This window comes from Bacillus sp. AFS088145 (assembly GCF_002564465.1).
Lineage (GTDB): Bacteria > Bacillota > Bacilli > Bacillales > Bacillaceae_G > Gottfriedia.
In genome coordinates this window covers 57672-115342 of record NZ_NUUX01000021.1, presented here as the reverse complement: position 1 = coordinate 115342, position 57671 = coordinate 57672, and the positions used below count along the sequence as shown (strand labels likewise).

Here is a 57671-nt window from a genome sequence, read left to right as displayed (position 1 = left end):
TCATAGTGATCAATTATTAAAATCATGATTTTCCTCCAAAAAGGCTTTTAGTTTATTAATGGTTTCTTCATATTCGTGTTCGGGTTTGCTGTCATAAACAATACCTGCTCCTGCTTGAATATAGGCCATTTGATTTTTTAAAATCATCGTTCGAATAGCTAATGCAAAGTCAAGGTTTCCATTAACGGATACATAACCGACTGCACCGGAATATACCCCTCTCTTTGAACTCTCTAATTCATTAATGATTTCCATTGCTCTAATCTTAGGTGCACCAGATACGGTTCCAGCTGGTAAGCAAGCAATAAGAGCATCAAGTGAGGTATGTGGTTTTTTTAATTGCCCGCTAACTTCGGAAACGATATGCATGACATATTTGTATTTTTCAACGGTCATATATTTTTCTAATTTGATTGTTCCAAACTCGCAAACTTTGCCTAGATCATTTCTCCCTAAATCAACAAGCATTTTATGTTCGGCAAGTTCCTTTTCATCCTGTAATAAATCCCTTTCGATCATTAAGTCTTGTACATCCGTTTTCCCTCTTCGCTTCGTACCGGCAATTGGATTCGTTATAACCTGATTATCCTTAACTTTTATTAAACTCTCAGGGGAAGTACCAGCAACAACGCTATCACCAAAATCGATATAATACATATATGGTGACGGATTTTGGATTCGTAATTTTCGATAGTAATCAAATGGATTGCCTTCAAATTTTGCTCCCATTCGATGTGATAGAACGACTTGAAAAATATCTCCTTTTTGAATAAATGACTTTGCCTCTTCTACTTTGGAAATGTAGTCAGATTTACTAACTTCAGACTCAAAAGTAGAAAATACAACTGGTTTTACTTCCTCCTCTTGGTTTGAATTAGATAGAATTACTTGCTTATACTTCTGAATTTCGCTCTTCAAATCTTCTAATGTTGTTTCATCGGAAAGCTTTGTTCCAACCAAATGAATTTTCTGTTCCAAATGATCAAATACAATAATGACTTCAAAAAACATTAAATGAAGATCTGGCATTCCGATAACATCTTCTAGCTCATCACCGATCTCTTCAAACTGGCGAATCATATCATATCCTACATACCCAATTCCCCCACCAATGAAAGGGATATCCAATACCTCTAAATAATCCTGCTTTGGTATTAACTCTTTCAGTTTTAAAAGAGGATTTCCAACAAACTCTTCTTTTTTGCCATTTTTATAGATGATTTGACCACTTTGATTTGTCCCAATCAATTCAAAAGCAGGTTTTGAACCAACAAATGAATAACGGCCAGAATCTTTATGCTTAAATGAGCTTTCAAATAAAAACTTTTTGCTAGCGTTCAATTTCTTAAATAATGAAATCGGTGTAAACAAATCCCCCATTATCGTTTCAATGACTATTTCTGCTTTGTTTTGTACTGACAATTTGTTCGACCTCCAAAAATTTAATGATGAATATAAAAAAAGTCCCCTATACGCACAAAGATTGTGCATATAGAGGACGATTAGTTGCTACCGCGGTACCACCTCAGATTGGATCAGATTGATCTGAATCCCACTTTTCGGATACGGGAATAAGTTACTAAAATAATTCCGATACCCTATCCTTTTAACGGTGGAAATCCGTGCATCCCTACTTTAATGTTCAAGATGCCTCTCGTAAGTCCATTCGATAAAGGTTCCTGTATTAGACTCCCACCATTGTCTAACTCTCTGTGACATTCACCAATATTTACTCTTCTTACTCAGCGATTTATTATTATTAAATTTTAAAGAAATACAAAAAGGGCCCCCCGTCTTAAAAAAGGACGAGAGACCCGTGGTGCCACCTTCATTAGCTGATTTAACAGCTCACTTTGTCGGTATCCAATCAACTTTCCAATGAATACCCGTCTTTTGTAACGAGAAGACTACTCGCCAAAGCCTACTACTTATTTAAGGTTCGGTTTGGATGCTCGGAAGTCCATTCGCGATTACTTTCACACTGATTCGCACCAACCATCAGCTCTCTTTAGTTTCCGTAATCGTTACTACTCTTCGTCAACGCAAAGTAATTATGGATTTTTATTTAAATTAATTGTCCTTATATTATTATGCAAAAAATAAAAAGTCAACAAGTTTATTTCTACAAGATTCGATTTTTCTACCTTTTAGAAAACGAATATTATACGTTTTTGTAAATCTAAAAAACGGAATCTTAAATGATTTTCATTTAAGTCTTCATTGCATACACAACCTAATTTTGGAAAGAATAAACCCAATTAGACCTTCCATCAAAGAGGTATCAATATGAGAACCAATACAACAACAATTACGTCAAATAAAGAAGAAATTTTATCAAATAATCTTAAAAATAATATTGAAATAATTCAAGAATATTTAAGTCATACAGAAGATTTAGTCGTTAAGATTATTCATAAAAATACTCAGATTTTTGCCGTTTTGTTTCTTGAATCGATGATAAAAATTGAGGCACTCCAATCATTTATTATTGAACCCATTTTAAGAGAAACAAAGGATAAGACAGACAATATCGTCAAATCATATGAGATTAAAAATTCAACAAATATCTCTGAATTAGGAGATAGTTTATTAGACGGATTTTGTCTAATTTTAGAAGAAAATTGTTCAAATGGAATTCTAGCGGCAGCTTCAGATGATAAGGAACGTACAATTTCTGAACCGGCTAATGAACAAAACATTAATGGTCCTCGTGATGGTTTTGTTGAAAGTATAAATACAAATATACAATTACTAAGAAAACGAATTCGTAACCCTGAGCTAAAGGTTAAATATTTTACGATTGGTAGGATTACGAATACAAAGGTTGCTATGATTTATATCGATTCAATTGCAAATCGAAAACTTGTTGAAGTTATAGAAAATAGAATATCAGTTGTCGAGGTAGACAGCCTGAAATCTACAGGACATCTAGAAGAATTAATTGAGGATAATACTTTTTCGCCTTTTCCACAAGTACTAAATACAGAAAGACCAGATAGGGCTGTATCTTATCTTTTGGACGGAAAAATAAATTTGCTTGTAGATGGGAATCCTACTGTGTCAGTCTTACCAATTACCTTTTTTGCTTTTTATCAAGCTCCTGACGATTATAACCACAGATGGTTAATAGGCTCTTTTTTTCGGATTATTAGAGTTTTTAGCTTTATTATTGCAATCTGTCTACCTGCAATCTATATCGCAATTGTATCTTTCCATTCTGAAGTACTACCAATCGGAATTCTTTATTCAATTAGAGTCTCTTTAGAGTTTGTACCTTTTCTTCCTCTTGCAGAGGCATTTATGATGCAAATCATATTAGAGCTGTTAAAAGAAGCAGCTATTAGACTCCCATCTCCTATCGCTCAAACAATTGGTATAGTAGGTGGATTAGTTATTGGTACGGCTATTGTTGAAGCGCATTTAGTATCAAACACGATGATTGTTGTGATTGGTTTTACAGCGATTGCATCATTTGTAGCCCCGGTCAGTGAAATGGGAACTAGTATGAGATTATTAGGATTTCCAACTATGATTATGGCGTCGATATTAGGATTTTTTGGGATTACTTTATCATTAATGTTAATCTTTATGCACATGTGTAAATTAAAATCCTTTGGTATGCCGTACTTTTCACCAATGGCACCTTTTAGAAAGGAAGATATTAAGGATACATTTATGAGGCTTCCTATATGGAAACAAAATACAAGACCAACCGATGCACTTCCCCAAAAACTTGACCGGCAAAGAATATCTAGGGTGTGGAAGAAAAAATGATAACGAATAGTAATTCGATTTCTAAATTACAGCTTTATTTTTTTATTGTCCAAAGTCAAATAGGTATTGGATTACTCTCCTTGCCAAATGCGGTTGAAAGCACTGCTAAAGGTGATGGTTGGATTTCCACATTAGTTGCTGGAATAGCCGTTCAAATTACAATAATTATCTATTGGCTATTACTAAGAAAATATCCAAATGCAATCTATACAGAAATCACCAAAAAAATTTTAGGTAGATACGTGGGTAAGTTATGTAATTTTTTTATCTATATTTATTTTATTATGATTGGAAGCTTTGCTTGTATACTTTTTATAAGAACCATAAATCTTTGGTTACTGCCACTTACTCCTATGTGGGTATTATCACTAATTATCATTTTATCTAGCATTTATTTAACAATTAGTGACTTAAGAATCATTTCAAGATTTTTTGTTATATCATCCGTCTTAATCATCTTACTTTTTTTTCTGTCCTTCTTTACCTTTTATTTACCAAAGGAATTTCGCTTTATTCTACCAATTGGACATACCGGTGTGAAAAATATATTACTGGGAAGTCATAAATCTTTACTTTCAATGTTAGGATTTGAAAGTCTTTTACTAATCTTTCCTTTTATTCTTGATTCAGAAAAAGGAATATTAAAAACTGCGAGTTTTGCCAATATTACGGTGACACTATTCTATACATATTTCACCATACTTTGTCTAGTAAGCTTTAGTCCAACACAAATTTTGCAAATTCGGGAACCAGTTTTATATCTTTTTAAGGTACTTTCTTTTGAAATGATCGACCGTTTAGATTTGATTTTTTTATCAGTTTGGATTGTACCAATGACAACATCCGTAATTATCTACATGTTTTTAGCATCGAAAAGTATTAGTAAAGAAACTACATTCATAAAAAATGTTGTTATAAGTGGAATCCTTATTTTTATAATTACACTTTTGCCAATCGATGAAGAACAATTAGTTACCTTTAACAAATATGTAACTTATTTAAGTTATGGGGTTGTATTTGGGCTTCCGTTCATTCTCTTTTGCCTATCCTTCATCATCTCTAAGACTGAAAGGAGTGAGCAATTATAAGAAAATCCTTCTTGATTACTTTATGCTTGTGTACCTTTTTCTTAGCTAGTTGTTGGGATCAAAATCTATTAGTAGATAAAAAAATGGTGAATGGGATCAGTTTAGACTTAGATAAAGACAATAATATATTAGCCACAGTTAGAGCATTAAATATCGAAAATAAAGGTGGCGGCCAATTTGAAGTAAAAGACGAACTTGTCAAAATAAAGAATTCTAATGTATCTGGAATGGGAATTGATATTAATAATAAACTACCTGGTCAAATTGATGTAAGTAAAGCTCATATTATCTTAATTGGAAGAGAACTTGCTAAAAAAGGAATTTACCCTTTTTTAGAGATTTTTTATCGACCTAGACAAGCCTCCGCTTCTACTAGAATTGTCATTGCAGAAGATAAAGCATCAGACATTATTTCACTCGATCCTGGAACTAGTCCAATTGCATTCGAAATCTTAAAAGGATTAGAAGCTGCTGAAGAAACGACAAAAATTCCGAAAGAGACTGTTTTTATAGCTTGGAAACAGATTACTGATGAGGGCAGTGATATGGTTTTACCTTATGTAAAAAAAGATGAGAATGATAAAATTACAATTGGTGGAATAGACTTATTTGATGGCGATCGGTTCTCAGGAATTAGCTTACCTGATGAAAAAGGAAGCCTGTTATTATTAATGATGGACCGATTAACTAAGTATAGTGAAATGGCTATAAAATTAGGACAAAATCGTTCAGTCTCATTTAGGGTAAAAGATATAAAGAGGGATTTAGATTTAAAAATAGATAAAAAAACGTCAAAAATAACTTGTAAACTAAATCTAAATCTTGATTTAACAATTACTAGCTATTCAGGTAAGGTAGGAGAAAAACTTAACAAGGACAAGTTAAATAAAGAAATTTCACGATTGCTTACTAATCAAGCTAATGAAATCGATAATTCATTACTGGAAGCTAATTGTGATGCATTTGGAATTGGAAGAAGAATTTCAAGTTCTCATCCAACTTTATGGAAAAAATTAAATTGGAAAAAAGATTATAAGGATGTTAAGTTCAAAACTTCCGTTAAGGTAAAAATTAATCAAACTGGACCTGTTTTTTAAAAGTTAGTATTTATAATAGATCATTCTCTTGAGCAACATAATGTAATGATATGAATTAATTTTGTTTTTAGGAGGAATCATACTTGAGACTAGGTAAAAAAAATGATACATTCTTTGAAATGCTCTTAAATATTGCAAATAATGTAAATGAGTGTTCGATTTATTTTGATGATTTTAAAATAAAAAATGCTACTGATTTAAAAACATTCTCTGCAGAAATGAAGGCTTATGAAACAAAAGGTGATACATTTATTCATCAAATTATCGTTGAATTAAATAAAACATTTATTACACCAATTGAACGTGAAGATATACTAGAACTTGCTAATAAAATGGATGATGTACTAGACGGAATGGAACAATGTTCAGCAACATTTGAAATGTACTCCATCATTCAAATCGATGAATTCATGGTGAAGTTTGTTAAAAATATTCGCAGTGCTGCCAATGAAATATTAAAAGCAATTCAGTTACTTTCAAGGAAGAAATTATTAGAAATGCGCGTACATGCGATCCAAGTAAAAGATTATGAGTCACAGTGTGATGCGTTATTACGCACTTCCATTAAAGAGTTATTTAAAAATGAAAAAGATCCAATCAAAATCATTCAGTTCAAAGAGATTTATGAAATGCTAGAAGCAGTTTCTGATAGTGCACAAGATGTAGCTAATACACTTGAACAGATTATTATGGGTAATGCGTAATTAAATAGTAACTAAAAAATACAGCCTAATTAGACTGTATTTTTTTATTTCTCTTCTAATAGTTTCTTTGCAAGTTTTCTAACGATTGATCGTGGAATGAAGCGAACAGATTGCGCCAAAATTTTATTATTAATACCTGTAATAACAACAGTTTTCTTCTTACTAACTGCCTCATAAGTCAACTTCGCAACTTTTTTTGGTTTCATAATTTTACCTTTAAATAGCTTTGAATTATTTCCACCGGATGAATTTATAATTCCCGTTCTAGTTGGTCCTGGACAAACAGCTGTTACGGCAACTCCTGAATGTCTTAATTCCTCAGAAAGAGCTTCACTTAATGATAATACATAAGCCTTTGAAGCTGCATAGACAGACATTTTTGGCCCTGGTTGAAAAGCTGAAGTAGATGCAATATTAATAATATGGCCCGATTTTTTTGAAGCATATTTGGTAAGAAGTATTTTACTAACTCTGTTAAAGTAACAATATTTAACTGAATCATCTTTAACTCTTTATTTAAATCAGTCCGACCAAAATCTCCGTATAGGGCAACTCCAGCATTATTTACTAGAATATCAATCTCCATTTGGGATTTTGTAATTTGATCAAAAATGGACTTAGCAGAATTTACTTTAGAAAGGTCTTCTGTAATAACTAGTACTTTTATATTGAATTGCTTCTTCAATGAATTAGCCATTTCTTCTAATTTAATTTTATTCCTAGCAACTAAAACTAAGTTGAAATGATCTTTTGGAAATAATTTAGTTAACTCATAACCGATTCCTTCCGTAGGCCCGGTAATTAATACTGTTTTACCCTTTTGTTTTTTGACAGTCATTTGGATTATCCTTTATCTTTTTATCGTTTGAACACTTTTCGTTTTACTATATGTTCAACTTAATAAAAAAAGGATTCCTACTTTATTTCTCGTAATATTTCTTAACTAACTCAATAAATATTTCCATCGATTTCGTTTGAAGTTCGATTTTATCTGTGATAATTGAAAAATTCCGTTGAATAGGTGTCCCTTCTACTTTTAGGTAATCAATGGTATGTAACTGCTTTTCTTTTTTTATTGCTAACTCAGATAGATAGGTAATTCCCATGCCAGCTTCTACAGCTTCTTTAATTAATTGTGTACTACCAAATTCAATTATATTTTTAGGACGTATCTTTAATAATTCAAATAATCGTTCAGTCGCTTCCCTTGTTCCAGATCCTTCTTCCCTAACAATCCAAGTTTCATTTTCAATTTGATTCAATGTCACAGCTTCAATAGTGAATATTTCACTCTTAGTTCCAGCTATTATATACATTTCATCATTTGCAAAAGGCTGTATATTTAAATTTGTATGAATTGCTTCCCCTTCAACTATTCCAACATCAATTTGATAACTTAATGCAGCCTGGACGATTTCTCGAGTATTCCCTATTTGCACTGATGGAATGACATTCGGGTAAAGTCTCTTCATTTTAGCTAAAATTTGCGGTAATACATATTCACCGAAAGTATAACTTGCACCTAACTTAAGATGACCACTAGCCTCATTCATTAGATCATTCACAAGTGTCGACATACGCTTGTATAAACTAGTTATTTCCTTAGCATGCAAATAAACAATTTCTCCAGCCTTTGTAAGCTGAACATATTTATTTGTTCTAATTAAAAGCTTTGCACCGATATGCTTCTCAAGTAATTGAATTTGCTGACTAACGGATGGTTGAGTCATATGTAACTCCTCAGCCGCTCTTGAAAAGTTTCTTTTTTCAGCAACCGCCATAAAAACTAAAAGAATTTGATCCATACTCTATCTCCCAGTATCAGATTTACTTATTATCAATATTATAATCATTTATTTTCCTTATAATAGGAAATATGATAAAACAGGTAAAAAAGAAAAGACTGATTCTTGGTGAATCAATCTCTGAGCGTATACATATTTCAGACTGATTGAAAACGCTTGTCTTTCGAGGCGCGAAGTCTGGTGAGGAGCGGAGTTACCCTAGACAGTAATGAGCACCGCAGACAGGCGAAGCAACGAAGAAAGCGAGCGTTTGTCAATAGTCTGAGACTGATTCAAAATGAATCAGTCTTCTTTGATGACTTAACTTTTCGAATTAAGTTAATTGCCAAGTATGCTAAAACCATAAAAACAAGATAAATTGTTGCATAAAACCAGTACTCTTTATTGGTAAGTTTATTACTTAGAAGACTTAAAATGAAGAATGTTGTAAATGAACCTATTAATAGCCCAATTAATGTTTTTAACCTCATTACAATGCACTCCCATTGAAGTAATTTTAAGTATTTTAAAGAAACCCATTTAAAGTCTATATAGTTCATTATTGGTAAGAATATTCCATTCTAACCTTTCTAAAGCAAAATTAAGCTCTTTCTTTACACTACTTCCCTATAAAAAAGACTGATTAAATCGGTCAACAGTCTGATACTCTTTTACTATTTTGAACTCCGACATCAATTAGTTCACTTATAAACTCTTTAATATTTCCTACTAGGACACCTCCATGTCCAGTACACATTACACTACTATCAAACTGATTTATTTTTTTTAGTCCACCTAGAAAATGATCTAATTGTTCTGTTGAGACTCCGCCATCTCTCAAATATTTTACCCACTCATTTCTAAGGTCATCTCCTTTAGAGACCAGTCCATCCTTTGATAAAGGATCACCGAAGAAACATAAGAAATCACCTGTAAAAACTACTTTTGATGGGCGATGGTAAAATACGACCGAACCTGGAGTATGGTATCCAACTAAATCATATTCAAACTCCTTTATTACTTCAAAATCTTCCAGGTCATTACTAAATTGACTTAATTCATGTGAATCAATCAAATTATTATCATTTGAATGGATAAATTTCTTAGCGTTTTTAAAAATATTAGAACCTTCAATATGATCTTCATGTCCATGTGTAGCTAAAAAGAGATGGACGTCTTCTGGTGTTTTCCCTAATTCAACCAGAGCTTTCCTAATATATTTAGAGTGGATCCCCTTTCCTGAATCAATGAGAGTAACTCCATTATTTTGAATTATAATATAAAGTAGCAATTATTATATGACTTCCATTCGGTATCCCATATCGCTAAAACGTATATGTTATCTACCACACGTTCGAAAGAAACTTCCACGTCTTCACCTCCAGAATAGATAGCATTCCATAATTAACTAAAAATCGGTCTGAAATACCTACAATATAGTGTTCTATCTTTACGACTAATAACCTTTTATCAATATGTTATCTAGTCATAACGAATATATATTATGAAAGATTTATGAGGGTTAATAGGTCTTATCCACTATATCAAAAATACATAAGACATAAATTTAATTATTCAGAAAAAAATAGATTAGAAAATTAATATGCTATAATCTTTCTAATTTTATAAATATAGTCCTGGAAGGAGTGTATAATGTGGAAAAAGAAGTAAATTTAAAGAAAAATATTGGCTTTTTCGTATCAACGTCTTTAGTAATCGGTACAGTAATTGGTTCTGGAATTTTTATGAAACCTGGGATCGTGTTGTCTTCAACCGCTAATTCCACTATGGCTCTTTTAGCGTGGATTATCGGTGGTGTTATTACACTAGCAAGTGGATTAACGATCGCTGAAGTAAGTGTAAAAATCCCGAGAACTGGTGGATTATATGCTTATATAGAAGAGGTTTATGGTGAGAAGTGGGGATTTTTATGCGGTTGGGTACAAACCCTCGTCTATGGACCAGCTGTTATGGGTGCTCTTAGTCTTTATTTTGGCTCTTTGTTGGCAGATTTTTTCGGTTTTCAGGGAAGTAGCAAAGTTATTGCTATTATCACGATTATATTACTTGGTGGTCTAAATATACTAGGCACTCAACTTGGTGGATTTATTCAAACAATCTCTACTGCTGGTAAACTAGTTCCTATTATTTTAATTGCTGTTTTTGGTATCCTTCAAGGGGACGTATCAGTTTTTAATGCAGAGAGTGGTAGTTCTACTCAAGCACTTAATATGGGCGCAGCAGTATTAGCGACTTTATGGGCATATGACGGTTGGATGAATGTAGGTTTTATGGCAGGAGAAATGAAGAATCCTTCAAAGACTCTTCCTAGAGCAATTATTTCTGGTATTGTTATTGTTATTTTAGCTTATCTTTCTGTTAATATCGCGATGCTACATGTTTTATCTGCTAGTAAAATTGTTGAATTAGGTCCTAATGCAGCTACTGCGGCAGCTTCTTCACTATTTGGTAGTATTGGTGGAAAAATTCTTGCCATCGGAATTTTAGTTTCTATTTTTGGCTGTTTAAATGGCAAAATTCTTACATTCCCAAGGGTTACATTTGCGATGGCAGAACGAAACTTCCTACCTGGTTCAAAAGTATTATCTAGTATTCATCCTAAATTTAATACACCAGTAGGCTCAACAGTTTTTCAAATTGTTTTAGCATTAGCAATGATGATATTCTGGAACCCAGATCGACTTTCTGATATGGCTATATTTGCAGTTTTCTTATTTTATGGACTAGCATTTAATGCAATCTTCATATTACGTAAAAAAGATAAAGGTGGAAATAAATTGTATAAAGTACCTTTATACCCTATCACTCCGATTGTGGCAATATTAGGTACACTTTACATCATCGGTAGTACGATTATAAATGCCCCAATAGATGCACTTGTATCAATTGGTATTGCAATTGTTGGTTTACCTGTTTATTGGAGACTAAAATCGACTATTAGAAGCGAAGAAAAATATAAAGCAAGTTAATATATAGATTAATAAAAAACAGGTAAAAGACTTCAATATCTTTTACCTGCTTTTTTATGTCTCTATTATTTATGTGCAAAAAATACTAATTGAACTAAGAATAGTACTGCAAATATATATACAAATGGGTGTACGTCTTTAAATTTACGTTTAACGATTTTCATGATTGGATAAGAAATAAAGCCTAAAGCAATACCGTTTGCAATACTTGATGTTAATGGCATACTAACAATGACTAAAAATGCCGGGAATGCTTCTTCAAAATCATCCCATTTAATCTCCGAAATACTCTTAATCATAAAACAGCCAACAATAATTAAGCTAGGCGCTGTAATTGCGGCAACTTCTGATACTGAACCAATCATTGGGCTAAAAAATGCTGCGATTACAAATAGGACTACAACAGTTAATGATGTTAAACCAGTTTTTCCACCAGCACCAACGCCAGCAGAGGATTCTACAGTTGCTGCAGTCGGACTTGTTCCTAACATTGCACCAACAATTGTTCCAATTGAATCAGCAGAGAATGCACTTCCTCCCTTTTCTAACTTACCATTTTTGATAAGACCTGCTTGTTTAACGATTGCTAGTAAAGCTCCTGTTGTATCGAATAACATGACAAGTAAGAATGAGAAAATGACACTATAAAGTCCATATTCAATAATGTCTTTCACTGAATCAATTGGGTTGTATACTAAAATTCCTTTTGGTAAATGTGGCATAGCAACAAAACCATTTGCAAAATTTAACTGACCTGTAAAATATGCAATTAGACCTGTCGTAATCATCCCTAGAAATAACGCACCATTTAAGTTAAGTGCCATAAATACAATTGTTATTAGTAGACCAATCAATGTAAGTGCAACTTTAGGGGAACTAAAATCACCAATTTGAACTAGATTAGTAGGATGATCTGCTACAATACCTGATAAACGTAAGCCAATAAAGGTAATAAACAAACCAATTCCAGCAGCAATTGCATGCTTTAAGTTAGCAGGAATTGCTTGAATCAATTTTGTTCGGAAAGTTGTTAAAGAAAGTAGTAAAAATAAAATTCCAGTAATAAAAACAGCAGAAAAACCTACTGAATATGGGAGATTATGTCCCCCAATTACAGAATAAGTAAAATAGGCATTTAACCCCATTGCAGGCGCTATAACGATGGGATAATTAGCTATTAAAGACATCGTTAAAGTACCAATAATGGTTGCTAGAATAGTAGCTAAAAATGCCTGGTTAAACGGTACACCTGCGTCCTTTAAAATCATAGGATTGACAATAATGATGTACGCCAAAGTTAAAAATGTAGTTAAACCAGCTAATACTTCAATTTTAACTGAAGTATTTCGTTCTTTAAGTTGAAACATATGAAGACTCCTTTATTATATTAAAATAAAAAAACTGCCCGCTTTTCATGAGAAAAAGCAGGCAGTTTTACATTGTAAAGAAAACAAAAATCCAGAGCTCTTCCTCATAGTCTAGCAGTTTACGGGCGCTAGGTAGAAACTCTTGAACCTTATTTTCAAGTTTATATGAGAAAATATTAATATATTTTTTCTATCATACGACCTGCCTTACAGTCTGTCAATAAAAAACATTTTTGTTATATAATTTAGAAAATAATATAATGAATGTGGATAAAATAGTAGTATACAACAATTATTTAAAAGTACTTTTTAGTAATAGCCGAATGGTGTTCTCATTAAAAAGCTATCTATGTTATTCTGAAAGTATAATTTAGAATTTAAGGGGTTGTTTAACATTCGTTTAAATAAATTTATTAGTGAGTCTGGAAAGGCTTCGAGACGTGGAGCGGACAAGTTAATTAGTGAAGGAAGAGTAAAATTAAATGGTAGAGTAGCGAAAGTCGGTGATCAAGTTGAACCTGGTGATGAGGTAATTGTAAATGGTGAACATATTAGATTAGCTCGAAACCATGTTTATATAGCCTTGAACAAGCCAGTTGGTATAACAAGTACAACTGAAAAAGGTGTTAAAGGGAATATTGTTGATCTCGTAAACCATCCACTACGTATCTTTAATATTGGAAGACTTGATAAGGATTCTGAAGGTTTGATTCTCCTTACAAATGATGGGGATATTGTAAATGAAATTTTACGAGCTGAAAATAGGCATGAAAAAGAATATATTGTATCAGTAGATAAACCAATAACTCCTGACTTTTTAACTAAAATGTCTGAAGGGGTAAAAATATTAGGTACAAAAACATTACCATGTGAAGTTAAACAGCTTTCAAAATTTGATTTCCAAATCATTTTAACACAAGGTTTAAACCGTCAAATTCGTCGTATGTGTGAAGCGCTTGGATATGAAGTATACCGATTGCAAAGAACTCGAATTATGAATATTAATCTAGGCAATCTACCAATGGGTCAATGGAGAGACTTATCTAAGAAAGAAAAAACTCAGCTATTTAGAGAATTAAATTATGAGCCAAATGAATGGTAAACTTAAAAAAAGACTGATTCAATTGAATTGAATTAGTCTTTTTTTTGCTCAATAAAAAGTTTGAGTTTATTCTCCACCAAAAAAGAAACCACTATTAAGGAATATTTAATAGCAGCTTCTTTGGGATTTGAAATTATAAGCCTAATTGACTCTTAATTGTTTCTAATGTTTGGTTTTTATAGATTGTTTTCGGAGTTGGTGCATTTTGAACTGTTGGATTTTGTTGTAAATAATTTTTCTCTACAAATGCGAAATCTTTTGCGTCTACAGTTCCATCAAAATTGATATCAGCACTTCGTTTATTTGTTCCCCAGTAAGTTTGGACATAAAGTGCATCTTGTACATCGATTACGTTGTCTTGGTTAACATCTCCACCAACTAAGTTAATGTTTGTTGATTCCGATTTTCCGTATAATACGCCTTTGTATTCAAAACCGAATTTCTGTGTTTTCTTTGAAATAAAATGTCCTGGTACATTTACTTCAAATGTATATGCATCTTTGCTTAACGCAAGTGGTTCAAGATTAAATTTACCTCTACTAATCAAATTAGTAGCTTCTAAACTATAAGCACCATTTGTTACTTTTAATGTTGCCCCCACTTTTGTCCAATCGCGAGAGCCTAAATAAGGTATTTGACCTTCTTCTTGTACTAAATACCCTTCAGGAATTATATTTCCTTGAACTCGGTTAAATTTTGGTTTTACTTGGAATCGTTTACCTGCGTTTAACAACTTAACGGTTTGACCATTAGCATCTACGATCGTAGCTGATGGGTTAATATATCCGATTGGGTAAAAAAGTTGATCTTGTACTTTTACTTTTACATTTACTATTTCTGCACGGTCAAATACCATCGCTTCTTTAAAAGTCACTTTAATTTTATTACCAGTTACTTGAATTTCTGCTTTATCCTTAAATTTATTTGTTAAAGACGCCTCTACAAGATTTACGTAAGGAATACCTACAGCACCAGCATCATCAAAATTCCAAGTTGCTTCTTTTATACCTTGTACGTTGTCTAGTACTAAAGATGCAGATAGGATATCTCCTGATCTAGCTAGCTGTACGTTATGCTTAGCATATGCAACTGATGTACCTTCTTTAACAAAGTAGTATTCTTTCCAATTTGCTTGATTTCCTGCAGCATCATACCCAATTAAGTTGAATGACAGTGCTGGAGTACTTTCATTCATTTGTACTTCATCAACCCACTTACCGTTCTTGTCCATATGGATTGGACCGTTAGGAATTGGGAATCCATAAGTATATACTGCAAAGTTTGATGTTTCATCTAGACCAATACCAGCTTGTTGCATATCTGTTAAAGCAGTGTCTTTTACTTCCATTTCAAAAGGATAAGTCTCTTGTCCTGACTTGTACTCAATAAAAGGTGAATCTCCATCTAGGGAACTTTTTACTGTTGGTGTGTCAATATCAATAAAGATATCATCAAATTTAACTTTTTGTTTCCCATTTGGTAATGTTGTTATGAATTTCAGTTTATAATGTCCAGGTTTAGCCTGACTTTCTTCTGTTGATACTGGTTGTTTTTTATCACCTGTAAACTTGTAATATGATCCATAAAATGCTTGTTGTATGAAGCGGTCTACATCTGGCGTTGCACTTTTCAAATTAAGTGTACCAACTAGTCCTAGATCTTCATTTGTATTACCGTCTTGTAATACAACATCTAACGTGTTAACGGGAGAGCCTAAATTGAATTTTAACGATGTTGCTAATGTTTTAAACGCGTCATATGTTCCATAAAATAATGGAGAGATAGCATGCGATGAAATGCTAAGTGTGTCAAAGCCCTCATCCGATTTCTTAAAACTAAACGGTATACGGTATTGTTCTGAATTATCCCCACTATTTGTGATTAAAACATACCCTTCATAAAAACCTTTTTTAGCAGTAGACGGCACAGTTAATGTTGCTTTTATCGTTTTAGTAGAATTTGGATTAAGTTTAATTGAGTCACCTAAATCTACTACTACGCCATTCTCTTCTAATCCGTTTGCTCCTTGTGTGTTATCTACAACCTTGACATCGAATGTTTGCTTTTTATTACTATTGTTTGTAAATTCAATCTCCTTCTTTAACTTCAATTGAGAATCATCTTTAACAAATTGTCTACCGAAACTTAGTCCCCCAGTTTCATTCTTTGCTTTTAATAATTTGTTACCAACTGGGATTAATGTTTCATCTTGTACTTTTATTTCTGTTTGAGTGTGAAGAGCTTGATAAGGATCTACTCGACCTGCTCCTACTTCAAAAACGCTATAGTCTCCATTAAGTTGATCAGCAGTGTTCATCATAATTGATTTAACGTCTGCTGGCTCAAGGTTTGGATTCTGTCCAATTAATAATGCCGCCACACCAGCTGCAAATGGTGATGCCATAGACGTTCCATCCATTCTTTGGTAAGCATATCTATAGTCTTCTGGTGTATCATGATTTGCAATATAAGAAGGAACCGTAGATAGAACACTTACACCAGGTGCTGTGATTTCAGGCTTCATTTGGTAGTTTCCATTAACTGGTCCTCTTGAGCTGAAGTCCGCTAGCTTATCACCCTCAGTAGACTTTTCCTTTAAATTTGTAAAAGTGAACGTTGTATTTCCATTTGCAATTTTCGCCTTTAATTCTTCTCCTGCTTTCTTTGTCATTGAGAATGCAGGAATATATTCCATTGATTCACCTAAGTTATATCCAACATGGCCGTCAACATTGTTGTACATAATGACAGCTTTTGCCCCATTTTGCTTTGCAAACTTCACTTTATCTACTAAAGCAAAGTTTCCACGCTGAACGAAAGCAATTTTTCCTGCAACATTTTTATTTTTGTAATCATCTAATGTTCCTAATCCAACATCTACTAGTTCAAGAGATTTTCCTTCTAAACTATTAAAACTATCAGCGAAGCTCCTAGCCATACTTACAAGATCAGTTGACCATCCGCCTTCCACTTTTCCTTCAAATGTTGAAATTGTCGTTGGTACATCACTTGCTCCTACTGTTAAAGCAAATGCTGCCGTACCTGGTGAGCCTAAAGTATAAGCATTAGGTCCACTGTTACCTGCTGAAACCACCGCTGTTACGCCATTTAATACTGCATAATTTATTGCCGTACTAGTTGGATAATATGGATCATTGATTCCTGCTCCTAATGAAAGGTTAATAACATCCATACCATCTTGAACTGCTTTATCAATCCCAGCAATTACATTTTCAGATGATCCGCTTCCGTAAGGACCAAGTACACGGTACATATATAGATCCGCGTCAGGAGCAACTCCTTCTACCGAAACTTCACTATCATTTTTATTTTGTCCAACAATTGTCCCTGATACATGCGTACCATGCTCTGTATAGTAAGTGCCATTACCATTACTTTCAGGTTGGTTTGATGCCTGCCAGTCTTTGTAAGTAGCTTCCATTGGATCATTATCATTATTTACAAAATCGTATCCGCCTTTAAAAGCGTCTTTTAAATCAGGGTGGTTATAGTCAATACCAGTATCTAGAACCCCTACTTTAACACCTTTACCTGTTATTCCCTCTTTATGTAGCTTGTCCACCTTTAAATAAGGAATACTATCTACTGATGTAGTTGTTTTTCTTGCAACATTGGTTGGAACATCTTCTTTAATTGGATCAATATTAAAAGTTACATCTTTATATATTGTTTTAACAGCATCTGATTTTAAAAGTTCTTTTACTTGATTTGCAGGAAGTGTAATCGCTGCACCGTTAAATGCTGTTTCATACGTTTTTGTAATGACAGGAGCGTTTTTCTTTTCCTTAACCTTAACGATCTTTCCTACATCTTCTTTAAAAACCTTGTGCTCTTTATCAACTTGTGCTTGTGCTGATGTTTTCGTTAATGACTTTCCATCAACTGCAGCTTCTAATACTGCAACATTACTAGGATCTGAATTAAACTGAACGATGACAGAGACTTTTTTATCAGAATTCAGTTCACCTTCTTGAAAGCCTTGTAGTCCCTCTTGATTATTTAATTCTAGTTGGTTTAATGCTTCTCTTTGTTCTGGTGTAATTGAAGCTAAAATTTCTTCTGCTTTAGAAGTTGCTGCTTTTGCCGTTATGTAAGACTTTGCACTGAAAGGTGAAATAAGCAGACTTGTTGAAAGGGCAAGTACTGCCGAGTGCTTTGCTAATGTTGTTACCTTCATAGACTTCATCCCCCGTTTTTCTCTTTATTGTTAAAAAATTCTTACTATTACAATCAATAGTAATAGCATTTAGGGAAAAAGCATATTGTGTTATTTTTTATCGGAATTTTGGTCATTTTGTAGGATATTTTTACTAAAAAGTATTGAAAATTGAAAGGAAATTTCATTAAATATTAAAAAAGTATGAAATTTTGCTGAAAAATTTGTGTTATTTTTAATTTGAAATGAAAGTATTTGACTTTAAAAATTTCTAGTTATAATAAATGAATAGGTATTTCAAAGTCTTTGTACTTTCTAGTTTCTTAGATTTGCGTTGCAATCGACATTCGCAAATTGTAGGAATGTAATCTTGCACTGACGCAAAAAACTTCATAGTTAATCATCTGGAATTAGAAAAGGAGAGAACATATGCTTGAAGGCGAGATCATTAAATTTTATCGTAAAAAAGCGGGATTGACCCAAGAGGAATTAGGAAAAGACATTTGTACCGCTACCCATGTAAGTAGAATTGAAAGAGGGGAAACTCGATATTCTGAAGAAATCATTCAACTGTTCTCACAACGTCTTCAAATTGACATTAAAAATGAGATAGCCACTGTTCAAAATATCGAAAAGAAACTACAAAAATGGCATAATGCAATTATATTAGAGCGAATGAAGGATGTCATAATAATCAAGGAAGAATTAGAAAGCATTCACTATATTAACGCATCCAACTATGCTACCTATTATCAGCTATTATTAGCCCGCTACTTTATTTTAAGTAAAAATACAGATAAAGCAGATCGCATAATTAAACGGATCGAAAAAGATTCTCCTCCTATGTCAACATATGAAAAGAACCTACTCCATCACGTTAGAGGAATCTATTATTTAAATCAGTATACACGACTAGAAAATGTAAATAGACAAATTGCACTACAAGAATTAAAGAAGGTCAATATAGAGGAATATGGAAATAAAGAGTATTACTATCATCTAGGATCAGCCTATCATTGGACACGTTCTAAAGTTATGGCATATTTTTATGGTGAAAAGGCATTTCGATATTTTAATAAAACAAATAATTACGCAAGGGCAATCTTGGCTGAATCCCTGATGTTGGTACAATTAAAAGACAGTACACAACTAGATTTTGAAGAAATTGTAAAAAGGTATGAGAGTTTAATTGAGCATAGCGAAGCTTTAGGACTTTTAGATAAAAGAGGAATGATCTTACATAATTTAGGTCTAATGTATTTTTGGAAGAAAGACTTTAATAATGCTCATATCTTTTATAAAAAATCTGTTGAAGAAGCTGATAAACAATCATTGCCATATTTAAATCGTTTATACAACTACTTAGATAATGCTGGGGAAGGCAAGATTCTATCAACAAATGAATTGCTAGAAGAAGCATATGAAGGACTTACTCTTTCAGAAAAAGCTACAAATGATTTATATAGAATTCTCTTTAAGCTTTTAATTTTACGTTTTAGCGAAAATTTTGATGAATATTATGATTTCATGGAACAAACTGCATTTCCTTTCTTTAAGGAACACCACCATGTTACACATTCAAGTAAGTATGCAAAGTTGCTCTACTCGTACTATGTTAAGACTAAGCAATATGAGAAAGCAGTTCATGCTGGAGATATGTTTATTAATGGTAATTAGATAAAATGAATAAGAAAGAAAGTTAAAAGGGACTGATTCTATTGAATCTGTCCCTTTCAATGATTATGGAGAGTCTATTATTCTAGTAAAATTAATGTACAAGTAAGTCTTTCTCTAATTGATTGTATTCATCAAGAATTAAACTAATTAGCCCCTTGAAATCTGATAATTCTGAATATTTTATAAGCAACTCTTCCACAGAATGATCTTGGAGGAAGCTTTGTAGTTCAACTGCTTCTTGATCATCATTATTTTTATAGAATAGCGCAACTGCAATTGCTTTAACTAAATAGTTAGGTGTTATCCCAAAGTTTATCAACTCTCTTGCCGGCTTAATAAAACGGTCATTTGCTCCTAATTTACGAATTGGAGAACGAGCAACACGAGATAATTCATCTGAAATATATTCATTATCGAATCTACCAATTATTTTATTGATATAGGCGTTATGTTCGTCTAAATCAAAGTTATATTTTTTAACTAATAGCTTACCTGTTTCATCTAAAATAGAACTAACAGTATTTCTAATATTCTCATCAGAAATTGCTTCTTTAATCGTTTTATATCCATAGAAATTGCCTAAATATGCAGTCGCCGCGTGACCAGTGTTTACGGTAAATAGTTTTCTTTCAATATAAGGAAGTAAATCCTCTACATAAGTCACACCATTAATTGTTGGAACTTCACCTATCATTTTTGATTGGTCAATTACCCATTCATAAAATGGTTCTACTGCTACTAATAATTTATCTTCATGACTTTGAATTGGTACGATTCGATCTACTGCAGCATCTGGAAAACTGACCGACTGTTCAGTTTTTTTCTTCTGAGATAATGTCATATTTAAATAAACTTCGTCTCTTAAAAAGGTACTTCCACCTATCATATTTTCACATGCAATTATATTTAACGCTTTATCTGAGTTCTCAACTCTTTCAATTAATCCCTCTGCAATTAGCTTTGCTATTTTAGGAAGAATTGAGGGACCTACTGCTGTTGTTACAATATCAGCCTGTGAAATTACTTTTACAACATCTCCTGGATCTTTCAGGCTGTTAATACCTCTTACATTTGTTATCTTTATTTCTTCTTGAGTACGATCTGCTAGCATGACAGTGTAAGATTTCTTCTCATTCAGTTCATTAATAATCTCTTCGTTTACATCAACAAAACAAATCTCGTACCCTGCCTTGTGTAATAATTGTCCTATAAATCCTCTTCCAATATTTCCGGCGCCAAAGTGTACAGCTAACATTTTACTCCTCCTCGCTAAACATTAAAATTAGTTCCTCTTTTGATGTGGCTGCGACCAATTTATGTACATTTTCTTCCTCTGAACAAAGGATCGCAATTTGAGATAACAGATCAAGATGCTCATTATCTTTGCCTGCAATACCGAATACTACCTTTACAATATTTCCGTTCCCAAAGTCTACTCCATTAGGAATTTGAAGAATCGAAATTCCAGATGAGATTACCTCTTGCTTTGACTCCTCAGTTCCGTGTGGGATCGCTATAAAGTTCCCCATATAAGTTGTTAAAGACTCTTCTCTTTTAATCATTTTTTCAATATAACTTTCATTTACATAACCGTTTTTTACTAAAAGATTTCCGACTAAACGAATAGCTTCATCTTTTGTTTTCACATCTACATTTAATAAAACATTTTCTGTTGGTAATACTGTCTGAATCATTTATTAATCCCTCAATTCTTAAATCTTTTTTGTAAATTTTCATATAATGCATAGCTTAATTTGTTATAGATATCTGTATAGTTATTAGATGTAAAAATCCGTGTTGATTCTTCATCTTCAATAATTGTTGAACTAATTGTACTCAACACTTCTAATTGACCTGTTTGCAAATCAACTGGAGCTAGTAATAATAATAATGTATTGATTTTTATTGACGAGTGGTCCATTGCTTTGACTACTATTGGCTCATGAAGCAAAAAGGATAAAAACACTGGTTGCATAACATATTCTGAACGACAATGATAAAGTGCTATGCTAGTACCTGGTATTCCTAGTCCACCCATCATTTCTCTTTCTGAAAGTTGATTAGTTACCTCAAAATAATCACCTATTAATCCCCTAACATTTGCTTGTTTGCATACTTCCAATAATAAAATAGAAGAGGTTGGAATAAATGGTAATGAAATTGTCTCAAATGTATTCAAAATATGGAGTACAGTTTCTGAGTACTGATGAATCACTTCAAGATTTTGTTTAATTAATCCTGGCGTTTCTATCTTTATCTGCTTTTGAAACTTTTTGTTTTGGAGCTTTCTTAATAGAGTTGCTTCCGTTGTAAGTGAGTTGCGTCTTATTTCATCACGAATCTGCTCAGCCTCTTTCTTTGGCAATAAAGGATTTACGGTAATATATTTTTTGGAAAATCCCGGCATCTCAACTGTAGATAAAATAATGTCATATTGTTCAATTTGAATATTTCTTAAGTTCGCTAAAGACGATACTTCGATCTCCGTTATTTCTTTTATCTCTTTTTTGATTCGACTCGCTAACATTTTAGAAGAACCGATTCCACTTGAACATAATACAAGTGCTCTAACCTCTTTACTGTTATCATAGATTACTTGAGATGATCCAAAATGTAGGACAAGATAAGCGACCTCTTCAGTTGGAAAAACAATCTTTGGAAGAGCTTCTTTTAATCCTTCTTGTATGATCTTAAACATTGCAGGATAATCCTCTTGAATTTGACTTGCTAAAGGATTATTTGCATCTAGTTTTTTTTGAATTCGATAGATTGCTGGTTCAATATGAGTAATTAATCCTTCAAATAAGGCTTGGTCTTCTTCAAAATTTATTTCAAGTTCCTTCGATACATAATTGATTAACTTTTTTGAGCCTGCGACTATTTCCGTACTGCTCTCTTCTAGCCAATCATTTTTCTCTTGACGCTGCCTTGCACCTAATAAATGCATGGTAATATACCCTTTTTCAGCATTTGGGATATTAACTTTAAACACTTCTTCTAATTCATTAACAATCTGACTTGCAATATTAAATTCTTTAGTGGTACTTAATTCCTCAATAACCACTTGATCCATTTTTACTACTTCACCTTGAATAATTCTTTCGATGGCAAGAGATAAGTGAATTGTAAATGTCATAAACGCACTATCAGCTAGAGAATAAGGTAATTGTTGTTCAATATCCCGAATCATTTTTCCAATCATGGTGAGTTTTTCTAGTTTTATTATTTCTAATAATCCATTTGAGAATCTATTCTTTGATTCATACTCATCTTCCACTACAGATAAAAACTCATATTCATTTAATTGCTGTGCGATTAGATGTCCTAGGGCTCTTCTTTTTTTTCGTTCCGAACCTAGTAAAGCAATGCCGTACCCTTTCTTTCTTATAAGATCCAAATCGAAGTCTTTTAACCATTCTTCTACTTTATTGAGATCGTTACTAACCGTAGCAACGGTAACATGCAAATCATTTGCTAGTGAGCTTAGTTTAATAGATTCTGGTTCTTTCAATAAGGAACATAGAATTAACTCCTGTCTTTCTTTTTGAGTAAACTCCTGCCCACTTTTTAATAATGTAATTTGGAGCTCATTTTTTTGCTCAGGTGTCCCTTCTATATACATTCCAACACCTAATACCTTTTTTAAGGAAAGGTTATGAGCAGAGGCAATACTTTCGACTCCTTTTAGTTCCCGTTGCACGGTTCGGCTACTAACATTTAAGTTCCCTGCAATTTCCTGAACATTGATTCCGTTTGGATGATCCAACAACAAATTAATGATTTCTCTTTCTCTTGCTGATATATACATATATACCTCTTTAAATTTTTTATTTTACTAAAGAATTCACTAATTCATCATACTTTGGACTGTTTAAGAAGTTCTCTACTGAGATATGAACTGCATTTGGTACTTTTGCTTTTGCTCGATCAGTTAAATCTTTATGAGTTATGACAACATCCACATCATTTGGTAAATTATTAATTGCTACATTCGTAACCTCTAATTCTATCCCCGCTGTTTTTACCTTTTTACGTAATATTGATGCTCCCATCGCACTTGATCCCATACCAGCATCACAGGCAAAAATAATTTTCTTCACTTCTTTATCAATACCAAGAGAACTAGCAACTTCTTTTTCAGTCTGTAATAGACTAGTACCTTTTAAATCTTGTGTTTTTTGAGCTGCTCTTTCTAAATCTTCATCTGATGAAACTGACTTAGATGATTTGAGAACTACTGCTGAAACAATAAATGAAACAGCTGTTGCAACAAATACTCCTGCAAGAATTGGTAAGTATCCTCCTTTTGGAGCCATTGCTAATATTGCAATAATACTACCTGGAGAAGCTGCTGCTACTAGACCTGCACCTAATATATTAAAAGTAAATGTACCAGCTACACCACCAGCGATAACCGAAAAGATTAACAAAGGTCTCATTAAGATATATGGGAAATAAATCTCGTGGATTCCACCTAGGAAATGGATAATCACTGCTCCTGGCGCTGTTTGTTTCGCTGTACCTTTTCCGAATATTGTATATGCTAATAGTACGCCTAAGCCCGGTCCAGGATTGGCTTCTAGTAAGAATAAAAGTGACTTCCCAGCTGATTTTGCTTGCTCAAGACCAATTGGACTTAAAATCCCATGGTTAATAGCATTGTTTAAAAATAAGATTTTTGCTGGTTCAATAAATATGTTTGCCAAAGGAATGACATTTGCTCTTACCATCATATCTACGCCATTAGCTAATGCTTCTGTTAGCGTCGAAACAACTGGATTAACACCTATTAAGGCAATTATTGCTAAAATTGCCCCTAAAATACCCGCCGAGAAATTATTAACTAACATCTCAAATCCTGACTTAACTTTTCCTTGTATAGCTTGGTCAAATTTCTTAATAGCCAAACCGCCAAGCGGTCCCATAATCATAGCGCCTAAGAACATCGGCATCTCTGCACCAACAATTACCCCCATTGTTGCAATAGCACCAACAACTCCGCCTCGAATATCATGGACCATTCTTCCGCCAGTAAAACCAATTAGCAATGGTAATAAGTAAGTAATCATTGGACTTACTAATACCGCCAACTTTGCATTAGGTATCCATCCAGTAGGTATAAACAGTGCCGTTATTAATCCCCATGCAATAAAAGCACCAATGTTTGGCATTACCATACCGCTTAGAAAGCTACCAAAGCGTTGTATTTTTACTTTTATATTACTGTTTTTAACTGTATTCAAAATCTTACCTCCCCTGTGAAGCTTATATATAAATGATAAAACGCTTACAGTATCAAAACAATGAAATGAATATTCGTATTTGTCGCTTACTAATGTGACAAAATTTAAAAGAGTTAAAAAAAGAAATAACCTTTTTCTATATTCTCTACTTTTAATAGAATGCTAGATTCCATCTACCTGAGCAATAGGTCTCTAAACACACTCAAAACCATGACATACTACCTATAAAAACACTCCTGCAATAGACCCATAAACCAGAATTAAAAAGGAACATATTCAAGTTATGAATATGTTCCTTTTTATTTTATAATGTAGAAGTTAAAGCTTCCAACCTACTACTCTTATCCGACCTGTCCACTATATTTAGATTCTTCTTCTGGGAATAAAAATCCTAACTCATGGTGTTCACCTTCATAAACTGAAGATTGAGTTATACGAATTTCAGAATTCAAATCAACTACTTCTAATTTACAGTATGCACGATTAATTTGTAGTGCTTCATAAAACTCATTAACAGTAGAGACATTTTGTCCATTTACTTTTGTAATGCTTTCGCCTACTTTTATGTTCATTTTATCCGCTACAGAGTTTGGTAAAATCCCTAAAACAATTAGGCCAGTTGATTTAACTGTAAAGTAAGATGGTGTATTAATATCCTTATTTTTATGAATATAGTTTATAGCTTCTCGTCCAACTACTGCGATTGCTACAGCTATAAATGCTGCAAAACCAATGAAATGACTTAATATTCCACCTGCACAAACTATAATTGCTAAAGCTACTATTTGTTTACCGACAAGCTTAATTGATTCCTTTGGTAGCATTCCTTGAATTAACTGGTAAAATCCAATTCCAAATGGTACACAAAGAATCGAATACCCACTATCACCTAAAGCAAGTGTAGGCCACCATGAATAGTCACTAACGATCGAACCACTTGGTATTAGTAAAAATAATGGCACCATCCATAATCTATTTGCCTCATGTGCCCCTACTTTTTTTCCACGTTTACTCTCAATGAACAAAGGAGTTGTATGATTTGCAGCATTACGTTGAACTAAAATTCCTTCAGCCAATAAAAGTAAAGCCAATAGAATTGTTATAGCAGGAAGCATCGCATTCAGATCATTAGGTATAAAGTTTTTCAACAAAGGTAGTGAATCTTGCCCTCTATTTAGTAATGGCAGAGCTACTAATGCTAGTCCAAAAAGATAAGCAGGAGACATCCATCTGAATTGTAAAATTAGTGCACAAATAATCGTTAATACACTTAATAAATAAACCATTTCAATCGGAATGCTAATTCCAGCTACCAATGTGATAACTGAAAGAATTAATCCAATCAGTAATCCATACCATAGTGAAGTTTTCCACTCGAACGTTACATTAAAATTTCGAACCGAAAAATGCTTACGTTCTCGTTTTACACGTAAATTGCCACAGAAAATTGATGCGATGAAAAATATATAAGTAAATGGATTTAAAAATAGTTTACCTAATCCAACTAATAGTTCAGATAATAAATTTGACCACATAACATTCACCACCTTTTTTATATAATAGATTGATATTCTTATGTTATCGGTTTATTAATGTTTTTTCAAAGAGAATATGCTACAAAACAATAAAAAAAGCACACTTCTCCATAAAGTGTACTTTCGACATTCTAAACTAAAACTCCTGCATGGATTGTAATTTCAAATCTATTTCCCGGGAATTATGTCAAATGAGGACGAAATTAATTTTGTCCTCTAAAACTGGACTTTGCTATACAAGGAGGACAATTCAAAATTGTCCTCTCTGTGTATTATTATTGAGCTACCATATCTAAAGCTTTTTCTAACTGAAGATCATTCTTTTCATCTTTAATTTTATCAATTAATGAGGATTCAAGTTTTTCTGAAGTTAGAGGATCAATCTCACCGTTAACAGTAATCCCAACAGCTTTTTGATAGTTCTTAACTGCTGTCTCTGTTTGCTTGCTGAAATAACCATCTTTACGACCTGGGTCGTATCCTAAACCTTTTAACATGATTTGCGCTTGTTTAATATTTTCATCATTGTCATCGAATTTAAATGTTTTCTTTTTATCAATTGGTGTAGCGTAGAAATAATCAGGTTGTTTCACAGCAACATCTGGTTTAATACCTTTTTTGTGAATCCAAGTACCATCTGGAGTTAACCATTTAAATTGTGTTAACTTAATATTACTACCATCTTTGAAATCTAATGTAGATTGTACAGTACCCTTACCATAAGATTTTTCCCCAATTAATTCATAATGTCCTGCTTCACTTAATGCCGCTGCTAAAATTTCAGCCGCAGATGCACTTCCTTTATCAATTAATACATCAATTGGATATGGTTTCGCTTTATTTAATTTAGTATAATACTTCTCACGTTGGCCATTTCTATTTTCAACCTGTAAGTATGGCTCACTTTTTACAACTAATTCTCCTAAAACGCCTTCTACAGCTTGTAGGTACCCGCCAGGATTTCCTCGAACGTCAATTGTTAAACCTTGGATATTTTGATCCTCTAGTTTTTTCAATTCTTTCTTGAACTCGTCTGCTGTTTTTTCATTAAATGAGGTAATATGAATATAACCAATTTTTTCGTTGTTTACGTCTTTCACTGAACTAAATACTGTATACATTGGAATATCATCGCGTTTAATTGTAAATTTAATTGGGTCCGGAACTCCTGGACGTTTTACTTCAATCGTAACATTTGTTCCTTTTTTACCACGGATTTTTAATACCGCATCATATTGAGATAATCCTTTTACGCTCTTACCATCAACTGATAAAATCTCATCCTTTGGTTTCAGACCAGCCTTTTCCGCAGGTGAGTTCTTAATTGGAGATACAATAATTAGTTTATCACCATCTTTAGAAACTTCCGCCCCAATTCCTTGGAATGATGAACCTAATGATTCATGGAACTGTTTAGCTGTCCTTCCATCCATATAAGTAGAGAACGGATCATCTAAAGTTGTTACCATCCCTTGGATTGCACCTTCAGTTAATTTATCAGGATCAATTTTTTTCACATATTGATTTGCAATAATTTCGTAAGCTTTTTGTATTTTAGCAATATTTTCATCTTCAGAAGCTTTTACTTCTTTACTCTCAGAGAATTTTGAAACGATTGTACTTGTACCGTCACCAATTGCAAATGTACCCACCCCCATACCAACAACAAATGTTGCTGTTGCAAGTAGAGCTGTTGTTTTACGATTCATACAGAACCTCCTATTTTTCGTTCCTTAAGAACGTACCAATCTATTAAATAGTATATGTACCTTAAAAAGCATCACACAGACGTGCGATGCCATTTCTGTTCTATTATATGATAAGCCTGTATTACTTATGTTTGCAAGTAGAACACGATTTAATAAATTTTTATTAGAAGAGTTTAATTTATTTTGGTAGATGTTGCAAGTATGGTGTAAGATTAATACCTATTTTACTCGCAAGTCTCTCACCTAATTTTGCATCTGCACGATAGAAATTACAAACTGCACGAAGCTTAGTTTTTTCATCAACATCTGCTAAATCAGCACTAATATTTTTAATAACAGCATCCTGCTCCGCTTTACTAAATCTATTCCACACTTCTCCCGCTTGGCCAAAGTCATTTGTTTTTTCTATTTTATTGCGCTCAGAAACACCACTTAATGGCTGAACTACATCAACATATTCTGTATCTTCTTTTGGCGTATCTGAGTAGCTATTTGGCTCAAAGTTAATTTGATGTGTTTGCTGACTAAAAGGCATATGACCATCTCGTTGACCATTCGCTACTTTCGCAAAAGGACAGTTAATTGGAAGTTGTAAATAATTTGCTCCAATACGATATCTTTGGGTATCTGAATAAGAGAATAATCTTCCTTGTAGTAACTTGTCCTCAGAAGGTAATATACCAGGAACTAACACACCTGGATTAAATCCAACTGATTCAGTTTCTGCAAATACATTTTCAGGGTTTCGATTAAGGACCATCGTTCCAACAAATTGTCGAGGAATCACATCTTCAAACCAATCTTTTGTAGGGTCTAATGGATCAAAGTCGAAATCATCCATATCTGCTGGATTTAATACTTGAACATATAAGTCCCATTCTGGGAAATCCCCGTTTTCAATTGAATCGTATAAATCTCGGCTTGCATGGTTAAAATCTTTCCCTTGAACTTCACTAGCTTCTTCCATTGAAAGATTTTCAATTCCTTGCTTTGGTACCCAACGAAGTTTTATATAAACAGTATTACCATATTCATTCACCCATTTATATGCGTGAACACTTGAACCTCTCATTTGACGATAGTTCGCTGGAATACCTTCATCAGAAAATACATGTAATAACATATTTGTTGACTCAGGTGTTAGAGACATAAAATCCCAATATCTGTTAGGTGCTTGTAAATTAGTCCTAGGATCCGGCTTTAATGAATGAACCATATCGGGGAATTTCATTGCATCACGAATAAAGAATATAGGAAGATTATTACCTACAAAATCATAGTTACCATCTTCAGTATAGAATTTCACAGCAAATCCTCGAGGATCTCGTAATGTTTCAGGAGAATGTAATCCATGAATAACTGTTGAGAAACGAGCAAATACTGGTGTTTCTGTTCCTGCATCTTGTAAGAACTTAGCTTTCGTATATTTTTTCATACTATTTTTAGTTATGAAAACACCGTGTGCTCCAACTCCACGTGCATGCACAACACGCTCAGGTACTCTTTCACGGTCAAAATGAGCTAGTTTTTCAATTAATTGATAATCCTCTAATAAAGTTGGACCTCTACGTCCCGCTGTAAGAGAATTTTGATTATCTCCAATTGGTACGCCTTGATTTGTTGTTAGCCGGTTATTTGTCATATCATTTCTCCCTAATTAGAATTATTATAATTTAGTAATAATTATATAATAATCTAACCAGTAATGAAAATCAATATCAAATTATAATAATTATAATCTAGTAATTTGTTAAATTGAATTTAATCTCCTCTTAACTATGTAGGTATGACTTGTAGTTATATAAATCATTTGGGATTTATATAGCAGAAAATGAAAAAAACCTATCCTAATGTTTTAGGATAGGTTTTTAGTAAATTAAAAGTTAATATATTTCATAGGATCTACTGCATTTGATTTAGCATAATTCCATTCACCTTTATGCAATTCAAAGTGTAAATGTTGTCCAGTAGAATGACCTGTACTTCCCATATAACCAATTTTCATACCTTTTGAAACAGTTTGTCCAGTCGATACATTAAAACTAGCTAAGTGAGCATATACGGTTGTCCATACTTGTCCATCAATGTTATGTGTAATAAATACACAATTACCATAAGTAGATGAAACATAAGCACGAATTACAACCCCATCACCTGCCGCTACAACTGGCACACTTCCTGCTGAGGCAATATCAACACCTTCATGGAACTCTCCACCCTCAAATGAACGTTGTCCAAATCCAGAAGAGACATAACCGTTTGCTGGTCTTGTAAAGTTGCCACTAGACACGGTTGGTGTATTATCAGAACTACCAGTACTAACTGAGTTACTAGAATTACCTGAACTACTAGAGCTTCCAGATTCACTTGAATGACTTGTACTAGTAGATTGCTTTTTACTTTTTGCAGCAGCTTCTGCTTTACGTTTAGCCTCTGCTTTCCGTCTAGCTTCTGCCGCAGCTCTTTCAGCAGCTTGTTTTTTAGCGATTTCAAGCGCTTTTTGCATTGCAGCCTGCTGACTTGCTAATAATTGATCTTGTTCTTTTAAATTTAAAACATCTTCATGAGCTTCGCTTTCTTTAGCTTTTAATGAATCCATTAATTTGTTCTTTTCGCTAACCTGACTTGCAAGTTGATTATTTAGACTCTTTAAGTTCGCTAAATCTCTTTCGATTTTTGCTTGTTTTATAGTCAAGTCATCTTTTTTAGCACTAACTTCTTCTAAGTCCAAGTTTTGCTGCTTAATAATGTCCTCGTCAGCCTTCATAATAATTTGTACGGCACTCATTCGTTGAATTAAATCTCCGAAACTATTTGCGCCTAAAATGACATCAATGTATGATACCATTCCACCAGCTTTTTGAAGAGAACGCATACGGTTTTTCAATAATTCTTCACGAGATTTAATGCGTTCTTCAATAAACTTAATTTCTTCCTTTAGTTTTGAAATTTGCTTTTTCCCATCACTAACTGCATCTTCAGTTTGGTTAACCTTTTGCTTAGTCAATTTCATCCGAGCATCAAGTTTCTCAAGCTCCGCAACAACTTCTTGCTGGTCATGCTTTATATCAGCAATTTTGTTGTTTGTTGCATCCGTCTTATCCTTAACTTCACTACGCTTCTTTTTAATGCGGTCAATTTCTGATTGGTATTTACTTTCAGCAAAAGAAACGGATGGGATAGCACCGATGATGAAAGTACTGCATAACATAATTGTTATTACTTTCGATGATTTTCTCTTATTCATCTAAGATCCCTCCTTGTATGTATATAGAAAAGCCCTAGTACCTGTATCAACTCAGACAGACGTTAAATTGGGAACTAGAGCTTATCAATCGAATTACACTATTAAAACAATAGAACTACAAATGAAAAATTTAATCTTATTTACGTAAAAACTTACGAATTGACATGACAGAACCCCACATCCCGATTATTGCACCAATACCTATTAATATTGCAGATAGCTGGTACACAAACGGTGAAAATGGTAATAATGTAAACATTGTTCCTGCTAATTTTGGCATCAACATATTATAAATAACCTTATAACCAGTTAATAGTAAAACAATCGGAATAACCGATCCTAACACACCTAGCAGTAAACCTTCTAATAAGAACGGCCAACGAATAAAGTTATTAGTTGCCCCTACCAATCTCATAATCTCAATTTCACGTCGTCTTGCCATGATCGTAATTTTGATAGTATTAGAGATTAAGAACATCGCAGTAAATAATAGTCCGAAAATCAGTACTAAACCGATATTACGACCTACCGAAACTGCATTAAATAATTTTTGAACTTGTTTTTTACCATAAATTACTTCATCAATATATTTTAAGCCTTCAATTTTTTTGGCTACTGGTGCGATTTGTTCTGGAGAATCTGTTTTAACAATATACGTATCATTTAATGGATTTTGCTGTTCAAACAGTTTGAATGCTTTACCATCTTCTCCCATACTTTTGATTAGATTGTTTAATTCTTGATCTTTCGACGAGAACTTTACAGTAGTTACATGATCTAATTTTTTGATTTCTTCTTTTAAAGTAGCTTGTTGCTCTTTGTTTGCTGTTAAATCAACTAAAACACGTACTTCAACATCTTTTTCTAAAGTTGTTCCAATGTGATTAACATTCAAAATTACAGTTAAAAATACGCCAACAAGCATTAAAGTAACTGCTACAGCACTTATCGATGCAAACGTCATCCAACCATTTCGTTTTAAACTACGTAGTCCCTCACGAACATGTCTTCTTGCAGTTCTAGCTTTCATAACCGTACACTCCTCTCGCTTGGTCGCGTACAATTTTTCCAGCTTCAATTGCAATTACACGTCGCTTTATCGTATTTACGATCTCTTTATTATGAGTTGCCATTACTACAGTTGTTCCACGATCATTGATTTCTTTAAATATATCCATAATCTCCCATGTGGTTTCAGGGTCTAAGTTACCCGTTGGCTCATCGGCGATTACTACTTGTGGTTTATTTACAATAGAACGGGCAATCGAAACACGTTGCTGTTCACCACCAGAAAGCTCTGTTGGTAAGAATCGCGCTTTATGTTTTAACTTAACAAGGTCAAGTACTTCCATAACTCTCTTCTTTATTGTTTTCGGATTTTCTTCAATAACTTCAAGCGCAAATGCAATATTTTCATAAACTGATAAAGTCGGTAATAATTTATAGTCTTGGAAAACTACCCCAATATTTCTACGTAATAAAGGAACTTTTTTATCCTTCATATGGCTTAAATCAATTCCATTAATTAAGATTGCACCCTTTGATGGTCTTTCTTCACGATACATCATTTTAATGAATGTCGACTTTCCGGCACCACTTGGTCCTACGACATACACAAATTCACCTTGGCGAATTTTTACATTAATACCATCTACCGCAAGAACACCATTAGGATAAGTCTTATAAACATCTTTTAACTCAATCATGACATTCTCCTTAGTTTTTTGTTCCGTTTTCTTCTATCAAACTATATAAGATCCATTCTGGATGAAATTATACTTAACTTTACTTGATCTTATTATTTCGCCTGCTATTTACATATTTCGATAAATTCAGCTAAGCTCCTCTATTATACCACTTAAAAAATGTCAAAATTGATAAATTTATGTTACATTTTAATAATAGTCAAGATTATTTCCGAACGATTTATAGGTTTGTTTAACAAATTATGGAAAAGTGTAACTAAAATGAAAAGAAACAGACCTTTTCTAATTAACAGAAAATTGTCTGTTTCTTTAATTTTTTTCTTTAAAATTTAAAACATTCTATTTTTTAGTCGCAAGCCATTTCGCTACACTTTTCGCGTCATTTCCTTGAACAACTCCACTAGGCATTGAACCTCTTCCATCATGGATAATATTTTCTATTTCTTTTTCAGAATATTTCGCTCCGACCTTTTTTAAGCTTGGTCCAATTATACCTTCTAGTTCTCCACCATGGCAGCTAGCACAGCTTTGTTTAAATAACTTTTCCCCATTAGCAACTGAAACCGGTTCACCTGAGTCATTATTTTTACTTGAATTATTATTTGAACCACATGCTGTAATCGTTAACAGCATACCACCAGTTATAAAAGCAAGAAGTAGCTTTTTCACAAAAATCATCGCCCCTTTAAAAATCCCACAACTATAGTCTACTACTAATAAAAATATTTATTTTACCTTTTTATGTCAAATTAGTGAAACCTTCTCCAAGAACTTCAGTTGCATCTACAACTGTAATGAAAGCATTTCGATCAACTGATCGAACGATATCACGTAGAGAAGAAAATTCAGTTTGATCAAGTACACACATTAATACTAAACGGTCTTCATTTGTATATCCACCAACACCGGTTAGTTTTGTTACTCCACGATCTAATTGATGAACAATTGCTGCTGTTACAGGCTCTACTTCTGAAGTAATGATTAGTGCCATTTTTGATCTAGCAAGACCAATTTGAACTAAATCGATTGTTTTACTCGTAACAAAAAGTGCAATTAGTGCATACATACCACTTTCAAGATTAAACACGATTGCAGATGTAAGAACAATTAATCCGTCAATAAATGCTACACAAATCCCAAGTGATAAACCAGTATATTTATGAACAATTTGAGCTGCTAAATCTGTTCCACCAGTAGATGCTTTGCCACGGAACACGATTCCTAGACCTAAACCAATAAATAGTCCACCAAAAATTGATGCTAAAAGTGGATTATCAGTGGCAGGTTTTATATTGTATAAATCAACTAAATAAACAACAAGTGGAATAAAGATTGTTCCAACTAATGTTTTAGCGCCAAATTGTCTACCTAAGAAAATTACACCTGCTATAAACAATGGAATATTAAATGCCCATTGTACAAATGCAGGATTAAATCCCATTGTACTCTTTAGAATCGTCGAAATTCCGCTTACCCCACCAGAAGCAATATGATTTGGTAATAAAAACACACAAAACGCGACAGCAATAATTGCAGAACCAACTAATACAAAAAAGTACTCAAAAAACGTTTTTCCCCACCCTACAGTTAGAGCAGTAGAATATCTGACCTTTTTCAAACTTATCCCCCTCAATATTTCACACTTACAGACAACTTTTCTATTTTATATCCTTATTATCGGATACTCTCTCTATTTTTTATTATGAAAAAAACAATAAGATTTAATTACATATAAACAAAATTTACTTTCTTCTATTTGTAAAACAACTTAAAAATAAATATGATTCATGTAACCCCTTCACATTAGTAAGGAAAATCCTTATTAATCCCCTAAAGAAAAAAGCTCAAAAGAATAACATCTCCATAATTTGAAGATGTCCGTTTAGACAAAGTCCAAAGAACTTGATGATCAGACTAATTGCAGTCTGATAGTAGATGTTTTAGGTTAAAAAATGGATTTACACTACCGGAATTAAAATATACCTCTTTTGTCCCCAAAGATTAGGGCTGGTAAGAAAGAAGTTTCCCCCAATCTTATCAGCCCATTTTTCAACATTAAATCTTAGAACGTAAGTAAGCATCAATAAATGGATCAAGATCTCCATCCATTACTGCATGTACATTACCAACCTCTGTGTTTGTTCGATGATCTTTAACCATTGAGTATGGGTGGAAAACATATGAACGAATTTGACTTCCCCAGCCAATTTCTTTTTGCTCTCCACGGATTTCATCTAGTTGAGCTTGTTGCTCTTCTATTTTACGTTGATATAGTTTTGCTTTTAACATTTTCATTGCATGTTCACGGTTTTTAATTTGTGAACGCTCTGTTTGACATGTTACTACAGTGTTAGTTGGAACATGTGTAATACGTACTGCTGAGTCAGTTGTATTAATGTGCTGACCACCCGCTCCACTTGCACGATACGTATCAATTTTTAAATCTTCTGTACGTATATCGATTTCAATTTCTTCATTAAACTCAGGCATTACTTCGCAAGAAACGAACGAAGTATGACGACGACCTGATGAATCGAATGGAGATATACGTACTAAGCGATGAACGCCTTTTTCTGCTTTTAAATAGCCATAAGCATTATGGCCTTTAATTGCTAAAGTTACGCTCTTAATACCAGCCTCATCACCTGGTAGATAATCTAAAGTTTCGACTTTAAATCCACGTTTTTCAGCCCATCTAGTGTACATACGTAATAACATTGAGCCCCAATCTTGAGACTCAGTTCCACCTGCTCCTGGGTGAAGCTCAAGAATTGCATTATTTTTATCATATGGCTCGCTTAATAATAATTGAAGTTCAAAATCATTCAGTTTTCCAGTTAAAGATTTTACTTCAGTTACTAGTTCTTCAAATAGTTCATCGTCATTTTCTTCTTTTACTAACTCATATGTTACTTCAAGATTCTCAAATCCATCATTTAAATCATTGAATTCATTAATGACCTCTTTTAAACCATTTACTTCACTAATTACTACTTGTGCAGCTTTTTGATCATCCCAAAAATCTGGCTCTGACATGAACGCTTCAAGCTCATCTAGTCTTGCTTGTTTTGTTTCGACGTCAAAGAGACCCCCTAAATGCTTGAAGGCGTTTCGCCATCTTTTCTAGTTCTTGCTTTACTTCTACTAATTCCATTACATAACACCTCGATTAAATTTTACGAACAATAAAAAGCAGGTAAAGACAAGTAGTAAAGTAAGAATAACCTTTGAAAGTCACTCCTCTTTTCTAATAACTACTTGCCCTTGCCCCTTTTCATATAGTTTCTATTATATTAGATTCCTTTACCGTGGCAATTTTTATACTTCTTACCTGATCCACAAGGACAATCTTCATTACGGCCAGTTTCTTCGCCTTTTACGATTGGTTTTTTCTTTACTTCACCTTCACCATCATTACTTACATGAATTGCATCGCCTTGTACAGCTTCACGCTCTACATCAGCTTCAATTTCCGCTTTCATAATAATGCGAGATACTTCTTCTTCAATTGAAGCAATCATCTCTTCAAACATTGCGAAGCCTTCCATTTGATATTCACGTAGTGGATCGATTTGTGCATATGCACGTAAATGGATTCCTTCACGAAGTTGATCCATTGAATCGATATGAGCCATCCACTTGTTATCAACAGTACGTAATAGTACAACTTTTTCAAACTCACGCATTTGTTCAACTGGTAAAGCCACTTGTTTTTCTTCGTAACGCTCGAATACTGTTTTTTGAATTAATTCAACCATTTCATCCGGTTCAATTACACGTAATTGTTCAACTGTGATTTCATCTTCATTTAATAAGTTTGCTTCTAAGAAATCAATGATTCCTTCTATATTCCACTCTTCTTGAAGCTGCTCGTTTGGAGTATGGGCTTGAACTACTCTGTTAATAGTACCTTCAATCATATTCTTAACGATGGGTTGTAGATCATTTGAATCAATAACTTCAGAACGTTGAGCATAAATAACTTCACGTTGTTGACGTAATACATCATCATATTGAAGTAATTGTTTACGAGCATCAAAGTTATTACCCTCTACTCGTTTTTGTGCAGATTCAACTGCACGAGAAACCATTTTACTTTCAATCGGTTGAGAATCATCTAATCCTAAACGGTCCATCATAACTGATAAGTTTTCTGAACCAAAACGACGCATTAATTCATCTTCCATTGATAAATAGAAAGTTGTCACACCAGGGTCACCTTGACGACCAGAACGACCACGTAACTGATTATCAATACGACGGCTTTCATGACGCTCTGTACCAATAACAGCTAATCCACCAAGCTCACGAATACCTTCACCTAATTTAATATCTGTACCACGACCAGCCATGTTTGTCGCAATAGTAACTGCGCCACGGTGACCAGCTAATGCGATAATATCAGCTTCACGTTCATGGTTTTTCGCATTTAATACTTCGTGTTTAACACCTTTACGTTTTAACAATTGAGATATTAACTCTGAAGTCTCGATCGCTACTGTACCTACTAGAACTGGTTGCCCAGCTTTGTGACGTTCAACGATTTCATCAACAACAGCATTAAATTTTCCAGTCATTGTTTTGTATACTAGATCAGGTTTATCCATACGAGCGATTGGTCGGTTCGTAGGAATAACTAGAACATTCATATTGTAAATATTACGGAATTCTTCTTCCTCAGTTTTAGCTGTACCTGTCATACCCGAAAGTTTTTTGTACATACGGAAGTAGTTTTGGAAAGTAATTGTCGCAAGCGTCATACTTTCGTTTTGAATTTTTAATCCTTCTTTAGCTTCAATTGCTTGGTGAAGACCTTCACTGTATCGGCGGCCTTTCATTAAACGACCAGTAAATTGGTCAACGATTACAATTTCACCATCTTGAACTACATAATCTACATCATGAGTCATCGTCACGTGAGCTCGTAATGCCTGAGTAATATGATGGTTTAAGTTAACATTTTTCAAATCAAATAGGTTTTCAACGCCAAAAGCTTTTTCTGCACGTGAAATACCATCTTCGGTTAATAAAACTGATTTTGTTTTTACATCATACGTATAATCTTTGTCTAGCTTAAGCATTCCAACAAATGCATTCGCCGCAATATATGATTGTGCAGACTGTTTTGCTTGTCCAGAAATAATTAATGGAGTACGTGCTTCGTCAATTAATATTGAGTCAACCTCATCGATAATAGCATAGTTTAGTGGACGTTGAACGCGTTGTTCAGCGTATACAACCATGTTATCACGTAAATAGTCAAATCCTAATTCATTATTTGTACTATACGTAATATCACAAGCATATGCTTCACGCTTTTCATCTGGTTCCATACTATTTAAATTTAGACCAACAGTAAGTCCTAAGAACTCATATAATTGACCCATTTCATGAGCATCACGACTAGCTAAGTATTCATTGACTGTAACAACGTGAACACCTTCGCTACTTAATGCATTTAAGTAAACAGGTAAAGTGGAAGTTAAAGTTTTACCTTCCCCAGTTTTCATTTCTGAAATATTACCTTCATGTAAGGAAATTCCACCTAATAACTGTACAGGATATGGAGTCATACCAAGCACACGAGTAGCACCTTCACGAACAACGGCAAATGCTTCAACTAAAATATCATCAAGAGTTTCGCCTTTTTGAATACGCTCTTTAAATTCAAATGTTTTACCTCTAAGTTCATCATCAGATAATTTTGCATACTGATCCTGTAAAGATAACACTTGATCAACTTGTTTTTGCATTTTATTTAATTGTCGCTGATTAAGATCAAAAACCTTTTTTATCATTCCAAGCATTCGTAACGCTCCTCTATTATAAAGTCATAAACTAAAATGTCATTAAGTTAGTAGATACTATTTCTAATTTTATCATTAAATGAAGATACGTGACAACCTTATGTCGAGAATGTTCTATTAGAATTAATTAATATTTTAGAAAATAAGCAAAGAAACCAAAAAAGGACTAAGCTAATTGTTCAGCTCAGTCCTTTTATTATTGTTTTATTTAATTTTTATTTGGCTTCAATTAAACCATAACGCCCATCTTTTCTAGCGTAAACGATGTTCGTTTTATTCGTTTCTCCGTTTAAGAATACAAAGAAGTTATGACCTAACATATTCATTTGTAGCACTGCTTCTTCTGCATCCATAGGTTTTAAATCAAATTGCTTTGTTCGAACTAACTCAATATCATTTTCGTGCTCCTCTACTGCAACAGCTGATTCAGTAGTTGATGGTGCAAACATAAATTTTAATGAACCTTTTTCTCTTAACTTGCGATTTACTTTTGTTTTGTGTTTTCGAATTTGACGATCTAGTTTATCAATAACTAAATCGACAGCTGCATACAAATCTGCATGCTCTTCTTCTGCACGTAATAACATATACGTTCCAGGAATAGTTACTTCAATTCTTTGCTTGTCGTGGAATACCTTAGCATTAACTCTCGCCGTTAACTCTTCATCAAAATAACGATCAAATCGCGATAATTTTTTATCTACGTAATCACGAATTGCTGGAGTAATTTCAATATTTTCGCCTCGGATGTTTAGCATCATATGGGTTTCCTCCTTCATCAAGCTCCAAAAATGAAAGCTGTCATACTTATATTCTACACTTCTATTTCAATTTCCTCCTTGAAATTTTTGTCAAATATGAGAAATCTCTGTGTCCATTTAATGAACTTTTATGTTTTATACCGGATTATATTTTTATAATAATTTAAAAATACTCAAAAATTTCCAAAACAAACAAAGGCTTACTCAAATGAGTAAGCCCTCGTGGTCCGAATCTATATAAGCAAATACTTACTTATTAACGGAAAAAATTAAATTTTAGTAACATTAGCAGCTTGAGGTCCACGGTTACCTTCAACGATTTCGAAGCTAACTGCTTGGCCTTCTTCTAAAGATTTGTAACCTTCTGCGTTGATAGCTGAGAAATGTACGAATACATCGTCTCCATCTTCACGCTCGATAAATCCAAAACCTTTTTCTGCATTAAACCATTTTACTTTACCTTGCATTCAAATCCATTCCCTTCAGTCGAAAACTTGTGAATTTTCTCCACAATTCAACTATACATCATAAAACTATGACAAGTCAAAAGTAGCTTATCGCCTTTTTTTTCACGAATTCGACAAATAACGAAAAATTCTAATTATTTTTCCTTACCTATCATATTCGCTTACCTTCTGACTTGTCCCATTATTTTTTTCCTATTTATATGAAAAGAAAATTTATATCATTTTTCCTACTTCTAAACCTCTACCCTCTACACCTTAAATCTATAAGGTACAGTAGTTACAATAACGCTTCGTTTATGAAGTAAATACGCTCGTAGTAATAAGCTTGATTGATTATGTAAGACATTATGCCAATTTTTTCTCGTAATAAACTGTGGTATTAAAACTGTAATTTCAAAGCCTTGTTCATGAGCTTTAGCTTCCATTTCATCTATTACTTTTAAAAGTGGTCTAGTAATTTCTCGATACTCAGAATGTTCAACAATTAGATTTACGTTAGGATTCCATGCTTCCCACTTTTCTCTCATTTGCACTTCACTTTCTTTATCAAAAGAAATGTAAACAGCATAGACTTCATCAGCAATCCCTTGAGCATATTGCATTGTACGTTCAACTACTTTTGTAATCCCAGCAACAGGAACAACCATGATATTTCCACTAATTTTTTCTGGAATATCATTATTTAATCTTAATTGGTCACCTACCGCTTCATAGTGCTTACGAATTCTTAAAAATAGAATAACAATCAAAGGTAAGAAAACAAATATTGACCAAACTTGATTTAACTTAGTAGTTAAGAAAATAATCGAAACTATTGCTGAGATAAATGCTCCTACAAAGTTTGCAGTTAATTTTGGTAACCAGCCAGCCGGTTTTTCTCTAATCCATTTAATTACCATACCTGTTTGAGAAAGTGTAAATGGTACGAATACACCAACAGCATATAATGGAATTAATGCTTCTGTTTTACCTTGGAAAGCAATAATTAATAAAATCGAAGCTATACCAAGTGTAATAATACCATTTGAATATCCTAGACGATCTCCTCGAAGTAAGTACATTCTTGGCATAAATTTATCACTTGCTAAGTTATATGCAAGTAATGGGAATGCTGAAAATCCCGTATTAGCTGCTAATACAAGGATTAGCGCTGTTGTCCCTTGTACGAAGAAATAGATTACATTTCGTCCGAAAATATCAGAACCTAATTGGGACATTACCGTTTCTTCTGCATTTGGTACAATTCCATACCAGTAAGCTAAAAACATTATTCCTGAGAATAGTACAGCTAAAATCGAACCCATCATCAATAGTGTTTTTGCCGCATTTTTATCTGAAGGCACTTTAAAGTTCGGAATAGCATTTGAAATTGCTTCTACACCAGTTAAGGCTGAGCAACCAGATGAAAATGCTTTTAATAGAATAAAGAGTGAAATCCCTGGAACCACAGTCCCAACTGCTGAATGTGCAGTTTGTGGTGCATGGCCTGTAAAGACATTATATAAACCTACGATAATGATAATAACAAGTGCTACAACGAATAAATAAACTGGATATGCTAAAATCGAAGCAGATTCAGTTAGTCCGCGTAAGTTTAAAATCGTAATACATATAACCAAAATTACAGCAATAAAGACTGTATGAGCGTGCAAGGCTGGAAAGGCGGACGTAATGGCGTCCGTTCCTGCTGACACACTAACAGCTACTGTCAAAATATAGTCAACTAGCAAAGATCCACCGGCAATTAAACCAGGAATAACACCGAGGTTTTGTTTAGATACGACATAAGCGCCTCCACCATGAGGATAACTAAATATAATTTGACGATAAGATAAAATTAATGCTAATAATAAAATCAGAACGCCTATACCTATCGGAACCGAATACCAATACGCTACAGCCCCAACCGTAGTTAAAACGATCAGAATCTGCTCTGGACCGTATGCTACTGAAGAAAGCGCATCTGACGATAGAATTGCCAAAGCCTTCGTATTCGATAACTTTTGTTCACTTAACTCTGTTGACTTAAGTGGTTTACCAATTAAGTATCGTTTTAAAATCGATAACATATGTACACCTCTACATAAAAAGTAAAAAACTAAACCATTTGAGTTTATCACATTATTAGAAAAAATTGTGTGATATATTAAGAAAATCTTTCCATAATTTTATTAAGTTTTTTTCAAAATAATTAATATTAACTTCCCTCTAAATCAAATTAAAATACAATAAATCGAAAGACCACTTTAAAAATTTCACGATTCAAATAACAGAAGGTTTTGTTTCCTTTTTTATTTCCTTGCCTATACACAGAAAGAACTTAACATTTTGCTAAGTTCTTTCCTATTTTCTTCTTATATAGTTTAACAATTTTAGTAACAACCCGGTTCGATTGTTAACCCTTATTTCTTCTTAAAATAGCTAAGCATTTTTTCTGCCACTTTCATTGGTTGAACTTTGTATGTTCCCTCGTCAATTTGTTTTTTTAATTGCTGAATACGTTCATCACGTTTTGCGATTATCTGATTGGCGTTTTGATTATCCTTCGCTTGAGGGGAGATTTCTATTTTTCCTTCTTGTTCTCGTTTATTTTGTTCGATTTTTTCTACGTTGTTTTGATGTAAATGAACTTTATCCTCATCAGATGTATTATCCATCATTTTTCTCACCTCATCGCTAATCGTCTTATACCTCGGCTTTATTATTACGATCCTTTATCTATATTTTTGTTTTATTCTGTCCAATGACCATTATTTATATCGGTAAAACTCGTAGTAAAATTTAGTTCTTATATAATTAACAAGCCGCCAAGCTTTATGCCCGAATTAATGTGAGAGAATGTACCTCAGTAGCACCATTTTGTAACAATATCGCTGCGGCATCTTGCACCGTTTTACCAGTTGTATACACATCGTCAAGTAATACAATCGGTTCGTTATCGATTTTTTCCTCACCGCAAAAAGAAAAAACTTGTTCTCGGCTTAGTCTTTCATAACGGCTTAACTTACTTTGTTTTTCAGTATGAATTCTTTCTAAACATTTTGTTAAGTTTAAACCTGCATATTGTGCGAGCACTTCAACTTGATTAAAACCTCGTTCCTTTAGTCTCGCATCACTTAGTGGTACTGGAACTATTTTATAATTTTTGAAAGAATTTTCATAGTATTCCCTCAAATCACTCGCAAATATAGATGCTAACTGAACATCACCACAAAATTTAAATTTATTGAGCCACTCTTTAACTTCATTTGTGTAATGAAATATCGACTTATTAATAATTAAAGGCATATCTAGCTTTAAACTCATATACTCTTTACAATTTTCACAATGCTTTTGATTCTCCAGAATGTAACCACAACAAATTTCACAAACAGGAACAATAATTTTTTTAAATTTCGCTAGACATTGTGAACAAGCTGATTCATTGCTTAGAAAAAACAATTTATGCAAGGAAAACTTCTCAACAAATCGAACACCACAATAGACACAAATCACTTATTATCCAACCAGCCTTTCTCGCTACCTAAATGATTCATTAGAAGTATTTGCTTTTTAGCTTTGACCATTTCTTCGCTAATTCCATTATGAAAGAAAATCACTTCTCCATTTGCATAATTAATATGCCTACCAGCACGCCCAGCAATTTGAACTAGTGCACTTTCAGTAAAAATCTCTTCATCAGCTCCTAGTACTGCAATTTGGCTATTCGAAATCGTAACGCCTCTCTCTAAAATTGTCGTTGTAATTAAAACTTGAGTATCACCATTTCGAAAATCACTCACTTTTTCATGTCTTTGTGGATCTTGACTATGAACTGATGCCGATTTGACTGTTATCTTTTTAACAGCCTCTTCTATAAAAACACATTCATTTATTGTAGGGACAAACAAAAAAATAGGGCAGCCTTTTTGAATAAGTAATTTTATCCATTTTTCTAAGGAATTTGGAAGTTTTCGTGATTTACGGATCGTTTTACGCCAGTTACCAATCCATACAAAGCTCGGTACTGGCAGGGGTTGCCTATGGTATCTTGCGGGGACCATTACATTTTTGATTTTATTTTTTAGCGCAAGTAGTTGTTGTTCACTAGAGGGAGTAGCTGTCATTTGCACTGTAGAACCTTTAATTGTTCTTGATTCATTTGCAACCCAATGCAAATGTGTTTCAATATTATAAGGAAAAGCATCAACTTCATCGATAATTAATAAGTGGAAGGTATGTCTAAATTTCATTAACTGATGTACTGTACAAATCGTTATCCTATTTCCATCCCATATCTCTTCACTTCCTCCATAAAGTACTGCAATTGAAATAGTAGGGAAGGCTTTTCTGAATCGAATCGATAGCTCTAAAACCACATCTACTCGAGGAGTTGTGATACAAACAAATTTTCCTTGCTGTAGTGCAGCTTCAATCCCTTCAAACAACATTTCCGTTTTTCCTGCACCACAAACTGCCCAAAGTAGCAAATTCTGATTTTCGTTCACAGCTTCAACTACTTTAATAGATGCTTCTTTTTGCTGTGGTGAAAGTTTACCATCCCATTCGAGTCCAGAAATTGAGGGATCGAATTTCATATCAACTTCATTAATAACTAGCTCAGTGCATGTCGACATCTTTCCCATCGTGATACATTTTCGACAATACGTACACTGTGATGAACATCTAGCACAAAAATGAGTAGCGAAAAAGTGTTGATTTTGATTACCACAACGAAAGCATTGATAGCGATTTTTAACTTTTTGAACAGCTTGAATGATTAGACTTGTTGAAGGGATGTCTTGAAGGTTTATTGTGGGGGGAAGTTGGAGTTTTCTACCGTAAAATTTGTCCATTTTTAACCTACTTTCTTTTAATAATTATTTCGAGGGATCAAATAAATATGGTCATCTTCAAATAGTACATCCGATCAGTCAGTAACGACGTAAAATCCAGTGAAATTTCCTTGTCAAATATATAGATATATTGTGACATTTTTTAGGAACACATTTTAAAAATCCCCTTTCAATAATTTTACAGTTCGTTTGTAAAGTAGACTAAACTAATTCATTTCGAGTAAAAAAATGAAGCATTTTTGATTATTTTCTATTTTTAATTGCGATTACTAGTTTTTATTTACGATACTCACTTATTAATGACGATAACTCTCTTTTACTACAAAACAAAGAGCCCCTAATCAAAGGAGCTCCTACTCAAACAACATACCAACCCAATCCTAAAGCACCTTCACCAAGATGCGTTCCAATTACTGGGCCAAAATATGAAGTTTCTAATTCAACATTCGGATATGTTTCACTAAGTTGTTGGGCTAACTTTTTTGCATCGTCTTCTCGATTTGAGTGAATAACTACTGCTTTCATTTTTTCGCCTTTTGATGAAACTTCGCCAAATAAATCTGTAATTCGTTTCATTGCTTTTTTTTCAGTTCGAATTTTTTCAAAGGCAACAATTTGTTTGTCTACAAATGTTAGAATTGGCTTTACTTGTAGTAAACTTCCTACAAATGCTTGTGCACTTGAAAGTCTTCCACCGCGTTGCAGGTGATCTAAATCAAAAACCATAAAGTAAGCATTTGCAGATTTTTTTATTTCATCTAGACGCTCAATAATTTCAGTTGGTCCAGCACCGCTCTTTGCCATTTTCGCAGCTTCAATGACATAAAACCCTTGGACCATGCAGCTAATTTCTGAATCGTAAGCGACTACTTCTAAGTTATCAATCATTGAACCAGCTGATACAATACTTTGATAAGTTCCACTAATTCCACTTGATAAAGTGATAGCAACAACAGCCTCATATTCTTTTGATAGCTGTTCAAATTTTTCAATAATCGTGCCATATGCAGGCTGTGAAGTTTTTGGAAGCTCCTTTTGTTCACGGACCTTGAGGAAAAATTGTTCAGCTGTAATTTCAACTTCTTCTTGGTAGGATGCATCTCCGAAGATTACATTAAGAGGCAACATATGTATATCTAAAGAATCTCTTACTTCCTTTGGGATATAGGATGTACTATCTGTAACAATTGCAGTTCTCATTGTCGTATCCTTTCTTATATATATAGTAACGTTTAACTATGTATTTATTGGTTTAATTTTACACAACTAATTTAGTAAAATCATTGTATTTCATTCTCTTTACTCTGAGCCAATTCGACAATTCAGTTAGACTTAGAAAGACTTATTATACTTAAAAGCCTATTTATTGAAAAGAAAAATTGGGCATTTTATTGATTCTTCGTTTCAGACTAAAAGTGAAAAATCAACTATATTGTTCTTCGTTTACAAACTAAAACAGAGTACCGATTATCCGATACTCTGCTTTTTGCACCTAACTATTTGACTTCTACCCAAGCATTTCGAATTGCCGTTACTACCGCATGAGTACGGTCATTTACTTCTAACTTTTGTAGAATATTACTTACATGGTTTTTGACAGTTTTTTCACTAATAAAGAGAGCTTCACCAATAGCACGGTTACTTTTACCATCTGCTAACATTTGAAGTACTTCACATTCTCTTCTAGTAAGTAAATGTAATGGACGGCGCACTTCTACTTCGCGAGATTTAAATAACTGTTCTTTAAGTGATAGTCTTCTAAATTCTTCTACTAGGTTGTGAGTAATCTTCGGGTGTAAATAACATCCACCTTTTGTAACGACTTTAATGGCTTCAATTAGTGTATCTGAGTCCATTTCTTTTAATAAATAGCCTCTTGCACCTACTTTTAGCACATGAGTCACATACGATTCATCATCATGAATTGATAAAATAATTACTTTTGCATCAGGATGTTTTTCTAGTAATGCTTTTGTAGCAGTTACTCCGTTCATTATCGGCATGTTTATATCAACAATAAATACATCTACTTCATGTTGATCCATGATATTTACAACCTCTGTGCCGTCTGAACCTTCAGCAACAACTTCAAAACTCTCTTCAAAGTCTAGGATTCTCTTAATTCCTTCACGAAACAATTTATGATCATCTACAATTGCAATTCTAGTTTTCATTTCATTACTCCTCTGTTTATTTGTTCTAGTTTGCTAATCTATCGAAATTTGTAAAAATTGGTATTTTTTTCTAAATTATAGTATATTTTAACATATTTTATTAATTGTCACGACGCAAATCTCCGAAAAGCGTGAAATAAAATTTTACTTTTAGAAATTTTCAGACGTTTATTTTTGCAATGACATTTCTAATTTATTCCCAATTTCTACATCTAAAGTGATCCTAATTGTCGTACCTACGTCTAATATAGATTCGATTATAAAATCTCCATTTAATAACTCAACGCGTTCTTTCATTCCTATTAATCCGAAAGAGTTTTCACTTTGGCCTTCTCCAACAGGAAAACCAATTCCATCATCTTGAACGAAAACATTAATTTTATTTCTTAAAAACTCTAATCTTACATAAATTGTTGATGGATTGGCATGCTTACATGCGTTTTGAACTGCCTCTTGGATGATCCTAAAAATCGCAACTTCTATTTTTGAATTAAGTCTTTTTTTACTTTGACCATATTCAAATTTAATTTCAATATGCTTATACGACTCAAGCGATTTTAAATATTTATTAAGGGCTGGAACTAAACCTAAATCATCTAATGCCATTGGGCGTAGATCGTATATAATTCTTCTAACTTCCCCTAATGCACTACGGACTTGTTCCTTTATATCACCTAATTCTTTTCTTGCATCTTCTTCTGGCCTTTGGCGATATGTTTTTATTAAAAAGTCTGACTGCATTAATATACTGGCTAACGTTTGGGCAGGTCCATCGTGAATTTCGCGTGATAACTTTATACGCTCTTCTTCCTGAGCTTGTATCAGTTGAAATCCGAACTCTTGTTTTTGCTTTGCATCTTCAAGTAAATGACTAACTTGCTTAAAGTCTGTATTAAGGTAGTTTAAAACAATTGAAATACGGGCAACTAATAATTCGGCTTTTTGTAGTTTCTCTAACAAAGTTTGAAGTCTATTTTCTAATTCTTTTCTACGATGATTTAGAAGTTTTTCTTCCTTTAATGAAAGAAAATGCTGTTCCTGAATATTTTGGGCAGTTTCATATACTTCCTTTACTTGAGATTCCGTATACCGATTAAAATCCCCATCAACTTCAGTTAATTTTTGGCGTGCTGCTCGTGCTAATAAATCTAATCTAACCGTATTTTCAATTTTTTCTACTACTTGTACTTTTACTTCTTCAAGCTCTACTCTTAATTTCTCATATTCTGAGCGAGTATCTTCAACAATTCCAAACACATGGGACTTACTATCTATAACAGATGAGAGCATATTATCCATGATTTCGTCTAGTGTCTGATTGTCCATTTTCCTAGCTGTCATTCACCTTTTCCCCCATTAGCCTATTACTAAATGACTAATAAATTTATGTATATCTAATATTATAATGTAATTAGGATTATAATTGTACAAAAATTTGAAATAAGCAAAAATTTAAATTTTTCCGATTCAGACCTTATATTACCAATATATATTGGTATTTTATTATAAGTTTTAAAAAATACACACCCTTCTATAACATCCTTAACATAATGTTAACAAGTATTACAAAGATATTACGATTGACCCAATAAAAAAGCTGATTCCTGTAAAAGAATCAGCTTTCAGCCTATTTATTGATTGGTACTATTTTCATTTTCAGAACTACTATCTGAATTAATTGTATTAGTTGTAGATGGTTTTTCTAAACCTAAGTGAACTCGGAATTTGCTAGTAATTTCTCTTACACTTTCCTCTTCAGGAACATAATAGTAAATACCGTGAATCGTATCATCGTGACCTTTTAATTTTATTGTTTCTAAGTCATTTTCAGTGATATTAGGTAAATGCTTCGCAAGTGAAATACCACCGCTTATTTTCATGTTTGTACTAATATTTTTACTGAACACTTTCGCGTATTGATCCATTTTCATGATTGTTTCAGGTGATTTAATTTCATTTAAGATCGCTTTAATTACTTGTTGCTGTCTTTCTTCACGTCCAAAATCACCACGAGGATCACGTTTACGCATACGAGAGTATGCTAATGCCTGTTGTCCATTTAAATGCATCATACCTTTTGTAAAGTAAACCTTTTTCCTTGGTGTAGTATCTGTATTTTCCCAGAAATCAAATGGTACATCAACATCTATTCCACCAACTGCGTCAACTATGTTTTTAAAGCCATTAAAGTCCACTGTAACGTAATAATCAATTGGTACATTTAAGAATTGTTCAACTGTATCAACTGTTAATTGTAAGCCGCCATATGAATATGCATGGTTTATTTTAGTTTTGTCTGCATGTCCTGGGATACTTACATATGTATCACGAGGAATACTCATTGTTTTAATTGTCTCCTCTTTTGGATTAAAGGTAGCAAGGATCATCGAGTCAGTTCGTCCACCCTTTCCACCAGTTGAATAGTTCTCAATCCCTAAGAAGAGAATAGATATTGGATCTTTAGATATAGCAACTTTTTCATTTCTTAAGTTTGAAGAAATATCTTCTCCTTTTGTTGCTTTATTTAATTCAAGATATGTTCTAACGCCTTTATATCCTACAAACACTAAGGCTATTATAATAATAAGTAATAATACTCTAGCAATTAAGCCTCTCTTTTTCTTTCTTCTTTTCTTGGCCATTTTTCGAGAATGATTCTGATTCATATGTTCGAATAGACCTCCTTTAAAGTTAGTATGATTGTTCTATTTGAAATTAGTCATAAATTTACTATTTATCAAGCTAGACTACTACATGTATTTAACAATACTTTCATTTATATGGCAACTACCATTTGTTAACTCAATCATCCAGTTTTTGAAGCTATCTACTTCATCAACCTTAATCCAAAGTTCAAAGCTTACTTCTTCCATGTGGTTAACATTTTCTAAATGATAATGTGAGTTCCGTAAAGCGAACTCTACTTTACCTAACAATTTATAATTAATCTTTACGTTCATTACTTTAACTAATGAACGCTCAACAATTCCAACAGCGTTTAACCCTTCACTGACTGCCTGTCCATAAGCACGAATTAATCCTCCTGCTCCAAGCTTTTTACCGCCAAAATACCTTGTTACAACAACAACGGTATCTTTTAATCCTCTCTTTTTCAAAACTTCTAACATTGGAACTCCAGCCGTACCACTCGGTTCACCATCATCATTGGCTTTTTGAATTTCATCATTTTCACCGATTAAATAAGCTGAGCAATTATGAGATGCATCAAAATGCTTTTTTTTAATTTCTGAAATGAATCGTTGCGCATCAACTTCAGTTTTCGCTTCATTTATGTAACAAATAAATTTCGATTTTTCAATCTCAATCTCATGACTACCAAAGCCACAAACAGTGAAATAATTCGCTAGCATTTAACACCTAACCTTTCGACTAAATTAAACAAAATTTCGACTCACTTCAATATATTACTACAATTATTCATTCCATTCCTTAAAAAACACTAACATTCTTCAAAAGTAAGTATTTACTGACAAGATTTTATACAGTAACATTAGTAATAATGCTTATAGATTTGGGTTTAAACTTTAAGCAAATACAATATAATTAGCCAATATGAACTAATCATTTCATACGAAAAAGTAAAGTTTTCATTCACACGATTATCAAACTGTATATCCACTATGCATAAAAAAATTTATATCAATACTGATTCCACATCAAGAGATTTCTTCTCAATTTAAATTAAATTTAACAATCTTGAATACTAAGTGATAAATCCATTCCATCTTTAGTCATATCCAGCCATATCCCCACTAATTTATTTGTTTTTTCATTGAAAAATTAAAGTTTACGCTTTTTTGAAGAAGAAGATTATCCTAAATGATCAAAAATATTAGAATCATATTTCTTCTGCGGTAATAAGTTTAATAATGCGGTAATGAAAAAGCAGTTAAATAGAGCATTTTCAATACTCCACTCTAAATATTAAATATAGTCCTTAATGGAACTACATAAATTATAAATTGCGCCCACTTAAATCTAAATCAAATATAACAGCAATAAAAAGTGCTAAAGGGTTTGCCATAAGTAAAAAAATTCTTGAGCAATTACGAAGAGGGAGTTGATTTTTGGAGAAACAAAAAAACAAGGATTTAAAGGAAGGATAAAATAACTAAATTTATTCATAATAAATTATAAGGAGAATCATCAAAATATTGTTATTACATACCCAATTACAAAACCAAGGTTATAAAAAGGATTAATCCCTCACAAATTAAACAAATTTAAATGTTATTTTGGGAAAGTGCATTTTTAACGTGACGTATTTTTCCACTTACTTTATGCTAAAATAATAATACCTAAAAAGTCGACCTGGACAAAAGTTTGATCAATTACTAATTATTGTAATGCCGATTAATAAATCATTCTTGCACACACTATAAGTGTAAGGTACCCTTGTGAACTTTTTATGTGGAGTAATAAGCTTGTAACATAAAAATAATTTGATTTTTTTCTGCGAACATTTATAATTGTTATGATGTTATAAAACGTAAACGTTATACATTAGGACATGTTGCAATGCACTTGCAAGGATGGGCCTAAATTATAAACTGGGGTGTTTAAATGGCCTTACAGAATACTCAACAAAAGGTTGAAAGCCGCTACTCAATTCAACAACTTGAGTCATTAAAAAAGAAAAGTATTTTTTATTCATTTATAAAAAGAACATTGGATGTAGTCTTTGCGTCGCTCGCGTTTGTCATTTCTTTACCATTTGTATTGTTCTTTATCGCATTAATTAAAATTGATTCTCCTGGTCCTGCTCTTTTCATCCAAGAACGCGTTGGATTAAATGGGAAGATTTTTAATATTTACAAGTTAAGAACAATGCGTATGGATGCAGAGATAAATGGACCACAATGGGCTAGTACGGATGATCCTCGTATTACAAAGCTTGGTCACTTCCTTCGAAAAACTCGTATCGATGAATTACCGCAGTTCGTCAATGTCTTACGTGGAGATATGAGTCTTGTTGGTCCTAGACCAGAAAGAGCGTTTTTTTTAGTAAAATTTAATCATGAAGTACCAGGCTTCACTAATCGCTTAACAGTCAAACCAGGGTTAACTGGCTGGGCACAAGTGAATGGCGGGTATGAATTAACACCGAAAGAGAAGTTAGTCTTGGATTTACACTATATTGAACATCAATCAATCATGTTGGACATTCGAATTATGTTTAAAACAATTAAAGTTGTCTTGACTGGTGAAGGTGCTCGTTAAGTAATGTAAGACAAGTTTAAAATTCTCTTTATCAAAAATAAGAATAATTTAACTAAAGGCCTTTTCTCAATTGGGAAATGGCCTTTTAATTTCTTTAATAATAAGTAGTATTGATCATTCAAATATTTGTAAAGGTAAAAAACATTTTAAATTCCGAAAATTACCCACAATTTCAGAAGTTTATTAACAATTTGTGGATAACATATAATACTTATCCACAAACCGCTTGTTTATAAATTAATTCAAGTAGCTAAGAAATATAAAGATACGACAAAATTCTACCAAAATGAAAATTGTTAATCTTTTCTTCCTGTCGATAAGTATAAATTTTATTCACAAGTTATCCACATATTAAAAACAGATTGCATCCATCTTAAAAATATTTTGTAAAAACAAATCCTCGTCTACTTAATTATCGAGCATTAGAAATGAAGCAATTGAGTTCGAAACAAATAAATTCACTCTATCCAATAAGAATTTAAAAAATAAAAAAAATACAATGCAATAAGCAAAAAACTTATCGCATCGTATTTTAACTATTTTACAACTTTAATTGTACGAACACTTTTGTTTCCCGATTTATCAATGACATAAACCTTTAAATATGTGTTTGCTTTCTGTACTTTTATTGATACAGAAAATTTACTACTGGAATTAACCGAGCTTTGACCTATTAATGTACTTCCTCGATAAATCTTCACTGAAGCATATTTCTCAGCACTACCTGTTACAGTTTTTGATTTTGAAGTAACTTTATTAACAACTGGAAGAGCTGGTGGTGTTTTATCTAATACCTTTAAAGACTTTGTTGCACTTACATTTCCAGCTTTATCCGTAGCACTTACACTAACTGTCGTTCCACTTTTTTGCTTTGGAATTGTAAATTTATAGCTTTTATTTGAAGCAGCTGTTGTGCTTTTTTGAAGTTTGCTATTAATATATAGTTTAACTGTAGAACCTGCTTCTGCTGTTCCGGTAATAGTAGTTGATTGATCTGAAACTGTATTCATTGTTGGTGTTGTAGGTTTTGTTTTATCGATTGTAAATTTAATAGTTGTTGTATTCGCCACTGAACTATTTACAACAAGTGTATAGCTACCTACTTTTGAAACCAAATAGTCATTTTTAATACGAGTTCCATTTAATGTAGCGACTCCCTCATTAACATGGATTTTTACGTCTTTATTATAGAATACTCCATTAGCAACCCCAGTTACCATAGGATTAAGGTAAGCAGATGGTATAAACCCTATCTTTCCATCCGGACTTTTTACTTTAAACCAAACGAATTGGTTATGGTCGTTACCTGTATCAAACTTAAATTCATCATAAATTGTTACTTTTGTGTATTTAGCAAGTGTTACTAATTCCTTTTTCAAAGTATTTGAGTCAGGTCGTAATTTAACTTTATCCTCCGTGACGTACGCTATATCTCCCTTTTTCATAAAATATGGCGACTCATGAAGGCCTTCATTTATTGTATAAAGCGGAATTTTGAACAAAATATCCTCGTCACTATCAGGACTGTAATCAAAATCGCTAGTCGTAAACGGGAATTTTGCTAAAATATTTGGACCATCTTTATCTCTTAAGTAACTCTGCATTTCAAGCAAATTTAATACAATTTCTTGATAGGCGGCAGTATTTATTTTGCCATAGTTAGCTCCCTGTGTTTTAACTATTGGACTATTAACCCGCTTTATTCCATTATAGGCCATAATTGGAAAATACCAGTTCTCAATAATATGACGATTCGCATCTTTAATCCTTGGTAAAGTGTATGTGCCATCTGCTTTTTTCCAATTATATTTCTCGTTTAAAATCTCAACACCAGCTTGAATATTATATGCAATATCGGTTTTTAATCTCTTCTGATCATATCTAGGTTGATTTGTAATTTGCATAATACCAATTCCACCGTCAGATGACAATTTTGATTGGTTCCACCCTGATTCCCTCCACGCAACTGTCTTAACGACCTCTGGCGGAATATCAGAGTTGATAGCAGCGTATGTCAGCAAACAATTAATTTGTTGAAGTGATGGTGATTTCACTTTACTAGCGTCGCCACACTTCGAAGTCCAATTTGTGTTTGTTTCTGCACTAGCTTTTCCATTAAACAAACTTACTGTTAAAGCTGTTATTAAGCCAAATTTCAGTAAAAAAGATTTCATTGTTTATTCTCCAATCTACCTAAATATGAAACAATGTATCTATTTTATCATATTTCATTTCTTAACTTTCTATTTCTCTATAAAACTCATAAAAAAATGGCTCAGTTTTTCCTGAACCATCAAAAAATTATTTTAATTCTTGTTTGACATAACTTGAAGATACCCATCCAAAGCTTCCATTCGCTAGTTGGATTTTATACCATTTTTTTGTACTATCCAATGTTAAAGTACCATCTGTGTTTGTAACAATACTTAGGTAAGTATTAAGGTTTAATGTACCAATTACATTATTTACAGTTGTAGTTGCGGCTGAGCGCACGTTTAAACTATCTGTTGTTCTACCTAAGTTTTTAACAGATAAAGTTTGGCTATATGCATTTAATTTGATACTGTTTGTCCAAAAAACATTCCCATCAATTGATAATTTAATCCAATAATCATTTGTTTTTTCAAGAAGAAGGAAGGCAGTACCAGCTGCTATCGATTTCACTTTAGCCGTATCTCCCTTTGCGGTGTATAGATCTATGTTTCCTTTTGCAACTGCTCGGATATTAGCAGGGAAAACATCACTACCAACAGGAGTAGATGGACTGCCTGGAATTGTAGTATTCGGTTGTGCTTTATCATAGTACGCTTTATCAAACGGTAGAATCTTTTCCATATGTTGAGCAATCAATTTACCCCAGTTTGGATCAGTCGCGTAATAAAAATTCATCCCTTCACTCGCTGCATCAATTCTTACATTGCTCATATCTTTTGTACTAAAACCAAGATATGCACCTTTATATTTCCAGTTACTTGGATTTAAGTAAGTAGATTTAATCGAGCGTGCAATATACTCTACATTTTCTTTTACACTCATAAATTTGTATGACGCTATATATGGCGTTGAATCATATGAACCAAAGCCAAATAAGTTATTTTTTCCTAATGAAATTTGAGAAGTACCAAATCCACTTTCATGAATGGCATGTGCTGCTAAATAAAGTGCATTTACACCATATTTATTTCCAGCATCAATAAATAATTGTCCTTGATCAGTCAGTATACTCTTAACTCCACTTTTCACATTACTAGCAATATAGGTATTAATTTGCGCAGCTGTTACAGGCGAAGGTGTACGCAGATCGATAAACTGGTAGCTATCTCTTGATGTCATTGGGTCACCAGTTTTAACTTGTTTGATATATGATCCTGATACATATCCCGTTTTCCCATTGTAACTAACCTTATACCAATTGTTAGAAGCTTTATCAGTCGCAATTAAAATCATATTAACAGGAATTACTGTAAGCAATGGTGAAGAAGCATCATACGTTTGACGTATATTTAATTCTGAAGTCGTAATATATGTCGTATCTGTTATATTAGTTATTGTCACGACATCACTTTTTCCGAAATCCAATGCTCTTACATATCCATTTACACCGTTATAAGACACACTATACCAATTACCAATTTTTTTGCTAATCGGGATAACTGTATCTTTTGGAATTTGAATAAGTTGTTTTGATGCATTGCCGAACGATTCATATAAATAGGTTGAATTAAGCGCTTTATAATTTGTAGTAGTAAATGTTGTGAAGCTATTTGCAGTTACATCTTCACTCTTAACATAAAGATTTTGTCCATTGTAATTAATTCGATACCATATCTTTCCTACTAAATCTGTCGCTTTTTGAGTTGAAGTAAAGCCATTATCTCCATTAACTGTAGTTACTACAGGTTTTGTTGCATCTGGAGTTGCGTATAAGTTAGTGACTGCTTTCGTAAAATAATATGCAGGACTTGTTGTTTCATATTTTATTTCATTTACTTTTGTAAAATTATTAATATAAACATACCCTGTTTTACCATTAAGCGTGACGTTATACCAATTACCAACACGTTTTGATGATGTTATAACTGTACCACTTGGAATACTTGATAGTACTTTAGAAGATACACCATAGGTTTGATATAAACTTGTATTTTTAATTGCTTTATATTTTGTTTGGGCAAATGTAGCTACAGCACTTTTCGTAACATCTGCACTATTTACATACAAGGTTTTGCCATTATAACTAACGCGGAACCATGTTTGGCCAATGCTATTTACAATGTTTTGAGTACTATAAAATCCATTATTAACAACTACAGAATATACTGCAGCTTTTTTTGTATCAGGCGTTGGATATAGCTTAGTAGTTTTATTTGTAAAATAATAAGCGGTCGCTTGAGTAGTATATTTATAATATTCCTTTAAATACGTACCACTTACCCAACCAGTTTTAGAACTATAAGTCACTTTGTACCAATTACCATTTCTTTGAGTAGCGGTAATTACTTTTCCTTTTGGAATAATCACAATTGATTTATAAGTTGTACCTGCACCCTGTCTTAAATTTAGATTTGCGCTCGTTTGATACTTCGTTTTTATATTTACGATCGCTGCACTCGCTTTTGAAGTTTCCAAACCGATATTAGGACAGGAAATGCTGGAGGTGCCTACTAATATGCCTGTTGATACCAAAAGTACTCTTCCCATTTTTTTCATGTATCAAATATTCCTTTCCTACCATTTTTACATTTAAACCGTAGAATAAAACAATCCAATTCTATTAAACTAGTAAAATTAAAAAACTATAATTTTTTTTAAATGACATTAACAAAAAATTAACACTAAAATTAAGTATAAGTCATAAAATGTCGGAATTTGAATTGTTTTTTCAATAATTATATCGGTAAAAAAAGGAAATTGTTTTATTTTATCGAAACGACAACCATTTTGTAATAAAAATGACACAATTCTAAAAAAAAAGTTAAAAAGTCCATAAAGAAGACATTTATCTCTTCTTCATGGACTATGGATTTCCTACTATATTCTGTTTAAGTGGGACTAAAATCTCGAAGTACTTTGTTTTCTTCATTACTTTTTGACTATATGTGAAGTCACCATAACAATATGGATATCTGAAATTTTTCTTATTATTATTACACGTATAAAGCTCAGGGTTCGTCTCCACCATCGAT

The 57671-nt window shown here is 33.0% G+C and carries 43 protein-coding genes, 1 pseudogene, 1 riboswitch and 2 other annotated features (2 of these 47 cut by a window edge); of the genes and pseudogenes, 8 read left to right on the top strand and 36 right to left on the bottom strand.

Features of this window, described 5'->3' with window-relative positions; translation table 11 throughout:
• Both COI44_RS13660 and trpE read right to left on the bottom strand, forming a co-directional pair.
• Window positions 1-26: the 5' end (the start) of an anthranilate synthase component II gene (locus COI44_RS13660; RefSeq protein ID WP_098428457.1), read on the bottom strand. 586 nt of this gene lie to the left of the window's left edge; 26 of the gene's 612 nt are visible here — the first part of the coding sequence; the start codon lies at window positions 24-26; the stop codon falls past the left edge of the window.
• Window positions 10-1380 carry an anthranilate synthase component I gene (gene trpE / locus COI44_RS13655; RefSeq protein WP_286163931.1) on the bottom strand — a complete coding sequence of 457 codons (1371 nt, stop codon included), beginning with the start codon at window positions 1378-1380 and terminating at the stop codon, window positions 10-12. Before trpE ends, COI44_RS13660 begins: the two co-directional genes overlap by 17 nt.
• Before the next feature lie 111 nt (window positions 1381-1491).
• Window positions 1492-1755: a binding site (T-box leader), on the bottom strand.
• A 43-nt stretch (window positions 1756-1798) separates the two neighbouring features.
• Window positions 1799-2050: a binding site (T-box leader), on the bottom strand.
• 236 nt (window positions 2051-2286) lie between these two features.
• Here trpE and COI44_RS13650 point away from each other — a divergent pair.
• From COI44_RS13650 to COI44_RS13635, 4 genes are all read left to right on the top strand, one after another.
• Complete coding sequence (locus tag COI44_RS13650; protein WP_098428455.1) at window positions 2287-3774, top strand: spore germination protein; 1488 nt, start codon at window positions 2287-2289, stop codon at window positions 3772-3774.
• Window positions 3771-4862, top strand: coding sequence for a GerAB/ArcD/ProY family transporter (locus tag COI44_RS13645; RefSeq protein ID WP_098428454.1), 1092 nt, complete (start codon window positions 3771-3773; stop codon window positions 4860-4862). The genes COI44_RS13650 and COI44_RS13645 overlap by 4 nt, the downstream gene beginning before the upstream one ends.
• Before the next feature lie 11 nt (window positions 4863-4873).
• Window positions 4874-5959 (top strand): Ger(x)C family spore germination protein, encoded by a 1086-nt coding sequence (locus COI44_RS13640; RefSeq protein WP_179887122.1) that lies wholly within the window; start codon window positions 4874-4876, stop codon window positions 5957-5959.
• Window positions 5960-6042: 83 nt separating this feature from the next.
• Window positions 6043-6663, top strand: a complete 621-nt coding sequence (locus COI44_RS13635; RefSeq protein WP_098428452.1) for a DUF47 domain-containing protein — start codon at window positions 6043-6045, stop codon at window positions 6661-6663.
• A gap of 44 nt (window positions 6664-6707) precedes the next feature.
• On the opposite strand, the pseudogene COI44_RS13630 reads toward COI44_RS13635, so the two are convergent.
• From COI44_RS13630 to COI44_RS13615, 4 genes and pseudogenes are all read right to left on the bottom strand, one after another.
• Window positions 6708-7501: pseudogene (locus COI44_RS13630) on the bottom strand (SDR family NAD(P)-dependent oxidoreductase).
• Window positions 7502-7583: 82 nt separating this feature from the next.
• Window positions 7584-8468, bottom strand: a complete 885-nt coding sequence (locus COI44_RS13625; RefSeq protein WP_098428451.1) for a LysR family transcriptional regulator — start codon at window positions 8466-8468, stop codon at window positions 7584-7586.
• 272 nt (window positions 8469-8740) lie between these two features.
• Window positions 8741-8938 (bottom strand): hypothetical protein, encoded by a 198-nt coding sequence (locus COI44_RS13620; RefSeq protein WP_098428450.1) that lies wholly within the window; start codon window positions 8936-8938, stop codon window positions 8741-8743.
• A 161-nt stretch (window positions 8939-9099) separates the two neighbouring features.
• The gene (locus COI44_RS13615; RefSeq protein WP_098428449.1) at window positions 9100-9738 is read right to left on the bottom strand and encodes an MBL fold metallo-hydrolase; all 639 of its coding nucleotides are present in this window, start codon (window positions 9736-9738) and stop codon (window positions 9100-9102) included.
• A gap of 364 nt (window positions 9739-10102) precedes the next feature.
• Between COI44_RS13615 and COI44_RS13610 the strand changes: the two genes are divergently transcribed.
• The gene (locus tag COI44_RS13610; protein ID WP_098428448.1) at window positions 10103-11437 is read left to right on the top strand and encodes an APC family permease; all 1335 of its coding nucleotides are present in this window, start codon (window positions 10103-10105) and stop codon (window positions 11435-11437) included.
• Window positions 11438-11502: 65 nt separating this feature from the next.
• Here COI44_RS13610 and COI44_RS13605 read toward each other — a convergent pair whose 3' ends face one another.
• A complete protein-coding gene (locus COI44_RS13605; RefSeq protein WP_098428447.1) occupies window positions 11503-12804 on the bottom strand; it encodes an NCS2 family permease in 1302 nt (433 codons plus the stop codon).
• 87 nt (window positions 12805-12891) lie between these two features.
• Window positions 12892-12993: riboswitch (purine riboswitch) on the bottom strand.
• 196 nt (window positions 12994-13189) lie between these two features.
• Here COI44_RS13605 and rluF point away from each other — a divergent pair.
• Complete coding sequence (rluF, locus tag COI44_RS13600) at window positions 13190-13906, top strand: 23S rRNA pseudouridine(2604) synthase RluF (protein ID WP_172795404.1); 717 nt, start codon at window positions 13190-13192, stop codon at window positions 13904-13906.
• A gap of 133 nt (window positions 13907-14039) precedes the next feature.
• On the opposite strand, the gene COI44_RS13595 is transcribed toward rluF, so the two are convergent.
• Entirely contained in the window at window positions 14040-18104 is a 4065-nt protein-coding gene (locus COI44_RS13595) for a S8 family serine peptidase (RefSeq protein WP_098428446.1), read from the bottom strand.
• 408 nt (window positions 18105-18512) lie between these two features.
• Here COI44_RS13595 and COI44_RS13590 point away from each other — a divergent pair, with 408 nt between their 5' ends.
• On the top strand, window positions 18513-19760 hold the full coding sequence (locus tag COI44_RS13590; protein ID WP_098428445.1) for a helix-turn-helix transcriptional regulator: 1248 nt from the start codon (window positions 18513-18515) through the stop codon (window positions 19758-19760).
• Between the two features lie 91 nt (window positions 19761-19851).
• Here COI44_RS13590 and COI44_RS13585 read toward each other — a convergent pair whose 3' ends face one another.
• From COI44_RS13585 to COI44_RS13465, 25 genes are all read right to left on the bottom strand, one after another.
• A complete protein-coding gene (locus COI44_RS13585; protein ID WP_098428444.1) occupies window positions 19852-21015 on the bottom strand; it encodes a mannitol-1-phosphate 5-dehydrogenase in 1164 nt (387 codons plus the stop codon).
• A 1-nt stretch (window position 21016) separates the two neighbouring features.
• Window positions 21017-21454, bottom strand: a complete 438-nt coding sequence (locus COI44_RS13580) for a PTS mannitol transporter subunit IIA (protein ID WP_098428443.1) — start codon at window positions 21452-21454, stop codon at window positions 21017-21019.
• Between the two features lie 11 nt (window positions 21455-21465).
• Window positions 21466-23568, bottom strand: a complete 2103-nt coding sequence (locus COI44_RS13575) for a BglG family transcription antiterminator (protein WP_098428442.1) — start codon at window positions 23566-23568, stop codon at window positions 21466-21468.
• A 19-nt stretch (window positions 23569-23587) separates the two neighbouring features.
• Complete coding sequence (locus tag COI44_RS13570; RefSeq protein WP_098428441.1) at window positions 23588-25006, bottom strand: PTS mannitol transporter subunit IIBC; 1419 nt, start codon at window positions 25004-25006, stop codon at window positions 23588-23590.
• Between the two features lie 338 nt (window positions 25007-25344).
• On the bottom strand, window positions 25345-26538 hold the full coding sequence (locus tag COI44_RS13565; protein ID WP_098428440.1) for a PDZ domain-containing protein: 1194 nt from the start codon (window positions 26536-26538) through the stop codon (window positions 25345-25347).
• A 275-nt stretch (window positions 26539-26813) separates the two neighbouring features.
• Complete coding sequence (locus COI44_RS13560) at window positions 26814-28247, bottom strand: S41 family peptidase (RefSeq protein ID WP_098428439.1); 1434 nt, start codon at window positions 28245-28247, stop codon at window positions 26814-26816.
• A 178-nt stretch (window positions 28248-28425) separates the two neighbouring features.
• On the bottom strand, window positions 28426-29889 hold the full coding sequence (locus tag COI44_RS13555) for a catalase (RefSeq protein ID WP_098428438.1): 1464 nt from the start codon (window positions 29887-29889) through the stop codon (window positions 28426-28428).
• Window positions 29890-30123: 234 nt separating this feature from the next.
• Complete coding sequence (locus COI44_RS13550) at window positions 30124-31494, bottom strand: murein hydrolase activator EnvC family protein (protein WP_098428437.1); 1371 nt, start codon at window positions 31492-31494, stop codon at window positions 30124-30126.
• Between the two features lie 136 nt (window positions 31495-31630).
• A complete protein-coding gene (gene ftsX, locus COI44_RS13545; protein WP_098428436.1) occupies window positions 31631-32524 on the bottom strand; it encodes a permease-like cell division protein FtsX in 894 nt (297 codons plus the stop codon).
• Window positions 32514-33200: a cell division ATP-binding protein FtsE gene (ftsE, locus tag COI44_RS13540; RefSeq protein WP_098428435.1), complete on the bottom strand. Its 687-nt coding sequence runs from the start codon at window positions 33198-33200 to the stop codon at window positions 32514-32516. The genes ftsX and ftsE overlap by 11 nt, the downstream gene beginning before the upstream one ends.
• A 339-nt stretch (window positions 33201-33539) precedes the next feature.
• Entirely contained in the window at window positions 33540-33869 is a 330-nt protein-coding gene (gene cccB / locus COI44_RS13535) for a cytochrome c551 (protein ID WP_420488168.1), read from the bottom strand.
• 70 nt (window positions 33870-33939) lie between these two features.
• The gene (locus COI44_RS13530) at window positions 33940-34818 is read right to left on the bottom strand and encodes a YitT family protein (protein WP_098428434.1); all 879 of its coding nucleotides are present in this window, start codon (window positions 34816-34818) and stop codon (window positions 33940-33942) included.
• Window positions 34819-35255: 437 nt separating this feature from the next.
• A protein-coding gene (gene prfB, locus COI44_RS13525; RefSeq protein WP_286163912.1) for a peptide chain release factor 2 occupies window positions 35256-36354 on the bottom strand; the annotation gives its coding sequence in 2 pieces (ribosomal slippage) (window positions 35256-36290 and window positions 36292-36354; 1098 coding nt in all).
• 139 nt (window positions 36355-36493) lie between these two features.
• On the bottom strand, window positions 36494-39007 hold the full coding sequence (gene secA / locus COI44_RS13520; RefSeq protein WP_098428432.1) for a preprotein translocase subunit SecA: 2514 nt from the start codon (window positions 39005-39007) through the stop codon (window positions 36494-36496).
• A 215-nt stretch (window positions 39008-39222) separates the two neighbouring features.
• A complete protein-coding gene (hpf, locus tag COI44_RS13515) occupies window positions 39223-39768 on the bottom strand; it encodes a ribosome hibernation-promoting factor, HPF/YfiA family (RefSeq protein ID WP_056469534.1) in 546 nt (181 codons plus the stop codon).
• A 269-nt stretch (window positions 39769-40037) separates the two neighbouring features.
• Window positions 40038-40235 carry a cold-shock protein CspD gene (gene cspD / locus COI44_RS13510; protein ID WP_056469532.1) on the bottom strand — a complete coding sequence of 66 codons (198 nt, stop codon included), beginning with the start codon at window positions 40233-40235 and terminating at the stop codon, window positions 40038-40040.
• 248 nt (window positions 40236-40483) lie between these two features.
• A complete protein-coding gene (locus COI44_RS13505) occupies window positions 40484-42304 on the bottom strand; it encodes an APC family permease (protein ID WP_098428431.1) in 1821 nt (606 codons plus the stop codon).
• Between the two features lie 333 nt (window positions 42305-42637).
• Entirely contained in the window at window positions 42638-42895 is a 258-nt protein-coding gene (locus tag COI44_RS13500) for a flagellar biosynthesis anti-sigma factor FlgM (protein ID WP_098428430.1), read from the bottom strand.
• 154 nt (window positions 42896-43049) lie between these two features.
• Window positions 43050-43730 (bottom strand): ComF family protein, encoded by a 681-nt coding sequence (locus COI44_RS13495; RefSeq protein WP_142329260.1) that lies wholly within the window; start codon window positions 43728-43730, stop codon window positions 43050-43052.
• Complete coding sequence (locus tag COI44_RS13490) at window positions 43727-45070, bottom strand: ATP-dependent helicase ComFA (protein WP_098428428.1); 1344 nt, start codon at window positions 45068-45070, stop codon at window positions 43727-43729. Before COI44_RS13490 ends, COI44_RS13495 begins: the two co-directional genes overlap by 4 nt.
• A 357-nt stretch (window positions 45071-45427) precedes the next feature.
• Window positions 45428-46270: a DegV family protein gene (locus tag COI44_RS13485; RefSeq protein ID WP_098428427.1), complete on the bottom strand. Its 843-nt coding sequence runs from the start codon at window positions 46268-46270 to the stop codon at window positions 45428-45430.
• 296 nt (window positions 46271-46566) lie between these two features.
• On the bottom strand, window positions 46567-47244 hold the full coding sequence (locus COI44_RS13480; protein ID WP_098428426.1) for a response regulator: 678 nt from the start codon (window positions 47242-47244) through the stop codon (window positions 46567-46569).
• A gap of 168 nt (window positions 47245-47412) precedes the next feature.
• Window positions 47413-48585 (bottom strand): sensor histidine kinase, encoded by a 1173-nt coding sequence (locus tag COI44_RS13475; protein ID WP_098428425.1) that lies wholly within the window; start codon window positions 48583-48585, stop codon window positions 47413-47415.
• A gap of 290 nt (window positions 48586-48875) precedes the next feature.
• Window positions 48876-49910: an LCP family protein gene (locus tag COI44_RS13470; protein WP_098428424.1), complete on the bottom strand. Its 1035-nt coding sequence runs from the start codon at window positions 49908-49910 to the stop codon at window positions 48876-48878.
• A gap of 84 nt (window positions 49911-49994) precedes the next feature.
• A complete protein-coding gene (locus COI44_RS13465; RefSeq protein ID WP_098428423.1) occupies window positions 49995-50615 on the bottom strand; it encodes a YigZ family protein in 621 nt (206 codons plus the stop codon).
• Window positions 50616-51828: 1213 nt separating this feature from the next.
• On the opposite strand from COI44_RS13465, the gene COI44_RS13460 reads away from it, so the two are divergent.
• On the top strand, window positions 51829-52485 hold the full coding sequence (locus COI44_RS13460) for a sugar transferase (RefSeq protein ID WP_098428422.1): 657 nt from the start codon (window positions 51829-51831) through the stop codon (window positions 52483-52485).
• 536 nt (window positions 52486-53021) lie between these two features.
• Here COI44_RS13460 and COI44_RS13455 read toward each other — a convergent pair.
• The 3 genes from COI44_RS13455 to COI44_RS13445 form a co-directional block, all read right to left on the bottom strand.
• Window positions 53022-54659 (bottom strand): Ig-like domain-containing protein, encoded by a 1638-nt coding sequence (locus COI44_RS13455; RefSeq protein ID WP_098428421.1) that lies wholly within the window; start codon window positions 54657-54659, stop codon window positions 53022-53024.
• Between the two features lie 127 nt (window positions 54660-54786).
• Window positions 54787-57195 (bottom strand): SH3 domain-containing protein, encoded by a 2409-nt coding sequence (locus tag COI44_RS13450; protein WP_098428420.1) that lies wholly within the window; start codon window positions 57193-57195, stop codon window positions 54787-54789.
• Between the two features lie 307 nt (window positions 57196-57502).
• Window positions 57503-57671 carry the 3' end of a lysozyme family protein gene (locus COI44_RS13445; protein WP_098428419.1) on the bottom strand. The gene runs 449 nt beyond the window's last position, so 169 of the gene's 618 nt are visible here — the last part of the coding sequence; its start codon lies off the right edge, out of view; the stop codon is at window positions 57503-57505.

Coding starts and splice junctions, on each gene's coding strand:
- trpE (WP_286163931.1), bottom strand. CDS start 1,380: ATGGGGGATTTGTTTACACCGATTTCATTATTTAAGAAATTGAACGCT.
- COI44_RS13650 (WP_098428455.1), top strand. CDS start 2,287: ATGAGAACCAATACAACAACAATTACGTCAAATAAAGAAGAAATTTTA.
- COI44_RS13645 (WP_098428454.1), top strand. CDS start 3,771: ATGATAACGAATAGTAATTCGATTTCTAAATTACAGCTTTATTTTTTT.
- COI44_RS13625 (WP_098428451.1), bottom strand. CDS start 8,468: ATGGATCAAATTCTTTTAGTTTTTATGGCGGTTGCTGAAAAAAGAAAC.
- COI44_RS13620 (WP_098428450.1), bottom strand. CDS start 8,938: ATGAGGTTAAAAACATTAATTGGGCTATTAATAGGTTCATTTACAACA.
- COI44_RS13605 (WP_098428447.1), bottom strand. CDS start 12,804: ATGTTTCAACTTAAAGAACGAAATACTTCAGTTAAAATTGAAGTATTA.
- COI44_RS13595 (WP_098428446.1), bottom strand. CDS start 18,104: ATGAAGGTAACAACATTAGCAAAGCACTCGGCAGTACTTGCCCTTTCA.
- COI44_RS13590 (WP_098428445.1), top strand. CDS start 18,513: ATGCTTGAAGGCGAGATCATTAAATTTTATCGTAAAAAAGCGGGATTG.
- COI44_RS13585 (WP_098428444.1), bottom strand. CDS start 21,015: ATGTTAGCTGTACACTTTGGCGCCGGAAATATTGGAAGAGGATTTATA.
- COI44_RS13580 (WP_098428443.1), bottom strand. CDS start 21,454: ATGATTCAGACAGTATTACCAACAGAAAATGTTTTATTAAATGTAGAT.
- COI44_RS13575 (WP_098428442.1), bottom strand. CDS start 23,568: ATGTATATATCAGCAAGAGAAAGAGAAATCATTAATTTGTTGTTGGAT.
- COI44_RS13565 (WP_098428440.1), bottom strand. CDS start 26,538: ATGTGGTCAAATTTATTATCTGAACTATTAGTTGGATTAGGTAAACTA.
- COI44_RS13560 (WP_098428439.1), bottom strand. CDS start 28,247: ATGAATCGTAAAACAACAGCTCTACTTGCAACAGCAACATTTGTTGTT.
- COI44_RS13555 (WP_098428438.1), bottom strand. CDS start 29,889: ATGACAAATAACCGGCTAACAACAAATCAAGGCGTACCAATTGGAGAT.
- COI44_RS13550 (WP_098428437.1), bottom strand. CDS start 31,494: ATGAATAAGAGAAAATCATCGAAAGTAATAACAATTATGTTATGCAGT.
- ftsX (WP_098428436.1), bottom strand. CDS start 32,524: ATGAAAGCTAGAACTGCAAGAAGACATGTTCGTGAGGGACTACGTAGT.
- ftsE (WP_098428435.1), bottom strand. CDS start 33,200: ATGATTGAGTTAAAAGATGTTTATAAGACTTATCCTAATGGTGTTCTT.
- secA (WP_098428432.1), bottom strand. CDS start 39,007: ATGCTTGGAATGATAAAAAAGGTTTTTGATCTTAATCAGCGACAATTA.
- hpf (WP_056469534.1), bottom strand. CDS start 39,768: ATGATGCTAAACATCCGAGGCGAAAATATTGAAATTACTCCAGCAATT.
- cspD (WP_056469532.1), bottom strand. CDS start 40,235: ATGCAAGGTAAAGTAAAATGGTTTAATGCAGAAAAAGGTTTTGGATTT.
- COI44_RS13505 (WP_098428431.1), bottom strand. CDS start 42,304: ATGTTATCGATTTTAAAACGATACTTAATTGGTAAACCACTTAAGTCA.
- COI44_RS13500 (WP_098428430.1), bottom strand. CDS start 42,895: ATGATGGATAATACATCTGATGAGGATAAAGTTCATTTACATCAAAAC.
- COI44_RS13490 (WP_098428428.1), bottom strand. CDS start 45,070: ATGGACAAATTTTACGGTAGAAAACTCCAACTTCCCCCCACAATAAAC.
- COI44_RS13485 (WP_098428427.1), bottom strand. CDS start 46,270: ATGAGAACTGCAATTGTTACAGATAGTACATCCTATATCCCAAAGGAA.
- COI44_RS13480 (WP_098428426.1), bottom strand. CDS start 47,244: ATGAAAACTAGAATTGCAATTGTAGATGATCATAAATTGTTTCGTGAA.
- COI44_RS13475 (WP_098428425.1), bottom strand. CDS start 48,585: ATGACAGCTAGGAAAATGGACAATCAGACACTAGACGAAATCATGGAT.
- COI44_RS13470 (WP_098428424.1), bottom strand. CDS start 49,910: ATGAATCAGAATCATTCTCGAAAAATGGCCAAGAAAAGAAGAAAGAAA.
- COI44_RS13465 (WP_098428423.1), bottom strand. CDS start 50,615: ATGCTAGCGAATTATTTCACTGTTTGTGGCTTTGGTAGTCATGAGATT.
- COI44_RS13460 (WP_098428422.1), top strand. CDS start 51,829: ATGGCCTTACAGAATACTCAACAAAAGGTTGAAAGCCGCTACTCAATT.
- COI44_RS13455 (WP_098428421.1), bottom strand. CDS start 54,659: ATGAAATCTTTTTTACTGAAATTTGGCTTAATAACAGCTTTAACAGTA.
- COI44_RS13450 (WP_098428420.1), bottom strand. CDS start 57,195: ATGAAAAAAATGGGAAGAGTACTTTTGGTATCAACAGGCATATTAGTA.